The sequence below is a fragment of the Ancalomicrobiaceae bacterium S20 genome (genome assembly GCA_040269895.1).
GTDB classification, from domain to species: Bacteria; Pseudomonadota; Alphaproteobacteria; order Rhizobiales; family Ancalomicrobiaceae; genus Methyloraptor; species Methyloraptor flagellatus.
Window position 1 is genome coordinate 903,702 of the sequence record CP158568.1, and the last position, 56,167, is coordinate 959,868.

General features: G+C 66.8%; 58 protein-coding genes, 4 tRNA genes and 1 pseudogene (2 of these 63 only partly in view). 52 read left to right on the plus strand and 11 right to left on the minus strand.

All coding sequences use genetic code 11. From position 1 onward, the window contains the following. The 3 genes from ABS361_04325 to ABS361_04335 all read right to left on the minus strand — a co-directional run. Window positions 1-634: the 5' end (the start) of an MFS transporter gene (locus tag ABS361_04325; GenBank protein ID XBY45517.1), read on the minus strand. The gene continues 698 nt to the left of window position 1, outside the view; the window shows 634 of its 1,332 coding nt (coding positions 1-634); its start codon is at window positions 632-634; its stop codon lies beyond the left edge, outside the window. Between the two features lie 404 nt (window positions 635-1,038). Next, window positions 1,039-1,965, minus strand: a complete 927-nt coding sequence (locus tag ABS361_04330; GenBank protein ID XBY45518.1) for a cytochrome c — start codon at window positions 1,963-1,965, stop codon at window positions 1,039-1,041. A gap of 112 nt (window positions 1,966-2,077) precedes the next feature. Then, window positions 2,078-2,527 carry a cytochrome c gene (locus ABS361_04335; GenBank protein ID XBY45519.1) on the minus strand — a complete coding sequence of 150 codons (450 nt, stop codon included), beginning with the start codon at window positions 2,525-2,527 and terminating at the stop codon, window positions 2,078-2,080. A gap of 407 nt (window positions 2,528-2,934) precedes the next feature. Between ABS361_04335 and ABS361_04340 the strand changes: the two genes are divergently transcribed. From ABS361_04340 to ABS361_04365, 6 genes are all read left to right on the plus strand, one after another. Further along, window positions 2,935-4,185, plus strand: coding sequence for a sarcosine oxidase subunit beta family protein (locus ABS361_04340; GenBank protein XBY45520.1), 1,251 nt, complete (start codon window positions 2,935-2,937; stop codon window positions 4,183-4,185). Between the two features lie 11 nt (window positions 4,186-4,196). After that, window positions 4,197-4,505, plus strand: a complete 309-nt coding sequence (locus ABS361_04345; GenBank protein ID XBY45521.1) for a sarcosine oxidase subunit delta — start codon at window positions 4,197-4,199, stop codon at window positions 4,503-4,505. Further along, window positions 4,502-7,504 (plus strand): sarcosine oxidase subunit alpha family protein, encoded by a 3,003-nt coding sequence (locus ABS361_04350; protein ID XBY45522.1) that lies wholly within the window; start codon window positions 4,502-4,504, stop codon window positions 7,502-7,504. Before ABS361_04345 ends, ABS361_04350 begins: the two co-directional genes overlap by 4 nt. After that, window positions 7,497-8,060 (plus strand): sarcosine oxidase subunit gamma family protein, encoded by a 564-nt coding sequence (locus ABS361_04355; protein ID XBY45523.1) that lies wholly within the window; start codon window positions 7,497-7,499, stop codon window positions 8,058-8,060. Before ABS361_04350 ends, ABS361_04355 begins: the two co-directional genes overlap by 8 nt. Window positions 8,061-8,377: 317 nt before the next feature. Then, window positions 8,378-9,748: an L-serine ammonia-lyase gene (locus ABS361_04360; GenBank protein XBY45524.1), complete on the plus strand. Its 1,371-nt coding sequence runs from the start codon at window positions 8,378-8,380 to the stop codon at window positions 9,746-9,748. Window positions 9,749-9,948: 200 nt separating this feature from the next. After that, window positions 9,949-10,422 (plus strand): hypothetical protein, encoded by a 474-nt coding sequence (locus ABS361_04365; GenBank protein XBY45525.1) that lies wholly within the window; start codon window positions 9,949-9,951, stop codon window positions 10,420-10,422. Here the strand turns inward: ABS361_04365 and ABS361_04370 are convergent. Together ABS361_04370 and ABS361_04375 are read right to left on the minus strand one after the other, a co-directional pair. Next, window positions 10,404-11,654: a glycosyltransferase family 87 protein gene (locus ABS361_04370; GenBank protein XBY45526.1), complete on the minus strand. Its 1,251-nt coding sequence runs from the start codon at window positions 11,652-11,654 to the stop codon at window positions 10,404-10,406. The genes ABS361_04365 and ABS361_04370 overlap by 19 nt on opposite strands. Window positions 11,655-11,767: 113 nt before the next feature. Then, window positions 11,768-12,190, minus strand: a complete 423-nt coding sequence (locus ABS361_04375) for a helix-turn-helix domain-containing protein (protein ID XBY45527.1) — start codon at window positions 12,188-12,190, stop codon at window positions 11,768-11,770. 68 nt (window positions 12,191-12,258) lie between these two features. Here ABS361_04375 and ABS361_04380 point away from each other — a divergent pair. Beyond that, window positions 12,259-14,632 (plus strand): annotated as a pseudogene (locus ABS361_04380) (heavy metal translocating P-type ATPase). A 43-nt stretch (window positions 14,633-14,675) separates the two neighbouring features. Here the strand turns inward: ABS361_04380 and ABS361_04385 are convergent. The 3 genes from ABS361_04385 to ABS361_04395 form a co-directional block, all read right to left on the minus strand. Continuing rightward, window positions 14,676-15,563 (minus strand): cation diffusion facilitator family transporter, encoded by an 888-nt coding sequence (locus ABS361_04385; GenBank protein XBY45528.1) that lies wholly within the window; start codon window positions 15,561-15,563, stop codon window positions 14,676-14,678. Between the two features lie 265 nt (window positions 15,564-15,828). Then, window positions 15,829-15,903: transfer RNA gene (locus ABS361_04390), tRNA-Thr, on the minus strand. A 94-nt stretch (window positions 15,904-15,997) separates the two neighbouring features. Beyond that, window positions 15,998-16,876 (minus strand): RNA methyltransferase, encoded by an 879-nt coding sequence (locus tag ABS361_04395; GenBank protein XBY45529.1) that lies wholly within the window; start codon window positions 16,874-16,876, stop codon window positions 15,998-16,000. A 334-nt stretch (window positions 16,877-17,210) separates the two neighbouring features. On the opposite strand from ABS361_04395, the gene ABS361_04400 reads away from it, so the two are divergent. The 45 genes from ABS361_04400 to rplQ all read left to right on the plus strand — a co-directional run bounded on the left by ABS361_04400 (window position 17,211) and on the right by rplQ (window position 53,940). Continuing rightward, window positions 17,211-17,295: transfer RNA gene (locus tag ABS361_04400), tRNA-Tyr, on the plus strand. A gap of 163 nt (window positions 17,296-17,458) precedes the next feature. Further along, window positions 17,459-17,532 (plus strand) — tRNA-Gly (locus ABS361_04405). A 108-nt stretch (window positions 17,533-17,640) separates the two neighbouring features. Next, window positions 17,641-17,991: a RidA family protein gene (locus ABS361_04410; protein ID XBY45530.1), complete on the plus strand. Its 351-nt coding sequence runs from the start codon at window positions 17,641-17,643 to the stop codon at window positions 17,989-17,991. 243 nt (window positions 17,992-18,234) lie between these two features. Further along, on the plus strand, window positions 18,235-19,425 hold the full coding sequence (gene tuf / locus ABS361_04415) for an elongation factor Tu (protein ID XBY45531.1): 1,191 nt from the start codon (window positions 18,235-18,237) through the stop codon (window positions 19,423-19,425). 233 nt (window positions 19,426-19,658) lie between these two features. Then, window positions 19,659-20,525, plus strand: coding sequence for a pilus assembly protein TadG-related protein (locus ABS361_04420; protein XBY45532.1), 867 nt, complete (start codon window positions 19,659-19,661; stop codon window positions 20,523-20,525). A 257-nt stretch (window positions 20,526-20,782) separates the two neighbouring features. Beyond that, window positions 20,783-20,858 (plus strand) — tRNA-Trp (locus ABS361_04425). Between the two features lie 104 nt (window positions 20,859-20,962). After that, window positions 20,963-21,160, plus strand: coding sequence for a preprotein translocase subunit SecE (secE, locus tag ABS361_04430; GenBank protein XBY45533.1), 198 nt, complete (start codon window positions 20,963-20,965; stop codon window positions 21,158-21,160). Between the two features lie 20 nt (window positions 21,161-21,180). Beyond that, complete coding sequence (gene nusG, locus ABS361_04435; protein XBY45534.1) at window positions 21,181-21,711, plus strand: transcription termination/antitermination protein NusG; 531 nt, start codon at window positions 21,181-21,183, stop codon at window positions 21,709-21,711. Window positions 21,712-21,994: 283 nt separating this feature from the next. Next, on the plus strand, window positions 21,995-22,441 hold the full coding sequence (rplK, locus tag ABS361_04440) for a 50S ribosomal protein L11 (GenBank protein ID XBY45535.1): 447 nt from the start codon (window positions 21,995-21,997) through the stop codon (window positions 22,439-22,441). 4 nt (window positions 22,442-22,445) lie between these two features. Next, window positions 22,446-23,150 carry a 50S ribosomal protein L1 gene (rplA, locus tag ABS361_04445; protein XBY45536.1) on the plus strand — a complete coding sequence of 235 codons (705 nt, stop codon included), beginning with the start codon at window positions 22,446-22,448 and terminating at the stop codon, window positions 23,148-23,150. Window positions 23,151-23,582: 432 nt separating this feature from the next. Beyond that, window positions 23,583-24,101, plus strand: coding sequence for a 50S ribosomal protein L10 (rplJ, locus tag ABS361_04450; protein ID XBY45537.1), 519 nt, complete (start codon window positions 23,583-23,585; stop codon window positions 24,099-24,101). An 82-nt stretch (window positions 24,102-24,183) separates the two neighbouring features. Then, window positions 24,184-24,561 carry a 50S ribosomal protein L7/L12 gene (rplL, locus tag ABS361_04455; GenBank protein ID XBY45538.1) on the plus strand — a complete coding sequence of 126 codons (378 nt, stop codon included), beginning with the start codon at window positions 24,184-24,186 and terminating at the stop codon, window positions 24,559-24,561. Window positions 24,562-24,986: 425 nt separating this feature from the next. Next, a complete protein-coding gene (gene rpoB, locus ABS361_04460) occupies window positions 24,987-29,129 on the plus strand; it encodes a DNA-directed RNA polymerase subunit beta (GenBank protein XBY45539.1) in 4,143 nt (1,380 codons plus the stop codon). Between the two features lie 197 nt (window positions 29,130-29,326). After that, complete coding sequence (gene rpoC, locus ABS361_04465) at window positions 29,327-33,523, plus strand: DNA-directed RNA polymerase subunit beta' (GenBank protein ID XBY45540.1); 4,197 nt, start codon at window positions 29,327-29,329, stop codon at window positions 33,521-33,523. A gap of 1,043 nt (window positions 33,524-34,566) precedes the next feature. Next, a complete protein-coding gene (gene rpsL, locus ABS361_04470) occupies window positions 34,567-34,938 on the plus strand; it encodes a 30S ribosomal protein S12 (protein XBY45541.1) in 372 nt (123 codons plus the stop codon). 47 nt (window positions 34,939-34,985) lie between these two features. Next, window positions 34,986-35,456, plus strand: a complete 471-nt coding sequence (rpsG, locus tag ABS361_04475) for a 30S ribosomal protein S7 (protein XBY45542.1) — start codon at window positions 34,986-34,988, stop codon at window positions 35,454-35,456. 33 nt (window positions 35,457-35,489) lie between these two features. Continuing rightward, window positions 35,490-37,562: an elongation factor G gene (gene fusA / locus ABS361_04480; protein ID XBY45543.1), complete on the plus strand. Its 2,073-nt coding sequence runs from the start codon at window positions 35,490-35,492 to the stop codon at window positions 37,560-37,562. Between the two features lie 45 nt (window positions 37,563-37,607). After that, the gene (tuf, locus tag ABS361_04485; GenBank protein ID XBY45544.1) at window positions 37,608-38,798 is read left to right on the plus strand and encodes an elongation factor Tu; all 1,191 of its coding nucleotides are present in this window, start codon (window positions 37,608-37,610) and stop codon (window positions 38,796-38,798) included. A 76-nt stretch (window positions 38,799-38,874) separates the two neighbouring features. Then, window positions 38,875-39,183 carry a 30S ribosomal protein S10 gene (gene rpsJ, locus ABS361_04490; GenBank protein ID XBY45545.1) on the plus strand — a complete coding sequence of 103 codons (309 nt, stop codon included), beginning with the start codon at window positions 38,875-38,877 and terminating at the stop codon, window positions 39,181-39,183. A gap of 79 nt (window positions 39,184-39,262) precedes the next feature. Then, window positions 39,263-39,988 carry a 50S ribosomal protein L3 gene (rplC, locus tag ABS361_04495; GenBank protein XBY45546.1) on the plus strand — a complete coding sequence of 242 codons (726 nt, stop codon included), beginning with the start codon at window positions 39,263-39,265 and terminating at the stop codon, window positions 39,986-39,988. After that, a complete protein-coding gene (gene rplD, locus ABS361_04500) occupies window positions 39,988-40,617 on the plus strand; it encodes a 50S ribosomal protein L4 (protein XBY45547.1) in 630 nt (209 codons plus the stop codon). Before rplC ends, rplD begins: the two co-directional genes overlap by 1 nt. A 2-nt stretch (window positions 40,618-40,619) precedes the next feature. Beyond that, complete coding sequence (locus ABS361_04505) at window positions 40,620-40,916, plus strand: 50S ribosomal protein L23 (GenBank protein XBY45548.1); 297 nt, start codon at window positions 40,620-40,622, stop codon at window positions 40,914-40,916. A gap of 19 nt (window positions 40,917-40,935) precedes the next feature. Further along, on the plus strand, window positions 40,936-41,772 hold the full coding sequence (gene rplB, locus ABS361_04510) for a 50S ribosomal protein L2 (GenBank protein ID XBY45549.1): 837 nt from the start codon (window positions 40,936-40,938) through the stop codon (window positions 41,770-41,772). 9 nt (window positions 41,773-41,781) lie between these two features. Further along, a complete protein-coding gene (gene rpsS, locus ABS361_04515; GenBank protein ID XBY45550.1) occupies window positions 41,782-42,060 on the plus strand; it encodes a 30S ribosomal protein S19 in 279 nt (92 codons plus the stop codon). A 5-nt stretch (window positions 42,061-42,065) separates the two neighbouring features. Further along, on the plus strand, window positions 42,066-42,443 hold the full coding sequence (gene rplV, locus ABS361_04520; protein ID XBY45551.1) for a 50S ribosomal protein L22: 378 nt from the start codon (window positions 42,066-42,068) through the stop codon (window positions 42,441-42,443). Then, window positions 42,443-43,222 carry a 30S ribosomal protein S3 gene (rpsC, locus tag ABS361_04525; GenBank protein ID XBY45552.1) on the plus strand — a complete coding sequence of 260 codons (780 nt, stop codon included), beginning with the start codon at window positions 42,443-42,445 and terminating at the stop codon, window positions 43,220-43,222. The genes rplV and rpsC overlap by 1 nt, the downstream gene beginning before the upstream one ends. 37 nt (window positions 43,223-43,259) lie before the next feature. Next, window positions 43,260-43,673, plus strand: a complete 414-nt coding sequence (gene rplP / locus ABS361_04530; protein ID XBY45553.1) for a 50S ribosomal protein L16 — start codon at window positions 43,260-43,262, stop codon at window positions 43,671-43,673. A gap of 15 nt (window positions 43,674-43,688) precedes the next feature. Further along, window positions 43,689-43,880: a 50S ribosomal protein L29 gene (rpmC, locus tag ABS361_04535; GenBank protein ID XBY45554.1), complete on the plus strand. Its 192-nt coding sequence runs from the start codon at window positions 43,689-43,691 to the stop codon at window positions 43,878-43,880. A gap of 15 nt (window positions 43,881-43,895) precedes the next feature. Beyond that, window positions 43,896-44,138, plus strand: coding sequence for a 30S ribosomal protein S17 (gene rpsQ / locus ABS361_04540; GenBank protein ID XBY45555.1), 243 nt, complete (start codon window positions 43,896-43,898; stop codon window positions 44,136-44,138). Window positions 44,139-44,173: 35 nt separating this feature from the next. Then, complete coding sequence (gene rplN, locus ABS361_04545; protein XBY45556.1) at window positions 44,174-44,542, plus strand: 50S ribosomal protein L14; 369 nt, start codon at window positions 44,174-44,176, stop codon at window positions 44,540-44,542. Next, entirely contained in the window at window positions 44,542-44,859 is a 318-nt protein-coding gene (gene rplX / locus ABS361_04550) for a 50S ribosomal protein L24 (GenBank protein ID XBY45557.1), read from the plus strand. The genes rplN and rplX overlap by 1 nt, the downstream gene beginning before the upstream one ends. Beyond that, window positions 44,852-45,409, plus strand: coding sequence for a 50S ribosomal protein L5 (rplE, locus tag ABS361_04555; GenBank protein ID XBY45558.1), 558 nt, complete (start codon window positions 44,852-44,854; stop codon window positions 45,407-45,409). Before rplX ends, rplE begins: the two co-directional genes overlap by 8 nt. Window positions 45,410-45,436: 27 nt before the next feature. Continuing rightward, complete coding sequence (rpsN, locus tag ABS361_04560; protein ID XBY45559.1) at window positions 45,437-45,742, plus strand: 30S ribosomal protein S14; 306 nt, start codon at window positions 45,437-45,439, stop codon at window positions 45,740-45,742. Window positions 45,743-45,755: 13 nt separating this feature from the next. After that, a complete protein-coding gene (gene rpsH, locus ABS361_04565) occupies window positions 45,756-46,154 on the plus strand; it encodes a 30S ribosomal protein S8 (GenBank protein ID XBY45560.1) in 399 nt (132 codons plus the stop codon). Window positions 46,155-46,170: 16 nt separating this feature from the next. Next, a complete protein-coding gene (gene rplF / locus ABS361_04570; protein ID XBY45561.1) occupies window positions 46,171-46,713 on the plus strand; it encodes a 50S ribosomal protein L6 in 543 nt (180 codons plus the stop codon). A 12-nt stretch (window positions 46,714-46,725) separates the two neighbouring features. After that, window positions 46,726-47,085 (plus strand): 50S ribosomal protein L18, encoded by a 360-nt coding sequence (gene rplR / locus ABS361_04575; protein XBY45562.1) that lies wholly within the window; start codon window positions 46,726-46,728, stop codon window positions 47,083-47,085. A gap of 45 nt (window positions 47,086-47,130) precedes the next feature. Further along, window positions 47,131-47,685 carry a 30S ribosomal protein S5 gene (rpsE, locus tag ABS361_04580; protein XBY45563.1) on the plus strand — a complete coding sequence of 185 codons (555 nt, stop codon included), beginning with the start codon at window positions 47,131-47,133 and terminating at the stop codon, window positions 47,683-47,685. A 214-nt stretch (window positions 47,686-47,899) separates the two neighbouring features. After that, window positions 47,900-48,100 carry a 50S ribosomal protein L30 gene (gene rpmD / locus ABS361_04585; GenBank protein XBY45564.1) on the plus strand — a complete coding sequence of 67 codons (201 nt, stop codon included), beginning with the start codon at window positions 47,900-47,902 and terminating at the stop codon, window positions 48,098-48,100. Window positions 48,101-48,117: 17 nt separating this feature from the next. Further along, window positions 48,118-48,597 (plus strand): 50S ribosomal protein L15, encoded by a 480-nt coding sequence (rplO, locus tag ABS361_04590; protein XBY45565.1) that lies wholly within the window; start codon window positions 48,118-48,120, stop codon window positions 48,595-48,597. A gap of 174 nt (window positions 48,598-48,771) precedes the next feature. Further along, complete coding sequence (gene secY, locus ABS361_04595) at window positions 48,772-50,103, plus strand: preprotein translocase subunit SecY (GenBank protein XBY45566.1); 1,332 nt, start codon at window positions 48,772-48,774, stop codon at window positions 50,101-50,103. After that, window positions 50,100-50,681, plus strand: a complete 582-nt coding sequence (locus ABS361_04600; GenBank protein ID XBY45567.1) for an adenylate kinase — start codon at window positions 50,100-50,102, stop codon at window positions 50,679-50,681. Before secY ends, ABS361_04600 begins: the two co-directional genes overlap by 4 nt. A gap of 358 nt (window positions 50,682-51,039) precedes the next feature. Beyond that, on the plus strand, window positions 51,040-51,408 hold the full coding sequence (rpsM, locus tag ABS361_04605; GenBank protein ID XBY45568.1) for a 30S ribosomal protein S13: 369 nt from the start codon (window positions 51,040-51,042) through the stop codon (window positions 51,406-51,408). 87 nt (window positions 51,409-51,495) lie between these two features. After that, window positions 51,496-51,885 carry a 30S ribosomal protein S11 gene (gene rpsK, locus ABS361_04610; GenBank protein ID XBY45569.1) on the plus strand — a complete coding sequence of 130 codons (390 nt, stop codon included), beginning with the start codon at window positions 51,496-51,498 and terminating at the stop codon, window positions 51,883-51,885. Between the two features lie 238 nt (window positions 51,886-52,123). After that, window positions 52,124-53,161, plus strand: coding sequence for a DNA-directed RNA polymerase subunit alpha (locus ABS361_04615; protein XBY45570.1), 1,038 nt, complete (start codon window positions 52,124-52,126; stop codon window positions 53,159-53,161). Between the two features lie 359 nt (window positions 53,162-53,520). Continuing rightward, a complete protein-coding gene (gene rplQ / locus ABS361_04620; protein ID XBY45571.1) occupies window positions 53,521-53,940 on the plus strand; it encodes a 50S ribosomal protein L17 in 420 nt (139 codons plus the stop codon). 152 nt (window positions 53,941-54,092) lie between these two features. Here the strand turns inward: rplQ and crcB are convergent, their stop codons facing one another. The 3 genes from crcB to ABS361_04635 all read right to left on the minus strand — a co-directional run. Then, on the minus strand, window positions 54,093-54,488 hold the full coding sequence (gene crcB, locus ABS361_04625) for a fluoride efflux transporter CrcB (GenBank protein ID XBY45572.1): 396 nt from the start codon (window positions 54,486-54,488) through the stop codon (window positions 54,093-54,095). 183 nt (window positions 54,489-54,671) lie between these two features. Beyond that, entirely contained in the window at window positions 54,672-55,955 is a 1,284-nt protein-coding gene (locus ABS361_04630) for a replication-associated recombination protein A (GenBank protein XBY46805.1), read from the minus strand. Between the two features lie 52 nt (window positions 55,956-56,007). Beyond that, window positions 56,008-56,167: the final stretch of a DegQ family serine endoprotease gene (locus ABS361_04635; GenBank protein ID XBY45573.1), read on the minus strand. The gene runs 1,244 nt beyond the window's last position; the window shows 160 of its 1,404 coding nt (coding positions 1,245-1,404); its start codon lies beyond the right edge, outside the window — the gene reads right to left on this strand; its stop codon occupies window positions 56,008-56,010.

Sequence of the window (56,167 nt, forward strand, 5' to 3'; positions counted from 1 at the left end):
CAAGCCCCGCGCCGATGAAGAACGGGATGCGCCAGCCCCAGTCCTTGAGCTGTTCGGGCGTCAGAAGCGCCTTCTGAATGATGAGCAGCGTGACCAGGGCGAGCAACTGGCCGCCGAGCAGCGTCATGTACCAGACGCCGGAATAGAAGCCGCGGCGCTCGGGATGCGACATCTCGGAGAGATAGGTCGCGCTCGCGCCGTACTCGCCGCCCTGGCTGAGGCCCTGGAGCAGGCGGGCGAGCGTCAGCAGCGTCGGCGCCCACAGGCCGATCGTGTGCGCGGACGGGGTCAGCGCGATGATCAGCGAACCGAAGCACATCAGCATCACCGACATGGTCAGCGCCGAGCGGCGGCCGTACATGTCGGCGAGCGCCCCGAACAGCATCGAGCCGAACGGCCGGGCGATGAAGCCGAGCGCGAAGACGATGGAGGCGAACAGTTGCTGGCGCTCAGGGGGCACGTCGGCGAAGAACGAGCTGGCGAAATAGAGCTGGAACGCGGCGAAGACGTAGACGTCGTACCATTCGATCAGATTGCCGGTCGATCCGATCAGGATCGCCTTGACCCGGCGCGCCATGTCGGCGGGGTCGTAGCCGTGCCGCGTCGGATCGGCGTCTACCGTTTTGTCCGTCATTCCATCCCTCCTGGCCACGTGGGCGCGGCTCTGGTCTCGATCGCCTCGGCCGGCGGCCCGCGGTCTCCCGGAGCGGAAACGCGCAAGCAGGCCCGCGGGATCGCGGCGGCTTCTCGCCGCCCGGTCCTGCCGCCCTGAAGAATCCGCCCCTGCATGGAAGGTTGGATCGCGCCACGGCCCGGCCTGCCGCGGCGGCTGGACACTAGAGCCGGGCCTAGCGGAACTCCTATTGTGGAAAACCGAAATGATCGCAGCCGAATGGCGGCGACCGATCGGCGCAGGCCGGTGCTCGGACTGAGGGGGGATCGGCGCGGGCGGGGCGCCTCGCCGGGATGCCGGTCTCCCGATGCGGCTGGGGGAGGAGCGGCCGGACGAGAAAGGGGGGGACGGGGGCCGCCCAGGCCTCAGGACTTCGGCTTCTTCGGCGGCGGCTCGATCGCCGGGACCGCCTTCAGGTAGGTGGCGATCGCGGTGCGGTCGTCCTTGGTCAGCTTGGCGGTGTTTTCGACCACATGGGCCATGGCGCCGCCGACCGCGTCGCCGTCGGGCGTCAGGCCCTGTTCCAGATAGAAGGCGATGTCGGAGATCGACCATGCGCCGATCGCCTTCGGATGCGGGGTGATGTCGGGCGTGAAGCCATCGCCCTCGAGCGCCGGGGCGCCGCCGAGCCAGCGCGAGCGGTCGATGCCGCCGATCGGGTTGCGGGGGGTGTGACACTCGCCGCAATGGCCGGGGCCTTCGACCAGATAACGGCCGCGCTCCAGCACCGGATCGGGCTTCGGCAGCGCGATCACCGGGGTTGGGTCGACGAACAGGAGCTTCCACAGGCCGAGGCCGCGGCGGACGTTGAATGGGAACGGCACCTCGTGCGGCTTCGATATGGTGTCGACGGCCGGCAGCGTTTTCAGGTAAGCGGCGAGGTCGAAGCTGTCGTCGAGCGTCATGCGCCGGTAGGAGGCGTAGGGAAACGCGGGGTAATAATGCGCGCCCCCGGGCGAGGTGCCGTAGCGCATCGCGGTGACGATGTCCTCGACCGACCAGGCGCCGATGCCGGCCTTCGGGTCGGGCGAGATGTTCGGGGCGTAGAAGGTGCCGAAGGCGGTCTTGAAGGCGAGCCCGCCGCCGAGCTTCAGGCGCTCGTCGCCCTTGGCGCTCGGCGCGGCGTGACAGGAGGCGCAGCCGGCCATGGCGAAGACGTAAGAGCCCTTGGTCGCATCGGGCGCGGGGGTCGGCTTCTCGTCGGGCCCGAGCCGCGTCGGGGCGGTCAGCGCCCAGAAGGCCGCGCCGCCGGCGGCTGCGAGGACGACGGCGCCGATCAGCAGTCGTTTCATGGGCGCGTGTCCTCCGCTCGGGTGCGATCCGGCTGTTGATTCCGGTTGCGTAGGGGATCTTAAGGCGCGGGGTGCGGTGTCGGGCGCCGCACCCCGGCCGGAACGGTCGGGATCAGTTCTTCTTGATGCGATAGTCGTCGTGGCAGCCCTTGCAGGTGGCGCCGAGCGCGCCGACCGCGGCCTTCAGGCCGTCGAGGTCCTTGCCGGCATTGGCGGCCTGCACGGATGCGACCTGCTCGAGCTTGGCGGCGGCGGCCTTGAAGCCGGCCATGTCGGACCAGATCTTCGGCGCGGCCTCGGTGTCGCCGCCCTTCTCGGAACCGGCCGGGAACAGGTCGGTGAAGCCCTTGATGTTGGTGCTCATGGTCTCGACCGCGGCCTTGGCCTTGGCCGCGTCATAGGGCTCCTCGCCCTTGACCATCTTGACCAGGACCTTGCCCATGGCGCCGCCGATGGCCTTCATCTTGTCCTGGCGCTCCTTGATGACGTCACCGGCCGCAAACGCGGTGCCGGCGACGGAGAGCAGGGCCAGAACGGCGACGGCAGACTTCAATTTCGACATCGGATCTCCTCCCGGTACGATCATCGACGCTCGGTGATCGCACCTGCGTCAACGCGGAATGATGACGAAATGCTAGCGTGATCCGCCATTCAAAGCATTGTGATATCCGGAATGTCAGACGGATTGTCTCTGAATGTCGAACAGTCTGGGTCGCGCCCTCGGGTGGGCTCGCACCCCACGCCTCGTCGATCGTGCATTCGGGTATCCAAAAATTGCGGGGGCCTTGTTCCGGGTAGCGTCGAAATGCGACAAGTCATCCGTCGCATCTGCGCAAGAGATGCGAGGGCGAACATGACGATATCGGCGGGTCGTCGCGGGCATTCGGGTCGCGGCGGGCACTCACGGTTCCGCAGCGTTCCGCGCCGCTCGAACAGGTGGTCGGGCTCACGTCGAGACGGAGGCAGGCCTTGCGCTTCTCGTTCCTATCGCTTCTCCGCAACGCCTTCTCGGCCAACGAGAATTGGCCCGAGCAATGGCGGAGCCCCGAGCCGAAGCCGGCCTATGACGTCATCATCGTCGGCGCCGGCGGCCACGGTCTCGCCACCGCCTACTATCTGGCGGCGGAATGCGGCGTCACCAATGTCGCGGTGATCGAGCGCGGCTGGCTCGGCGGCGGCAACACCGGCCGCAACACGACGATCATCCGCTCGAACTATCTCTGGGAAGAGTCCGAGGCGCTTTACGATCACGCGCTGAAGCTCTGGAAGGACCTGTCCCAGCAGCTCAACTACAACGTCATGTATAGCCCGCGCGGCGTTCTCATGCTCGCGCACACGATCCATGACATCCAGACCTCGAAGCGCCACGTGCACGCCAACCGGCTCGCCGGCATCGACAACGAGTGGCTGTCGCCGGAAGAGTGCAAGGCATTCTGCCCGCCGCTGAACATCTCCGACAACATCCGCTATCCGGTGCTCGGCGGCGCGCTGCAGCGCCGCGGCGGCGTCGCCCGTCACGATGCGGTCGCCTGGGGCTATGCCCGCGCCGCCTCCGCGCTCGGCGTCGACATCATCCAGAACTGCGAGGTGACCGGCATCCGCCGCGGCGCCAATGGCGCGGTCGAGGCGGTCGAGACCTCGAAGGGCACGATCAGGGCCAAGAAGGTCGGCGTCGTCGCGGCGGGCCACACCTCGGTCGTGATGGGCATGGCCGGCGTGCGCATGCCGCTCGAGAGCTACCCGCTGCAGGCGCTGGTCTCCGAGCCGCTGAAGCCGGCGTTCCCCTGCGTGGTCATGTCGAACACGATCCACGCCTACATCTCGCAATCGGACAAGGGCGACCTCGTCATCGGCGCCGGCACCGACCAGTACGTGTCCTATTCGCAGACCGGCGGTCTGCATATCGACATGCACACGCTGGAGGCCATCTGCGAGCTGTTCCCGATGTTCCGCCGCGTGCGGATGATGCGCTCGTGGGGCGGCATCGTCGACGTGACGCCGGACCGGTCGCCGATCATCTCGAAGACGCCGGTGCCGGGCCTGTTCGTCAACTGCGGCTGGGGCACCGGCGGCTTCAAGGCGACGCCGGGCTCCGGCAACGTGTTCGCGCACACGATCGCGCGCGGCGAACCGCATCCGATCGCCGCTCCCTTCTCGCTCGACCGGTTCACCACCGGCCGCCTGATCGACGAGGCGGCCGCGGCCGCCGTCGCGCACTGAGGTCGGACCCCATGCTTCTGATCACCTGTCCCTATTGCGGGTCGCGGCCGGAGATCGAGTTCCGGAACATGGGCGAGGCGCATATCGCGCGTCCCGATCCGGCGACTGCGACCGACGCCGACATGGCGAACTTCCTCTATCTGCGCTCGAATCCGAAGGGCCTGATCGCCGAGCGCTGGCGCCATGTCCATGGCTGCGCGCGGTTCTTCAATGCGGTGCGCCACACCGTCACCGACAAGTTCGTCATGACCTACAAGGTCGGCGAGCCGAAGCCCGACCTCGAGGCGCTCGCCGCCGCCCAGACGGAGGCCGCCCGATGACCGGCTCGTTCCGCACCGCTTCAGGCGGCCGCATCGACCGTTCGAAGCCCGTGTCGTTCACCTGGGACGGCAAGCCGCTCCAGGGCGTCAAGGGCGACACGCTCGCCTCGGCGCTGCTCGCCAACGGCATCCATCTGGTCGGCCGCTCGTTCAAGTACCATCGGCCGCGCGGCATCGTCAGCGCCGGGTCCGAGGAGCCGAACGCGATGGTGACCGTGGTGCGCGACACCGCGCGCACCACGCCGAACCTGCGCGCCACCCAGGTCGAGCTCTACGAGGGCCTGAAGGCCGAGAGCCAGAACCGCTGGCCGTCGCTGGACTTCGACATCGGCGCGATCAACGGCTTCGCCTCGCCGCTGCTCGCCTCGGGCTTCTACTACAAGACCTTCATGTGGCCGCGGTCGTTCTGGAAGTCGGTCTACGAGCCGAACATCCGCGCCGCCGCCGGCTTCGGTAACCCGCCGACGCTGCCGGATCCCGACCGCTACCAGCATCGCTACGCCCATTGCGACGTGCTGGTGGTCGGCTCGGGGCCGGCCGGCCTCGCCGCCGCGCTCGCGGCCTCCGAGGCCGGGGCGAAGGTCATCATCGTCGATGAACAGGCCGAGTTCGGCGGTTCGCTGCTCGCCGAGACCGAAGCCCAGATCGAGGGCCGCCCGGCGCGGACCTGGTCGGCCGACATCTTCATGGGGCTGGCGCTCTCCGACAAGGTGACCTGCCTGCCGCGCACGACCGCGTTCGGCTACTACGCCGACAACATGATCGGGCTTGCCGAGCGCATCACCGACCATCTGGCGACGCCCGGGCGCAACAGCCCGCGCGAGCGGCTGTGGCAGGTGCGCACCAAGCAGGTCGTGCTGGCGACCGGCGCGATCGAGCGGCCGCTGGTGTTCCCGGAGAACGACCGGCCGGGCATCATGCTCGCCGATGCCGGCCGCACCTATCTGAACCGCTATGGCGTCAAGGCCGGATCGCGCGTGGTGGTGTTCACGGCCTGCGACACGGCCTATCTGGCGGCGCTCGATCTCAAGGCTGCCGGCGTCGAGATCGCCGCGATCGTCGATCTGCGCTCAGAGGGCGGGGCGCTGACGGCCAAGGCGCGCGCCGCCGGCATCCGGGTCGAGACCGGCGCGACCATCCGCTCGACCTCGGGCGGCAAGCGCGTCACCTCGGTCGAGATCGGCCGGGTCAAGCCGAATGGCGACGTCACCAGCGGCGACGTCGTCCCCTGCGACCTCGTGCTCAACTCCGCCGGCTGGACGCCCAACGTCAGCCTGTTCTCGCAGTCGCGCGGCAAGCTCGCCTTCGATGCGGCGACCTCGACCTACCTGCCGGGCAAGAGCCACGAGCACGAGCGCTCGGCCGGCGCCTGTCGCGGCCTCACCGACCTCGCGGCGGTGATCGACGACGGCTATGCGGCCGGATCGGAGGCCGCGAAGGCGGCCGGCTTCGGCTCGGGCTTCAAGAAGACCTTCGATGCGAGCGGGGCGACCGCGCCCGCCGGCAGCCATCTCGGCGTCGTGCCGCACGGCCGTAACCCGAGCAAGGTCAAGGCCTTCGTCGACTTCCAGCACGACGTCACCGCCAAGGACATCAAGCTCGCGGTGCGCGAGGGCTTCAAGTCGATCGAGCACGTCAAGCGGTTCACCACGACCGGCATGGCGACCGACCAGGGCAAGACCTCCAACATGAACGCGCTCGCGATCGCCGCGACCGCGCTCGACCGGTCGATCCCGCAGGTCGGCCTGACGACCTTCCGCATGCCCTACACGCCGACGACCTTCGGCATCCTGGCCTCGACGGCGCGCGGCGATCTGTTCGATCCGATCCGCAAGACGCCGAGCCATGAGTTCGCGGTCGGCCGCGGCGCGCCGTTCGAGAACGTCGGGCAGTGGAAGCGCACCTGGTACTATCCGAAGGCCGGGGAGGACATGCATGCCGCGGTCGCCCGCGAGTGCAAGACGGTGCGCTCGACCGTCGGTCTGTTCGACGCCTCGACGCTCGGCAAGATCGAGGTGGTCGGGCCGGACGCGGCCGAGTTCCTGAACCGGATGTACGTCAATCCGTTCCTCAAGCTCGAGCCTGGGCGGCTGCGCTACGGCATCCTGACCCGCGACGACGGCTTCGTCTACGACGACGGCGTCATCGCGCGCCTTGCGGCGGACCGCTTCCACGTCACCACCACGACCGGAGGCGCGCCGCGCGTGCTGGCGATGATGGAGGACTACCTGCAGACGGAATGGCCGGATCTCAAGGTCTGGCTGACCTCGACCACCGAACAGTGGGCGGTGTTCGCGGTGCAGGGACCAAAGGCGCGCGAGATCGTGGCCAAGTTCCTGCCCGGTGTGGACCTCTCCAACGAGGCGTTCCCGCACATGAGCGTGCGCGACGTCGAGATCCTCGGCGTCGGGGCAAAGCTCTGGCGGGTCAGCTTCACCGGCGAGCTCGGCTACGAGATCAACGTGCCGGCCGAGTTCGGCGCGGCGGTCTGGGAAAAGCTGGTCGCGGCGGTCGAGGCGGCCGGCGGCTGCCTCTACGGCACCGAGGCGATGCACGTGCTGCGCGCCGAGAAGGGCTACATCATCGTCGGCCAGGACACCGACGGCACGCTGACGCCGGACGAGGCGGGCGTGGGCTGGGCCGTCGGCAAGGCCAAGCGCGACTTCGTCGGCAAGCGCGGTCTGGAGCGCCCGGACCTCAAGGCCGCCAACCGCAAGCAGATCGTCGGCCTCGTCGCCAAGGATCCGAAGGTGGTGCTCGAAGAGGGCGCGCAGATCACCGAGATGAACGATCCGCCGGCGGGTACGCATGCGATCGGTCACGTGACCTCGGCCTACCACTCCTCGGTGCTCGGCCATGGCATCGCGCTGGCGCAGGTCGAACGCGGCCGCGCCCGCATGGGCGAGACCATCTATGTGCCGATGCCGCAGGGCTCGATCGCGGTCACGGTGGTCGATCCGATCTTCTACGACAAGGAAGGGAAGCGCCTCCATGGCTGACGCTCTCGCCCGCAAGGGGGCCCTCGACGGCCTCGCCGCATGGCCCAAGGGCACGCGGCACACGCTCGAGCCGGTCGGACCGCGCCCGGTCTTCGTGTTCCGCGGCCCGGAGACGGCCGCGGCCAATGTCGGCACCGCGCTCGGCGTCAACTTCGGCCAGCCGCTCAATCAGGCGCAGGTCGCCGGCACGCGGGCGACGCTGCGCATCGGGCCGGACGAGTGGCTGATCCTCGGCCTCGGCGACGAGGGCCCGGCGATCGCCGCGACGGTGGCGGCGGCCGCCGGCGAGGCGCATTCGCTGGTCGACGTCTCGCATCGCAATGTCGGCATGGTGTTCGCCGGCAGCCGCGTCGAGGCGGCGCTCAACACCGGTTGCCCGCTCGATCTGAGCCTCGCGGCATTCCCGGTCGGCATGGCGACGCGCACGCTCCTCGGCAAGGTCGAGATCGTGCTGTGGCGGCAGGCGGCGGACCGCTTCCACATCGAGTGCTGGCGATCGTTTGCGCCTTACGTGCACGCGTTCCTCGGCGAGGCCGTGCTCGAATACGCGGCCTGAGCGCACGGTCACTCCGACGTATCCGAACCCCGGCGTTCGCCATCGGCGACGCCGGGGTTCGCGTCTCGAGAGACTGGGGTTGCATCGTTCGCTGCCACGTGGATCGGTCCTGCGTCCATCGGGCCGACGATTTGCCTTGCGGCGAATCCCGCTGTCGTCTTCTCTCGGATGTGAGGGCGGCTGCGAAACGAATGTCGCCTGAAGAACAGTGGTTCGCCACAAGGCGATATTTGTTTGCGGGCACGGCGCGGACGGGCGCCGGCCAAGCACGCGGAACGGGTTCGGCCGTTCGCACCAGAGGGGCACGCGAAACCGGCATGATCAGCGCCTTCGACCTGTTCAAGATCGGGATCGGCCCGTCGTCGTCGCACACGGTCGGGCCCATGCGCGCGGCCCAGGCCTTCGTCACCTCGCTCGCCGGCAGCGGTCTCCTCGGCCGCACGGCGCGGATCGAGGCGCGGCTCTACGGTTCGCTCGCCTGGACCGGTCGCGGCCACGGCACCGACAAGGCGGTCGTGCTCGGGCTCGCGGGGCAATTGCCCGACACCGTCGACCCCGACGAGGCCGACGGTCTCGTCGAGCGTCTGGCGACCGACAAGCGGCTGACGCTGCCGGACGGTTCGGCGATCGATTTCGATCCGACCGTCGACGTCGTGTTCGACTACGAGGGGCAGACCCCGGTCCATCCGAACACGCTGCGCTTCGCGGCGCTCGATGTGAGCGGCGAAACGCTCCTGATGGAGATCTGGTACTCGGTCGGTGGCGGTTTCGTGCTGCGCGACGGCGATACGCAAGGCGCCGGCGCGGACGACGTGCGGCTGCCGTTCCCCTATCGCTCGGGCGCGGAACTGCTCGGCATGGGCCTGTCGTCGGGCCGCAGCATCGCCGAGATCGTCTATGCCAACGAGTGTGCGCGCCGGCCGAAGGCCGAGGTCGATCGCCATATCACGGGGGTCGCGCAATCGATGTTCGCCTGCATCGATCGCGGCATCCGCACCGGCGGCGAACTGCCGGGCGGGCTCAGGGTCAAGCGGCGAGCGAAGGCGCTCGCCGAGCGGCTCGCCGCCGATCGGGAGCGCAACATCCGGCCGCCGCACGAGGTGATGGACTGGGTCAGCCTCTATGCGATCGCGGTCAACGAGGAGAACGCGAGCGGCGGCCGCGTCGTGACCGCGCCGACCAACGGCGCGGCCGGCGTCGTGCCCTCGGTGCTGCGCTACTACCGCGACCATTGTCCGGATGCGACGGACGAGGGCGTGCGCGTCTTCCTTCTGACCGCGACCGCGATCGGCGGGCTGTTCAAGATGAATGCGTCGATCTCGGGCGCCGAGGTCGGCTGCCAGGGCGAGGTCGGCGTCGCCTGTTCGATGGCCTCGGCGGGGCTGTGCGCCGCGCTCGGCGGCAGCAACGCCCAGATCGAGAACGCGGCCGAGATCGGCATGGAGCACCATCTCGGCATGACCTGCGATCCCATCGGCGGCCTCGTGCAGATCCCCTGCATCGAGCGCAACGCCTTCGGCGCGATCAAGGCGATCAATGCCGCCTCGCTGGCGCTGCGCGGCGACGGCACGCACAAGGTCAGCCTCGATTCGGTGATCCGCACCATGCGCGAAACCGGTCGCGACATGGGCTCCAAGTACAAGGAGACCTCGCAGGGTGGTCTCGCGGTCAACGTGCCGGAGTGCTGAGTGCTGAGTGCTGAGTGCTGCGTGCTGAACGCCGAATGCCGAGGCGCCGCTTGACCGTCCTGTGGCGCTGAGCGCCGGTGGCCGACGGCCCTGCCCGCGCGAACCGGGACTATTCCCGATGGACGGCACGGCAGGTTCGGCCTACGCCTTGGGACAAGGGATCTCGCCCGCAGGGCGGCGAGGCAGGCGGCGGGGCGCGCATGAAGGTCGAGGATGACGAGGACGATGGCTGGGGACCGGTGCCGACGCCGGAGTTGCGGGTGAAGAGCCGCAATCTGGCCGCGGCCGTGCTCGGCTTCGCGGCCTTCCTGATCGCGGAAGTGTTCCTCACCACCCCTTACGCGCTGGTGGTCGGCGCCGCCTCGACGGCTGCGACCGTGCTGGTCTGGCCGCTTCTCGCCGTGACCGCGACGCGCATCTCCGTGGTCGGCGGGTTGGCTGCGGGCATCGTCGCGTTCGTCGCCGCCTATGTGCCGGGTCTGGTGATCGCTACGCTCGCGTTCCGCAGCATCACCGCCTTGACCGAAGGCGCGGGCACCGGCGTCGATGACATCGAACTGTGGCGGCTGGTCGGGCAGGGGCTCGTCTACACCGGACACCTGACGCTGCCGCTCGGTGCGGCGCTCGGCGCCGCGCTCGCCTTCGGGACGCGCGTCTACGCCCGCACGCGCTGATCCGATCCGGCGGGGGTGTCGGCTCCGGCGGCGGCATCGGACAGCGCTTCGCCGAACAGGGCCTCGACCAGCATGGCAGTCAGGATGATCGGCGTCAGTGGAATCGGCAAATGGGTTGTCACTGGTGGCAGGAGGGGGCTCAGCAGTGCGAGCACGGCCAACGTCCGCGCGCGAGAGGTCGACGCCAAGCCGAGATAGACCGCGAGAAAGGGAACGGTCAGCGCGAGATCATAGAGGAAGGCGTAGGGCGTCACCATGAAGGCGGCCAATGCGATGACCAGATCGCGCCGCACCGGCGGCAGGTCGCGCCTGACCGCCAGAACGACGGCGAGAATGCCGAGCGGCGCGGTGACGGCGAGCACCGGCCAGCCCCATTCCGGCGCGAGGTTCCAGGTGCGGATGCCGGCGAACCAGGTCGGGGACAGGTGCTCAAGACCGACCTCGGTCATGAGAATCGCGGTCTGAACCGGACCGACCTGACGCAGATAGTCCGGGAACACCGACCAGCCGAACACCGCGGAGGTGATCGCCACCAGGACCGCGGTGGACAGGCCGGCCGACACGATCACCGTCCAGCGACGCTCGGCGAGAAGCAGGATCGGCACGACCGCGCCGAGATGCGGCTTCATGGTCATCAGGCCGAACATCAGTCCGGCCAGCCACGGACGGCGATCGCGCCACGCCATGCCGGCCGCGAACAGCGCCGTGACGAACAGGCCGACATGGCCGAAGACGATGTTGGCGATCGCGCCGGGGGCCACGAACGCCAATGCGAATCGCATGGGGGAGGGACGGATCGCGCGGGCTGCGAACAGCGTCCGGAGCGCCAGCGCATAGGCGAGATACCCGAGCCCGTTCCAGAGCAGCAGCGCGGGGCCGTAGTCCAGCCGGGCGAGCGGCCAGACGAACAACAGGACATGCGGCGGATACGACCAGTTGTGCAGCGGATAGTCCGGCCCGGCGATCCCGCGCACATAGGCCATGTAGCGCGGCCAGTCGAACAAGGTCGCCAAATCACCGGCCCAAGCGAGGCGGGCGCCGAACCACATGTTGACGAAGTCCATGCCGAGCCAGTTATGGTCGGCGATCCGCAACGGCAGACCGATGGCAAGGTCGTAGGCGAGGGTCGCCATGCCCAGCGCGGCGAAGCAGGCGAGCACCGCCCCATCCGGCAGGCTTTGCCGGGCGTCGGCAGGCCGACCAGGTTTCGTGCTTTCATGAACGGTTGCCATGTCGGATCTCGTTGGCCGAACGGTGCGGCAGCATCCCCTCGGCGCGTTGATTTCCGGTGAAGCCCGCCTTCGGCAGGCCATCATGGTGCCGCGGTCGGCGGCCGGAGGCCGGTTCAGTGTGCATCATGCTCGCACTGCGCATGGTCGGTCAGCACCTCGATGACCCGGCAGTCGGAGATGGTGCCGTGGCCGCAGCCGTCGATCATGCGTGTGAGCTCGGATTTCAGCGCCAGCAGCCGCTCGATGCGGGCTTCGACGTCCTGCAGGCGCCGGCGCGCGATCGAATCGGCCGGCGAGCAGGACTGGCCCGGATTGTCCTGCAGATCGAGCAGGGTGCGGATCGCGTCGACCTCGAAGCCGAGTTCGCGCGCATGGCGGATGAAAGCAAGGCGCTTCAGGTGGGTCGCGTCGTAGAGCCGCCGGTTGCCGTCGCTGCGCGGCGGCTCGGGCAGCAGGCCGACCTGCTCGTAGTAGCGGATGGTCGGTACCTTGACGCCGCTCGCGCGCGCGGCCTCGCCGATCGGTACACCGGTCATGACAGGGCTTGCTCCTCTAGTCGCTAGAGGATGTACGGTCTCCGCCGATCAGACTCAAGGAGACCGTGATGGCGACGGAACTGACCACCCGCTTCCGGGTCGAGGGCATGGATTGTGCCTCTTGTGCCCAGAAGATCGACCGTGCGGCGCGGCGCGTCCCCGGCGTCTCGGATGTGGCTGTGTCGGTGACGGCGGGGACGCTGGCCGTCATGCACGGCCCGGAGGCCGATCTCGCGGCGCTCGCGCGCAAGATCGACGGGCTCGGCTACAAGACCGCGCCGCTCGCGGGCGGCCTGTCACCGCTTCCCGAGCGGGCGAAGCCGGATTCACATGTCCACGGGCCGGGTTGCGCGGGGCATGATCATGGCCACGACCACGCCCACGAGGACGGAGGCCATGATTGCTCCCACGCGGGGCATGATCGCCCCGCTCACGACCATCACGATCACGCTCACGGCGAGACCGGCCATCCCCGCGACCATCATGGGCACGATGATGGAGCAACCACGTCGGCGCGCGAGCCGGCCGGGCTCCATGGCCATCTGCACGACCATGGCCCGACCCATGGGCCGTGGTGGGCGACGCCGAAGGCACGGCTGACGATCGCGAGCGGGCTCGCGCTCGTCGCGGCCTACGGCATCGGCCATGTCCTGCCGCAGTCAGGGTTCGCTGCCTTCCTTGTCGCGATCGCGGTCGGCATCGTGCCGATCGCGCGCCGGGCCGTGATGGCCGCGCTCGCGGGCACGCCGTTCTCGATCGAGATGCTGATGACCATCGCCGCCGCCGGCGCCATCGTGATCGGTGCCACGGAGGAGGCGGCGACGGTCGTGTTCCTGTTCCTGGTCGGCGAACTGCTGGAGGGCGTCGCCGCTTCGCGGGCGCGGGCCTCGATCCAGGGGCTGACCAGGCTCGTGCCCGCGACCGCGCGGATCGAGCGCGGCGGGCGGATCGAGGAGATCGAGGCCGCGGCGCTCGCGATCGGCGACACGATCGTGGTCCGGCCCGGCGACCGGGTCGCGGCCGACGGCACCATCCTCGAGGGCGCAAGCGCGATCGACGAGGCCCCGGTGACGGGCGAAAGCGTGCCGAAGCGCAAGACGGCCGGCGACGGCGTCTTTGCCGGCACCGTGAATGGCGACGGGCTGCTGCGCGTCCGCGTCACGGCGACGGCAGCCGACAACACCATCGCCCGCGTCGTGAAGCTGGTCGAGGAGGCGCAGGAGAAGAAGGCGCCGACCGAGCGCTTCATCGATCGGTTCTCGACCTGGTACACGCCCGGCGTGGTCGCGGTCGCCGCGCTGGTGGCGGTCGCGCCGCCGGTCCTGGTCGATGGCGACTGGAGCGGTTGGATCTACAAGGGCCTCGCGATCCTGCTGATCGGCTGCCCCTGCGCGCTGGTGATCTCGACGCCGGCGGCGATCGCGGCCGGCCTGTCGGCGGGCGCGGCGGCGCGGGCTGCTGATGAAGGGCGGCGCGGTGCTGGAGACGGTCGGCCGCGTCACGGCGATGGCGCTCGACAAGACCGGCACGCTGACCGAAGGGCGGCCGAAGGTCACCGACGTCACCGGCTTCGACGATGCGAGTGCCGAGACGGTGCTTCGCCTCGCCGCCGCCATCGAGGCCGGATCGAGCCATCCGCTCGCGGCCGCGATCCTGGCCGAAGCCGCGAGGCGCGGCTTGGCGTTGGAGGCGGCGACGGCCGTTGCGGCGGTCGCCGGCAAGGGCGTCGCGGGCCGCATCGGCGAGCGGGTCGCCTTCCTCGGCTCGGCTGCGGCCGCATCGGAACTCGCCCCGTTGGACGCCGCGGCGCAGGCGCTGGTCGCGGCACGGGCCGACGAGGGCAAATCGGTCTCGGTGCTGGTCGCCGACGGCCGCGCGCTCGGGCTGATCGCCCTGCGCGACGAGCCGCGCACCGATGCGCGCCAGGGCATCGATGCGCTGAAGGCCGCCGGCGTCACGCCGGTCATGTTGACCGGCGACAATCGCGCGACGGCGCAGGCGATCGCGGCCCAGCTCGGCATCGAGCCGCGCGCCGAACTGCTTCCGCACGACAAGCAGGCGATCGTGCGCGAGCTGCAGGCGCGCGGCGAACGGGTGGCGAAGGTCGGGGACGGCATCAACGACGCCCCGGCGCTCGCCGCGGCCGATATCGGCATCGCCATGGGCGGCGGCACCGACGTGGCGCTGGAGACGGCCGACGCGGCGGTGCTACACGGTCGCGTGCTCGACATCGCCGACATGATCGCGCTGTCGCGTGCCGTGATGGCCAACATCCGCCAGAACATCACGATCGCGCTCGGCCTCAAGGCCGTGTTCCTGGCGACGACGGTGCTCGGCATCACCGGCCTGTGGCCGGCGATCCTGGCCGATACCGGCGCGACCGTGCTGGTGACCGCCAATGCGATGCGGCTGCTCGGCTGGACCGGCAGCCGCACGGGGTGACGCGGTCGCTCGTTCGGGATCGGGCTCCGGTCGGGTGAGGGGCTCAGAGCACCAGCACGCCGGAGTGCTTGGCCTTGTTCTCCGGCTCGACGTGGATCGTGATGATCGCTGCATCGACGTCGGCCTTCAGCGCGGTCTCGATGCGGTCGCAGATCGCGTGGGCATCGACGACCGCCATTTGGCCGGGCACGACCAGATGGAAGTCGATGAAGATCGCCTTGCCGGCATGGCGCGTGCGCAGATCGTGGGCCTCGAGCGCGCCGGTCGCCTCCGTGCCGATGATCTCGCGGATGCGGCGCAGCACATCGGCGTCGACCGCCTCGTCCATCAGGCCGCTCAGCGACTGTTTGGTCACCTTCCAGCCGGACCACAGGATGTTGAGGGCGACGATGCCGGCGAGCAGCGGGTCGAGCACGGCCCAGCCGGTGACGACCGCCAGCAGCACGCCGACGGCGACGCCGCCCGAGGAGACGACATCCGAGAGCAGGTGATGGCCGTCGGCGACCAGCGCCGGCGAGCGCAGGCGCTTGCCGCGGCTGATCAGGACCCAGCACCAGGCGCCGTTGATGCCGGTCGCGAGACCGTTGACGAGCAGGCCCTCGATCGGCGCATCGAGCGGATGCGGCGCCAGGAAGCCCTTGTAGGCCTCGTTCATGATCAGCAGCGCGGCGACGATGATCATCACGCCTTCGAGCACGGCGCTGAAGAACTCGGCCTTGTGGTGGCCGTAGGGGTGGTTGTCGTCGGCGGGCTGCTCGGCGACCTTGATCGCGATCAGGGCGGCGACCGCGGTCGCGACATTGACGGTGCTCTCGAGCGCGTCGGAGAGCAGGGCGACCGAGCCGGTCAGCCAGTAGGCGACGCCTTTGAGCGCCAGCACGATGATGCCGACGAACAGGCTGCCGACGGCGATGGTCGTGGTCTTGTTCACCCGGAGATCCCCCACGTTCATATGCGCCCGCGCGCGCTGGCGACCCGATGTTAGCCGCCGGATGTGTCGCGATGTCGTCGTCAGTATCCGGACAGGTGTCTGCGCAGATCGACCGCCGCCGTCAATGCGGACCCGACCGGATCGGCGCCCTTTGCACATCTGGTTTCGGCAGGCCGGCCATGCCCGGGGGGCTGGACGTGCGAGGCGATAGAGCGACCATGCGAGGCGACCGCGCTGCGACTCTTGCCGATGAATCGCCGCGTGATGGTGCCGGCTGAGGGGATCGAACCCCCGACCTTCGGTTTACAAAACCGCTGCACTACCGCTGTGCTAAGCCGGCGTCGACGTCCGCTTAGCACATGCGTCGGCGGCGATAAACCCGTTCGCGCCGGTCGCGCTGCGGCGCGTGGCGCGGCGTCTCCGCATCGGTTCGATTACGTCCCCGAGGCTGCCTGCTTGGCGGCGGCCTGCTTGGCACGCACGATATAGAGCGACAGCACGGCGGCGTTGGAGACGTTGAGCGACTTGATTGCGCCGGGCATGTCGATGCGCGCCAGCGCGTCGCAGGCCTCGCGCGTCACCGGGCGCAGGCCCTTGCCCTCGGCGCCGAGCACGACGACCGTGCGGGCGCCGACCTCGGTGCCTTCGAGATCGGCCGGGCCCTCGCTGTCGAGGCCGATGACCCGGAAGCCTTCCGAGCGCAGCGTGCCGAGCGCGCGGGCGAGATTGACCACCTCGATATGGGTGATCAGGTCGAGCGCGCCGGAGGCCGATTTGGCCAGCACGCCCGATTCGTCCGGCGAATGATGCGAGGGCGTGATCAGCGCGTCGGCGCCGAGCGCGACCGCCGAGCGCATGATCGCGCCGACATTGTGCGGGTCGGTGACCTGATCGAGCGCCAGCACGAGCCTGGCGCGGCCGAGATCGGTCAGCGCGACGGGCTCCAGCGGCTTCGATTCGATCAGGATGCCCTGATGCACCGCGTCCTCGCCGACGCGGGCGTCGATCCAGCGCGGTTCGACCAGTTGCGGCTCGACGGGGAAATTGACACCGCGCTCGGCGAGCCGGGCGAGGGCGTTGCGCGTCGCATAGATCGCATGCACGACGCGCTCGGGATTGGCGAGCGCGGTCTCGACCGTGTGCAGGCCATAGAGGAACACGCGACCGTCGGGCGCGCCCGATCCCGGCCGTCCCTTGCGCCTCTGATGCACAGGCGGCTTGGAGGGATGCCGGCCGGCGCGGGCGAAGCGGGCGCCATCGGCGCGCGGCGGGCGCCTGTTGCCGGAGTGGTCGTCGGAATGGTCGTCGGACAAGGGGCGGTTCCTCGAGGCTCGAAGCCGAGGTCATAGACCGGGCGCGGCAGGCGGGCAACGGCCGCGCGTCCGTTTGCGCGACGCGCCGCCCGGAACCGGTGCCGCCCATAACCGATGCGGTCCGGAACCGGTGCGGCCTTGCTCGATCCTGTCGAGGACGGGCAACCTGCCGTCCCCGTGGTGCGCGAACGCGGCCGGGCGCACTTCATCCACAGGGCAGGGCGGATGCTCCACGCCTTTCACGGATCGATGCATTTGGGCTGTTGACACGGGGAACCCCGGTCGCCATAACACGCGCCACATCGGGACCGGCCCCAAACGGCCGCACTCGAATGGGGGAATGTCCCGAGCGGCAAAGGGGGCGGACTGTAAATCCGCTGGCTAAGCCTTCGTAGGTTCGAGTCCTACTTCCCCCACCATTCTCTTCCGATCAGATCAGGCAAGGCTCCCGATGCGGTTCGTCGCGTCGCGTACTGCCTCGGGCGCGGTTCGCGAGGGCATTGGCGGGCATGCCGCTTGTGCATCGCTGCTCGTGCAGGTCTTGCAATGACGGCCGCGCTGTCGCACATAGGGGCGGCCTATGCGGGTATAGCTCAATGGTAGAGCAGCAGCCTTCCAAGCTGAATACGCGGGTTCGATTCCCGCTACCCGCTCCAACCCTCCGAGACGCTCTTTTCCGAGACGCTCACTTTCCGAGACACCTCGGGCGCCGGCGCTCCCTGAACGATCGCCGCCTGCCTCAGGGCTCCCAAGGACGAGACATCATGACCATCAAGCGAATCGGCGCCGGTCCGCGCATGAGCCACGCCGTGATCCACGGCGACAAGGTCTATCTCGCCGGTTACGTCGCCGAGGCGGCCAAGGGCCAGTCGGTCAAGGAACAGACCGCCGACATCCTCGCCCAGATCGACGAGACGCTCGCCGAGGCCGGGACCGACAAGACCAAGATCCTGAAGGCCAACATCTGGCTGACCAACATCGACACCTGGGCCGAGATGAACGAGGCCTGGGACGCGTGGGTCGTGCCCGGCCAGACGCCGGCGCGCGCCACCGTCGAGGCGCGGCTCGCCTCGCCGGGGCTCGATGTCGAGATCATGGTCGAAGCCGCGATCTGAACCGGGCGGCGCGAGCGCCGATCTCGAGGTTCGGCGCGGGCGCCGATCTCGGGGTTCGACGTTGCCGCCGACCCTGCCGATCAGCGGCGCGATGCCTCGATTATCCTTCATTTCCGATCCGTGACAGGCGCACGGATCGGCCCTTGCTCTGTCGCGGGAAATCCCATAAAGAGCCGCACGCATTAACGGCGGCGCGGCTCGGCTCGCGCGAGTTCAACCGACTATCCCACCGGGGACCAGGCAATGGCCAAAGAGAAATTCAACCGCGACAAGCCGCACTGCAACATCGGCACGATCGGTCACGTCGACCACGGCAAGACGTCGCTGACGGCTGCGATCACGAAGGTGCTCGCGGAGTCGGGTGGCGCGACGTTCAAGGCGTATGACCAGATCGACGCTGCGCCTGAAGAGAAGGCGCGCGGCATCACGATCAACACGGCGCACGTCGAGTATCAGACGACGAACCGCCACTATGCGCACGTCGACTGCCCCGGCCACGCCGACTACGTGAAGAACATGATCACGGGCGCGGCGCAGATGGACGGCGCGATCCTGGTCGTTTCGGCCGCCGACGGCCCGATGCCGCAGACCCGCGAGCACATCCTGCTCGCCCGTCAGGTCGGCGTCCCGGCGCTGGTGGTGTTCCTGAACAAGTGCGACATGGTCGACGATCCGGAGCTGCTCGAGCTCGTCGAGCTCGAGGTCCGTGAGCTGCTGTCGTCGTACCAGTTCCCGGGCGACGACATCCCGATCATCCGCGGCTCGGCCACGGAAGCGCTCAACAACGGCAACCCCGAGCTCGGCCGCGATGCGGTTCTGAAGCTGATGGCGGCCGTCGACGAGTACATCCCGCAGCCGGAGCGTCCGGTCGACCAGCCGTTCCTGATGCCGGTCGAAGACGTGTTCACGATCTCGGGTCGCGGCACGGTCGTGACGGGTCGCGTCGAGCGCGGCATCGTCAAGGTCGGCGAGGAAATCGAGATCGTCGGCATCCGTCCGACCCGCAAGACGACCTGCACGGGCGTCGAGATGTTCCGCAAGCTGCTCGACCAGGGCCAGGCGGGCGACAACATCGGCGCGCTGCTGCGTGGCATCGAGCGCAAGGACGTGGAGCGCGGCCAGGTGCTGTGCAAGCCGGGTTCGGTGACGCCGCACACGAAGTTCGAGGCCGAGGCCTACATCCTGACGAAGGAAGAGGGCGGCCGTCATACGCCGTTCTTCGGCAACTACCGTCCGCAGTTCTACTTCCGCACGACGGACGTGACGGGTGTGGTGCAGCTGCCGGAAGGCACCGAGATGGTGATGCCGGGCGACAACGTGAAGCTCGTGGTCGAGCTGATCGTGCCGATCGCGATGGAAGAGAAGCTCCGCTTCGCCATCCGCGAAGGCGGCCGCACCGTCGGTGCCGGCGTCGTCGCCAAGATCATCGCTTGACGATCTCGGCGGGCGTTTCGTCCGCATGGTAATCGACATGGAAAGCCCGCCGGCGCTCGCCGGCGGGCTTTTCGTTCTGCGGGATCCGCGTGGAGCGCAAAGAGTGTCGTTGCACCTTTGATATCGGCGAGGCGCTGCAATTTAGATATTGCGTATAATTTTAAGCATTGTTCCGCAGAAACTTTAAATGACGCTGACGTAGGGTTGATGCCGAAATTACAGGATTTCGGACCATGCTCGGCTTCGATACGTTCAAGAAGTTATGGGGTAACCGCCGCGGCAACGTGGTGGTCGTGTTCGCGCTGACCGTTCCCATCGTCGCCTCCGCGACGGGCGGCTTCGTCGACTTCAATCGGATGGGCTCGCTGCGCCGGCAGGTGCAGGACGCGATGGATCTGTCCGTCCTGTCGGCTTTCAAGACCACGACCGTGCCGAACAATGCCGTCGCCCTGCAGGTGTTCTCCAGCCGGACCTTCGATCCGGCGCTGAAGGTCGATATTCCGACCTTCACCAATCCCAACGCGAGCTCGATCAAGGGAAGCGTGACGGCCAAGTACAAGCCGGCGTTCCTGTCGATGGCGGGCATCACCTCGCTCGACATCGCGGTCTCGTCGACCGCGCTGGCGGAACAGAGCCAGGGCATAGCCACGCTCACCGCATCGACGGTCAGTGCCAAAGGCGCATTCGACAAGCAGATCTATTTCTTCACCAAGGATGCCGATGGCAAGGTGATCAGTCAGTCTCTGCTGCTCGACTACGACTATACGCTGAATGGATATAATTACACGTCGACCAAGGTCTACACGCCGCCGATCGGAAACAGCAAGACGATTACGATCCAGCCGTACCAGACCTACGGCTACTACATGATCGCCTATCAGGACACGACCTATTACGGCAAGCGGATCAATCCGGTGACGTCGTGGAGCGACGATCCGAACGCGGCGAAGTTCCGCAAGAGCACCGGCGACTGCTCGACCTCGTCGGGGCAGACCGACAATTGGGAGGACGGCGGCGACAACGACTTTGCCGACTTCTCCCTGACGCTCAAGTGTACCAAGGGGCCGACCGGTCCGCTGGTGGTGCGGCTGTCGCGCTGAGGGCCCGTGAATTCAGGTGCGCCGCTCGCGCGGACCGAAGAGAACCGACCGCGGGGAGGGCGCGCGCCCGCGACCCTCGTCCGCCGGGGCCCCTGGCGTCCGCCGTGGTCTCTGGTTTCGGCGCGGGTATCGATAGTTATCCCCATCTCGGCCGATCGTTCGCTTGCAAAATGCGCGGCCACGGTCTATGTCCGCGTCCGAACCCCGCGCGCCGGGGCCGAGGGTCGCGCTGCCGCGAGGCGGCGCGGTTCGACTGAAGGGGTATAGCTCAGTTGGTAGAGCATCGGTCTCCAAAACCGAGGGTCGTAGGTTCGAGTCCTACTGCCCCTGCCAGTCGATTTGCTCTTGTGTACGGCGCGTGAAAGCATTAAGTGACACATTCCTAGCCGGCGCGTGGGACGTTCCGATCCCGCGCGCCTGCCTGTCGTGAGCGGCGGATGGCCAAGACCAATCCCTTCACCTTCCTTCAAGAGGTTCGTACCGAGGTCGCCAAGGTTTCCTGGCCGACCCGGAACGAGACGCTGATCACGACCGCCATGGTGTTCGTGATGGCTTTCGTCGCGAGCCTCTTCTTTCTCCTTGCGGACCAGTTGATGGGCTGGGGCGTCAGCCTCGTCCTCGGTCTCGGCAGCTGACGACGGACGGACTGACATCCATGGCCATGCGCTGGTACATCGTCCACGCGTACTCGAATTTCGAGAACAAGGTCGCCGAATCGATCCGCGATCGCGCCTCCCAGCAGGGGCTCTCGCATCTGTTCGAGCAGATCCTGGTTCCGACCGAGAAGGTCGTGGAAGTCCGGCGCGGCCGCAAGGTCGACGCCGAGCGCAAGTTCTTCCCCGGCTACGTCCTGGTGAAGATGGACCTGACCGATCAGGCGTTCCATCTGATCAAGAACACGCCGAAGGTCACCGGGTTCCTCGGCGCCGACAACAAGCCGATGCCGATCTCGGAGAACGAGGCGATGCGCATCCTGCAGCAGGTGCAGGAAGGCGTGGAACGCCCGAAGCCGTCGGTCTCGTTCGAGGTCGGCGAGAACGTCCGGGTGTCGGACGGCCCGTTCGCGTCGTTCAACGGCGTGGTGGAGGAGGTCGACGAGGAGCGGTCGCGTCTCAAGGTCGCGGTGTCGATCTTCGGGCGCGCGACGCCGGTCGACCTGGAGTACGGACAGGTCGAGAAGATCTGACGAGTGAAGAGTTTCGTGCGGATGCGTCGTGAGGCGACGTCCGCGCGGGAAGGCGGCGCGACCGTCGCTCATCCCCGGCCGATCCGACGAGGACGGTGGGGAGGGGTGGTGGATGCGCCGAATCGAGTCGTCCGGAGGCTCGTTTCGGCTTTGGCCGGAGCGGGAGACGGACGGGCGGGAGATCGACCGGTCGGCCATTCGCCGGCTCCGGGAGATCCGACCGCCAACTCCCGAACCGCCGGTCAAGGGCCTCGCCCGGCCGGCATGACACGAGGAGCCAGGAATGGCGAAGAAGATCCAGGGCTATATCAAGCTCACGGTGCCGGCGGGTGCAGCGAACCCGTCGCCGCCGATCGGACCGGCGCTCGGCCAGCGCGGTCTCAACATCATGGCGTTCTGCAAAGACTTCAACGCCAAGACCCAGGAGATGGTGAAGGGCACGCCGTGCCCGACCGTCATCACCTACTTCACGGACAAGAGCTTCTCCTTCGAGATCAAGACTCCTCCGACCTCGTTCTTCCTGAAGCAGGCGGCCAAGCTGCCGACGCCGAAGAAGCCGGGTTCGGGCTCGAAGACTCCGGGCCGCACCTTCGTCGCCTCCGTGACCAAGAGCCAGGTCAAGGAGATCGCCGAGAAGAAGATGCGCGACATGAACGCGAACGACGTCGAGGCGGCCATGCGCATGGTCGAAGGCTCGGCGCGCTCGATGGGCATCCGGGTCACGGAGTAAGATCATGCCGAAGATCGCCAAGCGTATTGCAAAGACCCGTGAGGGCATCGACCGCGTCAAGCTCTATGGCCTCGAGGAGGCCGTGAAGCTGGTGCAGGATCGCGCGACCGCCAAGTTCGACGAGACCATCGAGGTCGCGTTCAACCTCGGCGTCGATCCGCGTCACGCCGACCAGATGGTCCGTGGCGTCTGCAACCTGCCGAACGGCACCGGCAAGGTGCTGCGCGTCGCCGTGTTCGCCAAGGGCGCCAAGGCCGACGAGGCCAAGGCCGCCGGCGCGGACATCGTCGGCGCCGAAGAGCTCGTGCAGGAGATCCAGGGCGGCAAGATCGACTTCGATCGCTGCATCGCGACCCCGGACCTGATGCCGCTGGTCGGCCGTCTCGGCAAGGTACTCGGCCCGCGCGGCCTGATGCCGAACCCGAAGGTCGGCACGGTGACCATGGACGTCGCCAAGGCCGTCAAGGACGCCAAGGGTGGCGCGGTCGAATTCCGTGCCGAGAAGGCGGGCATCGTGCATGCCGGCGTGGGCAAGAAGTCGTTCACGACCGAAGCCCTGATCGAGAACATCCGCGCCTTCGCGGACTCGGTCATCAAGGCCAAGCCGACCGGCGCCAAGGGCACCTACGTCCAGCGCGTGTCGGTGTCCTCGACCATGGGGCCGGGCGTCAAGATCGACCCGTCGTCGGTCACCGCGCCGCAGGCGTGATTTTTCTCCCTCCGCGCCGACAAGGCGGGGAGGGACTTCAGTTTCCGCCCGGGTTCGCCCGGGCGGGGAAGCGGAGCGATCCGGTCTCACGGCCGGCCGTTCCGTTCCTGTCCGAGACTGCAGGTGCCGGGAGACCGGCTTAAGTCCGGGCGAGCGTGTCGCGAAGACGTCTCGCCAAGGGAGCCTGCACTAGACGGGTGAGAAAGTTTTCCGAAGGGACGCGCATGCGTTCCGGACGATGCGTTCGAACCGTGACGCCTTTGCCGTCGACCGGGCGACCGGACCCGCGGCCGGAGGGGACAGGAAGACCAGCGCCGATCCGATCCGATCCGGCCGAGGGGGTATCCCCGAGGCGGGCGAGGGGCGGGGCGGCACCCCCGAAACCGGTCGATGGGGTTCGCGCCCAACGGCCAAAGGCAAATGAGGCAGTCCGTGGATAGAGCGGAAAAGCGCGAGTTGGTCTCGACCCTCAATGTCCAGTTCAAGACGACTGGCGTTGTGGTCGTGGCCGGCTACGCGGGCCTGACGGTCGCCGACATGACCAACCTGCGCGGCAAGGCGCGGGCGGCTGGCGGCTCGGTCAAAGTGGCCAAGAACCGTCTCGCCAAACTGGCTCTTCAAGGCACCGATCTCGAACCGATCGCGCATCTCTTCAAGGGTCCGACCGTCATCGTCTCGTCGAGCGATCCGGTCGCGGCCACGAAGGTCTGTGCGGAGTTCGCCAAGGCGAACGAGAAGTTCGTGATCCTCGGTGGCGGCATGGGCACGCAGGCGCTGAGCCCCGATGGGGTCAAGGCGCTCGCGACCCTGCCGTCGCTGGACGAACTGCGCGCCAAGATCGCCGGCATGATCAATCAGCCGGCGGCCAAGCTCGCGTCCGTCATCGCGGCCCCGGGTGGCGCGCTCGCGCGCGTCATCCAGGCCAATGCCGACAAGGACCAGGCGGCGTAATCCGTCTTCGACATTCCCGCACGGCGGTATCGCCGTGTGGATCCCCATCATTCTGGTTCGAACACATCAAAGGTGAATGACAATGGCTGATCTCGCCAAGATCGTCGACGATCTCTCGTCGCTGACCATCCTCGAGGCCGCTGAGCTCGTGAAGATCCTCGAGGAGAAGTGGGGCGTCTCCGCCGCCGCTCCGGTCGCCGTCGCTGCCGCGGGCGGTGCCCCGGCCGCTGCCGCCCCGGTCGAGGAGAAGACCGAGTTCACCGTCGTCCTCACGGACGCCGGCGCGAACAAGATCAACGTCATCAAGGAAGTGCGCGCCATCACCGCGCTCGGCCTGAAGGAAGCCAAGGACCTCGTCGAGGGCGCGCCGAAGCCGGTCAAGGAAGGCGTGTCGAAGGACGAAGCCGAGAAGATCAAGAAGCAGCTCGAAGGCGCTGGCGCCAAGGTCGAGCTCAAGTGATTTTCTCCCGCCCGGGAAACCGGGCGGCCTGAGTTCAGCGTATCCCCGGACGTTCGTGGTTCACCCACGCGCGGCCGGGGATACCGTCGTCGGGAGGGTCTCCCGGCGAGAAGAGGGAATGATCCGAAGGACTTCGGGGCATTTCTTCGTGCGTCACGCAAAGTGTCCGCCACGTTCGGCGGGATCCGAGGCGAGGCGCGAGAGGGGAAGCGGGAGAGCGGGGTGGAAGCCGAAAGGCGACCGGACGGTGATCCCGGCAAGTGGTGCCGAAGCGGGGGCGTCCCCGGCCGAGGCGAGGCGCAGGTAGCGGCCTGGATCCAGGGCATGGATCCGGGGACGGCGATCCCGAGAGCCGCATCGCTCCCCATGGAGAGGGGCGAGGCGGACCTCCGGACAGCCGTCCGGTACGCTGACGAGGAACGACAATGGCTCAGACGTTCAACGGTCGTAGACGTGTCCGCAAGTTCTTCGGTTCGATCCGCGATGTGGCGGAGATGCCGAACCTCATCGAGGTGCAGAAGGCGTCCTACGACCAGTTCCTGCTGGTCGACGAGCCGAAGGGCGGCCGGCCCGAGGAGGGTCTGCAGGCCGTGTTCAAGTCGGTGTTCCCGATCTCCGACTTCCAGAACCGCGCCCTGCTCGAGTTCGTCCGCTACGAGTTCGAGCCGCCGAAGTACGACGTCGACGAGTGCCGGCAGCGCGACATGACCTTTGCCGCGCCGCTGAAGGTCACGCTGCGCCTGATCGTGTTCGATGTCGACGAGGACACCGGCGCGAAGTCGGTCAAGGACATCAAGGAGCAGGATGTCTACATGGGCGACATGCCGCTCATGACCGACAACGGCACCTTCATCGTCAACGGCACCGAGCGCGTCATCGTCTCGCAGATGCACCGGTCGCCGGGCGTGTTCTTCGACCACGACAAGGGCAAGACCCATTCGTCGGGCAAGCTCCTGTTCGCCGCGCGCATCATCCCGTATCGCGGGTCCTGGCTCGACATCGAGTTCGACGCCAAGGACATCGTCTACGCGCGTATCGATCGCCGGCGTAAGATCCCGGTCACGTCGCTCATGTTCGCGCTCGGCATGGACGGCGAGGACATCCTGTCGACCTTCTACAACAAGCTGTCGTACATCCGCGACGGCAATGCATGGCGCGTGGCCTACGACGCCAATCGCATGCGCGGCTACAAGGCGACCGTCGATCTGGTCGACGCCGATACCGGCGAGGTGGTGATCGAGGCCGGCAAGAAGCTGACCGCGCGGCAGGCGCGCATCCTGGCGGAGAAGGGCCTCAAGGCGCTCAAGGTCAACGACGAGGACGTCGTCGGCCAGTATCTCGCCGAGGACATGGTCGATCCGAAGACCGGCCTCATCTATGCCGAAGCCGGCCAGGAGATCACCGAGAAGCTGCTCAAGCAGCTGCTCGACAACGGCTATCTCGAGATCGAAGTCCTCGACATCGATCACGTGAACACCGGCGCCTACATCCGCAACACGCTGGCGATCGACAAGAACGAGTCCCGCGAGGACGCGCTGTTCGACATCTATCGCGTGATGCGCCCGGGCGAGCCGCCGACGGTCGACACCGCGGAGGCGATGTTCCAGTCGCTGTTCTTCGACGCCGAGCGCTACGACCTGTCCGCGGTCGGCCGCGTGAAGATGAACATGCGTCTCGACCTCGACGCCGAGGACACCGTGCGCATCCTGCGCAAGGACGACATCCTTGCGGTCATCCGCACGCTCGTCGAGCTGCGCGACGGCAAGGGCGAGATCGACGACATCGACAACCTCGGCAACCGTCGCGTTCGCGCCGTCGGCGAGCTGATGGAGAACCAGTACCGCGTCGGCCTGCTCCGCATGGAGCGCGCGATCAAGGAGCGCATGTCCTCGGTCGAGATCGACACGGTCATGCCGCAGGATCTGATCAACGCCAAGCCGGCCGCCGCCGCCGTGCGCGAGTTCTTCGGTTCCTCGCAGCTGTCGCAGTTCATGGACCAGACCAACCCGCTCTCCGAGATCACGCACAAGCGGCGTCTCTCGGCGCTCGGCCCGGGCGGTCTGACCCGCGAGCGCGCCGGCTTCGAGGTGCGCGACGTGCACCCGACGCACTACGGCCGCATCTGCCCGATCGAGACGCCGGAAGGCCCGAACATCGGCCTGATCAACTCGCTCGCCACCTTCGCGCGCGTCAACAAGTACGGCTTCATCGAGGCCCCGTATCGTCGCGTCCGCGACGGCCGGGTCACCGAGGACGTCGTCTACATGTCGGCGATGGAGGAATCGAAGCACTACGTCGCGCAGTCGAACGCCGTGCTCGATCCGACCGGGAAGCTGGTCGAGGACCTGATCGTCTGCCGTCACGCCGGCGAGAACGAAATGGTGCCGGTCGACAAGGTCGACTACATGGACGTGTCGCCGAAGCAGCTCGTCTCGGTCGCCGCGGCGCTGATCCCGTTCCTCGAGAACGACGACGCCAACCGCGCGCTCATGGGCTCGAACATGCAGCGTCAGGCCGTGCCGCTGATCCGCGCCGAGGCGCCGTTCGTCGGCACCGGCATGGAAGCGGTCGTGGCCCGTGACTCGGGCGCGGCCATCGCGGCCAAGCGGACCGGCGTCGTCGACCAGGTCGACGCGACCCGTATCGTCGTGCGTGCCACGCAGGACCTCGATCCGTCGAAGTCGGGCGTCGACATCTACCGGCTGATGAAGTTCCAGCGCTCGAACCAGTCGACCTGCATCAACCAGCGTCCGCTGGTGCGTGTCGGCGACTTCATCGAGAAGGGCGACATCATCGCCGACGGTCCGTCGACCGACATCGGCGATCTGGCGCTCGGCCGGAACGTGCTCGTCGCGTTCATGCCGTGGAACGGTTACAACTTCGAGGACTCGATCCTGCTCTCCGAGAAGATCGTCTCGGAGGACGTGTTCACCTCGATCCACATCGACGAGTTCGAAGTGGCGGCCCGCGACACCAAGCTCGGGCCGGAGGAGATCACGCGCGACATTCCGAACGTCTCGGAAGAAGCGCTGAAGAACCTCGACGAGGCCGGCATCGTCTACATCGGCGCCGAGATCCGCCCGGGCGACATCCTGGTCGGCAAGATCACGCCGAAGGGCGAGAGCCCGATGACGCCGGAGGAGAAGCTGCTCCGCGCCATCTTCGGCGAGAAGGCCTCGGACGTCCGCGACACGTCGCTGCGCGTGCCGCCGGGCGTGACCGGCACGGTCGTCGAGGTGCGCGTGTTCAATCGCCACGGCGTCGAGAAGGACGAACGTGCTATGGCGATCGAGCGCGAGGAGATCGAGCGTCTCGCCAAGGACCGTGACGACGAGCAGGCGATCCTGGACCGCAACGTCTACGGCCGTCTCGCCGACCAGCTCCTGGGCAAGGTCGCCATCTCGGGCCCGAAGGGGTTCAAGAAGGACCAGACCCTGACGCAGGAGCTGATCGAGGAGTATCCGCGCTCGCAGTGGTGGCAGTTCGCCGTCGCCGACGAGAAGATGATGGGCGAGATCGAAGCCCTGCGCGGTCAGTACGACGAGAGCCGCAAGCGCCTCGAGCAGCGCTTCATCGACAAGGTGGAGAAGCTGCAGCGCGGTGACGAGCTGCCCCCGGGCGTCATGAAGATGGTCAAGGTCTTCGTCGCTGTGAAGCGCAAGATCCAGCCGGGCGACAAGATGGCCGGCCGTCACGGCAACAAGGGTGTCGTGTCGCGCATCGTGCCGGTCGAGGACATGCCGTATCTCGAAGACGGCACCAACGTCGACATCGTGCTGAACCCGCTCGGCGTGCCGAGCCGCATGAACGTCGGCCAGATCCTCGAGACGCATCTGGGCTGGGCCTGCCGTGGTCTCGGCAAGAAGATCGACAAGATGCTCGAGGCCTACCGCAAGTCGGGCGACCTCGCGCCTCTGAAGACCGAGATCGTCGAAGTGTTCGGACCGAACATCAAGGGCGAGAATCCGGCGCAGTTCGACGACGACTCCATCGTTCGGCTGGCGGATCAGCTCAAGAAGGGCGTTCCGATCGCGACCCCGGTCTTCGACGGTGCCAAGGAGCACGACATCGAAGCGCTGCTGACCCGCGCCGGCCTCGCCGGTTCGGGCCAGGTCACGCTGTTCGACGGGCGTACCGGCGAGCCGTTCGACCGTAAGGTCACCGTCGGCTACATCTACATGCTGAAGCTCGACCACTTGGTGGACAACAAGATCCACGCCCGGTCGATCGGCCCGTACTCGCTCGTCACCCAGCAGCCGCTGGGCGGCAAGGCGCAGTTCGGCGGCCAGCGCTTCGGCGAAATGGAGGTGTGGGCGCTCGAAGCCTACGGCGCGGCCTACACGCTGCAGGAGATGCTCACGGTCAAGTCGGACGACGTGGCCGGCCGTACCAAGGTCTACGAGTCGATCGTTCGCGGCGACGACACCTTCGAGGCGGGCATCCCGGAGAGCTTCAACGTGCTCGTCAAGGAAATGCGCTCGCTCGGCCTCAACGTCGAACTGGTCAACCAGGACAACCAGGCGGGCGTGCCGCAAGAAGGCACGCTCGGCATCGACGCCGCGGAGTGATCCGCTGCGTCGCGACCCCGGTCGGCGGCCTCGCGCCCTGACCGGGGCGACCCGGGAAGCGGCGGATCGCCGCCGTCTCGGGGACTTAATTGTCGTGTAGGATGTTTCGAAACGAGACATCCACTGGGAATTCTTGGGCGGGCCGGGCGCATGCGGCACTTTTGCGACCGGACCCCGCTTCCGCCAGGAGACGGCCGATGAACCAAGAAGTGATGAACATCTTCACCCCGCAGGCTCAGGTGGCGCCGAGCTTCGACGCCATCCGGATCTCGATCTCGAGCCCGGAGAAGATCCTGTCGTGGTCCTACGGCGAGATCAAGAAGCCGGAGACCATCAACTACCGCACGTTCAAGCCCGAGCGTGACGGTCTGTTCTGCGCGCGTATCTTCGGACCGATCAAGGACTACGAGTGCTTGTGCGGCAAGTACAAGCGCATGAAGTACAAGGGCGTCATCTGCGAGAAGTGCGGCGTCGAGGTCACTCTGAGCCGCGTGCGCCGCGAGCGCATGGGCCACATCGAGCTCGCCGCCCCGGTCGCGCACATCTGGTTCCTGAAGTCGCTGCCGAGCCGCATCGGCATGCTCATGGACATGACGCTCAAGGATCTCGAGCGCATCCTGTACTTCGAGCACTACGTCGTCATCGAGCCGGGCCTGACGCCGCTGAAGCTGCATCAGCTGCTGACGGAGGAGGAGTACCTCAAGGCTCAGGACGAGTACGGCGAGGACAGCTTCACCGCCATGATCGGCGCGGAGGCGATCCGCGACATGCTCGCGGCGATGGACCTGCCGAAGATCGCCGACCAGCTGCGTATCGACATTCAGGAAGCCACCGGCGACCTGAAGCCGAAGAAGCTCGCCAAGCGGCTGAAGCTCGTCGAGAGCTTCATCGAGTCCGGCAACCGTCCGGAGTGGATGATCCTGACCGTGGTTCCGGTGATCCCGCCGGACCTGCGTCCGCTCGTGCCTCTCGACGGCGGCCGCTTCGCGACCTCGGACCTGAACGACCTCTATCGCCGCGTCATCAACCGTAACAACCGCCTCAAGCGGCTGATCGAGCTGCGCGCGCCGGACATCATCATCCGCAACGAGAAGCGCATGCTTCAGGAAGCGGTCGATGCGCTGTTCGACAACGGCCGTCGCGGCCGCGTGATCACGGGCGCCAACAAGCGCCCGCTGAAGTCGCTCGCCGACATGCTGAAGGGCAAGCAGGGTCGGTTCCGTCAGAACCTGCTCGGCAAGCGCGTCGACTATTCGGGCCGTTCGGTCATCGTCGTCGGTCCGGAGCTCAAGCTGCACCAGTGCGGCCTGCCGAAGAAGATGGCGCTCGAGCTGTTCAAGCCGTTCATCTACTCGCGCCTCGACGCCAAGGGCCTCTCTTCGACGGTCAAGCAGGCGAAGAAGCTGGTCGAGAAGGAGCGGCCGGAGGTCTGGGACATCCTCGACGAGGTGATCCGCGAACATCCGGTCATGCTGAACCGCGCCCCGACGCTGCACCGCCTCGGCATCCAGGCCTTCGAGCCGGTGCTGATCGAGGGCAAGGCGATCCAGCTGCATCCGCTGGTCTGTACCGCGTTCAACGCCGACTTCGACGGCGACCAGATGGCCGTGCACGTTCCGCTGAGCCTCGAGGCGCAGCTGGAAGCGCGCGTCCTGATGATGTCGACCAACAACATCCTGCACCCGGCCAACGGTCAGCCGATCATCGTGCCGTCGCAGGATATCGTCCTCGGCCTCTACTATCTGTCGATCATGGCGGAGAACGAGCCGGGCGAGGGCATGGCCTTCGGCAATCTCGGCGAGCTCAACCACGCGCTCGCCGCCAAGGCGATCACGCTGCACACCAAGATCCGCGGCCGCTGGTCGGGCGTGGACAAGGAAGGCAAGTCGTTCACCAAGATCTACGAGACGACCCCGGGTCGTCTCCTGATCGGTGACCTGTTGCCGCGGCACCCGGGCATCACCTTCGACGTCTGCAACCAGCTGATGACGAAGAAGAACATCTCGGGAATGATCGACGCGGTCTACCGCACCTGCGGCCAGAAGGAGACCGTGATCTTCTGCGACAAGATCATGTCGCTCGGCTTCCACAATGCGTTCAAGGCCGGCATCTCGTTCGGCAAGGACGACATGGTGATCCCGGACACCAAGCCGCGGATGGTCGCCGAGACCCAGGCTGCGGCCAAGGAGTTCGAGCAGCAGTACCAGGACGGCCTGATCACGCAGGGCGAGAAGTACAACAAGGTCGTCGACGCCTGGGCGAAGTGCACGGACCGCATCGCCGAGGAGATGATGAAGCGCATCTCCACGGTGCAGATCGACCAGGAGACCAAGCGGCAGAAGCCGATCAACTCGATCTACATGATGTCGCACTCCGGTGCCCGTGGTTCGCCGACCCAGATGCGCCAGCTCGCCGCCATGCGCGGCCTGATGGCCAAGCCGTCGGGCGAGATCATCGAGACGCCGATCATCTCGAACTTCAAGGAAGGCCTGACCGTTCTCGAGTACTTCAACTCGACGCACGGTGCCCGTAAGGGCCTCGCCGACACGGCGCTGAAGACCGCGAACTCGGGCTACCTGACCCGTCGTCTCGTCGACGTGGCGCAGGACAGCATCATCACGGAGCAGGACTGCGGCACCGATCAGGGCATCCGCGTCCAGGCGATCGTCGATGCGGGTCAGGTCGTGGCGTCGCTGGCGATGCGCATCCTCGGCCGCGTCACCGCCGAGGATCTGGTCGACCCGAATGCTGGCACGGTCGTGGTTCCGAAGGGCACGCTGCTCGAGGAGGCGCATGTCAAGCGGGTCGAGGCGGCCGGCATCCAGTCGGTGCGCATCCGCTCGGTGCTGACCTGCGAGACCAAGATCGGCGTCTGCGTGCAGTGCTACGGTCGCGACCTGGCGCGTGGCACGCCCGTCAACATGGGCGAGGCGGTCGGCGTCATCGCGGCGCAGTCGATCGGCGAGCCGGGCACGCAGCTCACGATGCGTACCTTCCACGTCGGCGGCACGGCGCAGGTGGTCGACTCCTCGTTCGTGGAGTCGAACTTCGAAGGCACCGTGAAGATGCGCAACCGCAACGTGGTGCGCGACTCGGAAGGCCGTCTGGTCGTCATGGGCCGCAACACCTCGGTCGTCGTCGTCGACGCGGACGGGTCGGAGCGGGCGGTGCACCGCCTGATCTACGGCTCGCGCCTGTTCGTCGACGAGGGCGACAAGGTCAAGCGCGGCCAGCGTATCGCGGAGTGGGATCCCTACACCCGTCCGATCATGACCGAAGTCGATGGCATCATCGGCTACGAGGACCTGATCGACGGTCAGACGATCCAGGAGACGGCCGACGAGGCGACGGGCATCACCAAGCGCGTCGTCATCGACTGGCGCACCTCGGCGCGCACCGGCGATCTGAAGCCGGCGCTCGTCATCAAGGGCGCCGACGGCAAGATCCTGCGCCTGTCGCGCGGCGGCGAGGCTCGCTATACCCTGCCGGTGGATGCGATCCTCTCGGTCGAGCCGGGCGGTTCGATCCGGGCGGGCGATGTCATCGCCCGTATCCCGCTCGAGAGCGCCAAGACCCGCGACATCACCGGCGGTCTGCCGCGCGTCGCGGAGCTGTTCGAGGCCCGGCGTCCGAAGGATCACGCGATCATCGCGGAGATCGACGGCACGATCCGCTTCGGCCGCGACTACAAGAACAAGCGTCGGATCCTGATCGAACCGGCGGATGCGAGCCTGGAGCCGGTCGAGTACCTGATTCCGAAGGGCAAGCACGTCTATCTGCAGGACGGCGACATCGTCGAGAAGGGCGACTTCATTCTCGACGGCAACCCGGCCCCGCACGACATCCTGGCGATCAAGGGCGTGGAGGCTCTCGCGGCCTACCTCGTCAACGAGATCCAGGAGGTCTACCGATTGCAGGGCGTCGTGATCAACGACAAGCACATCGAGGTCATCGTCCGTCAGATGCTGCAGAAGGTCGAAGTGACCGATGCCGGCGACACGGACCTGATCGTCGGCGAGCAGGTCGACAAGATCGACTTCGACGCCGTCAACGAGGCGCTGGTCGCGGAAGGCAAGAAGCCGGCTTCGGCGAGCCCGGTGCTGCTCGGCATCACCAAGGCGTCGCTGCAGACCCGGTCGTTCATCTCGGCCGCGTCGTTCCAGGAGACCACCCGCGTCCTCACCGAGGCGGCGGTCGCCGGCAAGATCGACTCGCTCGAGGGCCTGAAGGAGAACGTGATCGTCGGCCGTCTGATCCCGGCCGGCACGGGCTCGGTGATGAACCGCGTCCGCCAGATCGCCACCCGGCGCGACGAGCTCATCCTCGAGGAGCGCAAGGGCCAGCAGGTCGAGCCGGTTCCGGCCGAGGCGCCGGCGCTGCCGGCGGCCGAGTGATTGAACAACGATCGACACAGTTGGAAAGGCCGCGGAGCGATCCGCGGCCTTTCGCGTTCACGGGGGGCGCGTTCACGGGGAGCAGATGGCGTTCGGGGCGACGGTTCCGGCCGAAGAGGCGGGGTGGGGGCTGATGCCGGCGACCACGCGGGAAGCCCGCCGGTAGCGCTGGCATGCTGCACTGCAGCGGGTGTCATTTCGCTGCAATGTCGCCGTGTCAGAACCGCCGCGTTCGGGCGACCTGCGGGTTTCTTGTCGGTCGCCACTGACCCTTTCGATCCTCAAGATCAGTTGCCTTCGTCTGATCCGCCGGCTGACAAGGCCGGCGGGTCCTTTTCCCATCCCGAGGGACCGGCGACTCGGGCTGCCGAGGTCGAGAATCGCGTGTGGACCGACTCGCCTGGCGAGCACCCGTCGCGAAGGCCGCCTCAGCGATAGAATCGGCGGCCCCTTACACCCGCCAGCGTCCGATCGGCCAGCGGCATGGTCCGGCGGTGGCGGATTCGATGGCGTCGGTGCGCATGAAATGCAAAGCGCGTTGCCGCGGCCCATGGTGAATCTTGCGCCGTTCGGCACCTGTGCCGTGGCGCCGCGCGCCTGTCCCGAAACCGGACGCTTTCCTGCCGATTTCGCTTGACGGCCGGGACGGGGCAACCTATAAGCGGCGCACTTTCGCGGCAGGCCCGTCGGCCGCCGATGCTTCGCCAGCGCCCTCTAAGGGGCACCTTCGCAAGAAGGGATGGCGGAACAGGGCGCCGAGACGCTGCCGGGACGCGACCTGGAAAAGCCGAGGAATCATGACCTGGGTGGATGAACCCATCCCGGTCCTCTGACTTTTCGCGCCGACCGTGGGATCTTCGGATCCGCGGTCCGGTGCTTTCGCTCGTTCCTATCGGGGGGGCGGTGGACATGTCGATCCCGTGCGGCGCACAAGGCGCGCGCCGGGGCAGGGGAGGGTGTGGCGCCTGCTGAGGTGTGCTGCATCGGCCCGAGCGAGAGACGAGAACGGCCGAATGGCCCGGATACGAGAAGGCTGAAGACGAATGCCGACGATCAACCAGCTCATCCGCAGCCCGCGGGTTGCGCCGACCAAGCGGAACAAGGTTCCCGCCATGGAGGCCTGCCCGCAGAAGCGTGGGGTGTGCACGCGCGTCTACACGACGACGCCGAAGAAGCCGAACTCGGCGCTCCGCAAGGTGGCCAAGGTTCGTCTCACCAACGGCTACGAGGTGATCGGTTACATCCCGGGCGAGGGCCATAACCTGCAGGAGCACTCGGTCGTCATGATCCGTGGCGGCCGCGTCAAGGACTTGCCGGGCGTGCGCTATCACATCCTGCGCGGTGTGCTCGATACCCAGGGCGTCAAGGACCGCAAGCAGCGCCGTTCGAAGTACGGCGCCAAGCGTCCGAAGTGATCCGGCTTTTCGAAGCCGCAACCCGTTTCACGACCGAGGAATAGTCCATGTCCCGTCGTCACAGTGCCGAAAAGCGCGAGATCAATCCGGATCCGAAGTTCGGCGACGTCGTCGTTTCGAAGTTCATGAACAACGTCATGCGCGACGGCAAGAAGTCGGCCGCCGAGACGATCGTCTATGGCGCCTTCGACATCATCGAGAAGAAGACCCGCCAGGATCCCCTCGGCGTCTTCCATCAGGCGCTCGAGAACGTGATGCCTCAGATCGAGGTCCGTTCGCGGCGCGTCGGCGGCGCGACCTATCAGGTCCCGGTCGAGGTCCGCTCGGAGCGTCGTCAGGCGCTGGCGATCCGCTGGCTGCTGACCGCGACCCGTGCGCGCAACGAAAAGACGATGACCGAGCGCCTCTCCGGTGAGCTGCTCGATGCGTCGAACAACCGTGGCAACGCGGTGAAGAAGCGGGAGGATACTCACCGCATGGCGGAGGCGAACCGCGCCTTCTCCCATTATCGCTGGTGATCCTTCTCTTCGACGCTTCCGACGAGGTTCGACATGCCCCGCACTCACGCCATCGAAGACTACCGCAACTTCGGCATCATGGCGCACATCGATGCCGGCAAGACGACGACGACCGAGCGTGTGCTCTATTACTCCGGTAAGAGCCACAAGATCGGCGAAGTCCACGACGGCGCCGCGACCATGGACTTCATGGAGCAGGAGCAGGAGCGTGGCATCACGATCACCTCGGCTGCCACCACGACGTTCTGGAACGGCAAGCGCCTGAACATCATCGACACCCCCGGCCACGTCGACTTCACCATCGAAGTCGAGCGTTCGCTGCGCGTGCTCGACGGCGCCGTGTGCGTGCTCGACTCGAACCAGGGCGTCGAGCCGCAGACCGAGACCGTTTGGCGTCAGGGCGACAAGTACAAGGTCCCACGGATCGTCTTCTGCAACAAGATGGACAAGATCGGCGCCGATTTCGATCGCTGCATCTCGGACATCAAGACCCGCCTGGGCGCGAAGCCGATCCCGATCCAGCTGCCGATCGGCTCGGAGAGCAATTTCAAGGGCCTCATCGACCTCGTTCGCATGGTCGCGGTCGTGTGGGAAGACGAGGCGCTCGGCGCCAAGTACCACGACGAGGAAATCCCGGCCGATCTCAAGGATCGTGCCGAGGCCGCGCGCATGGAGATGATCGAGGCCTGCGTCGAGCTCGACGAGACCGCGATGGAGCAGTATCTCGAGGGCAACGAGCCCGACGAGGCGACCATCAAGCGCCTACTGCGCAAGGCCGTGCTCACCAGCGCCTTCTATCCGGTGCTGTGCGGCTCGGCGTTCAAGAACAAGGGCGTCCAGCCCCTGCTCGACGCCGTCGTCGACTACCTGCCGTCGCCGATCGATCGCCCGGCGATCAAGGGCATCGACGTCAAGACCGGCGAAGAGGTCGAGCGCAAGTCGTCCGACGACGAGCCGCTGTCGCTGCTCGGCTTCAAGCTCATGGATGACCAGTACGGCATCCTGACCTTCTGCCGCATCTACTCGGGCAAGCTCGAGAAGGGCGTCACGCTGCTGAACTCGGTGCGCGAGAAGAACGAGCGCGTCGGCCGCATGGTTCTCATGCACGCCAACAGCCGCGAGGAAATCTCGGAGGCCTATGCCGGCGACATCGTCGCTCTGGTCGGCCTCAAGGACACCCGCACCGGCGACACGCTCTGCGACCCGAACAAGCCGGTCATCCTCGAGAAGATGGAGTTCCCGGAACCCGTCATCGAGATGGCGGTCGAGCCGAAGGCGAAGGGCGACCAGGAAAAGATGGGCATCGCGCTGGCGAAGCTCGCCGCGGAGGATCCGTCTTTCCGCGTCAACACCGATCCGGAGTCCGGCCAGACCATCATCAAGGGCATGGGCGAGCTCCATCTCGACATCAAGGTCGACATCCTGAAGCGGACCCACAAGGTCGAAGTCAACGTCGGCGCCCCGCAGGTCGCCTACCGCGAGACCATCCGCAAGTCGACGGAGATCGACTACACCCACAAGAAGCAGACCGGTGGCACCGGCCAGTTCGCGCGGGTGAAGTTCACGATCGAGCCGAACGAGACCGGCAAGGGCTTCGAGTTCGAGTCGAAGATCATCGGTGGTTCGGTGCCGAAGGAGTACTTCCCCGGCGTCGAGAAGGGCCTGAACTCGGTCCTCACCTCGGGTCCGGTGGCCGGCTTCCCGGTCGTCGACGTCAAGGTGGCACTGATCGACGGCGCGTATCACGAGGTCGACTCCTCGGCGATCGCGTTCGAAATCGCCTCGCGTGCGGCGTTCCGTGAAGGCCTGCAGAAGGCCAACCCGGTGCTGCTCGAGCCGGTCATGAAGGTCGAGGTCGTGACCCCCGAGGAGTACCTCGGTTCGGTCATCGGCGACCTCAACTCCCGCCGCGGCCAGATCGCCGGCACCGATACGCGCGGCAACGCGCAGATCGTCAATGCCATGGTCCCGCTGGCGAACATGTTCGGCTACGTCAACACCCTGCGTTCGTTCTCGCAGGGCCGCGCGAGCTACACCATGCTGTTCGACCACTACGAAGAAGTGCCGTCGAACGTCGCCCAGGAAGTCCAGAAGAAGTTCGCCTGATCCTTCGATAGCGATCGGCAATAGAGAGATCACGGAGTTCATCCGATGGCCAAAGAGAAATTCAACCGCGACAAGCCGCACTGCAACATCGGCACGATCGGTCACGTCGACCACGGCAAGACGTCGCTGACGGCTGCGATCACGAAGGTGCTCGCGGAGTCGGGTGGCGCGACGTTCAAGGCGTATGACCAGATCGACGCTGCGCCTGAAGAGAAGGCGCGCGGCATCACGATCAACACGGCGCACGTCGAGTATCAGACGACGAACCGCCACTATGCGCACGTCGACTGCCCCGGTCACGCCGACTACGTGAAGAACATGATCACGGGTGCCGCCCAGATGGACGGCGCGATCCTGGTCGTTTCGGCCGCCGACGGCCCGATGCCGCAGACCCGCGAGCACATCCTGCTCGCCCGTCAGGTCGGCGTCCCGGCGCTGGTGGTGTTCCTGAACAAGTGCGACATGGTCGACGATCCGGAGCTGCTCGAGCTCGTCGAGCTCGAGGTCCGTGAGCTTCTGTCGTCGTACCAGTTCCCGGGCGACGACATCCCGATCATCCGCGGCTCGGCCACGGAAGCGCTCAACAACGGCAACCCCGAGCTCGGCCGCGATGCGGTTCTGAAGCTGATGGCGGCCGTCGACGAGTACATCCCGCAGCCTGAGCGTCCGGTCGACCAGCCGTTCCTGATGCCGGTCGAAGACGTGTTCACGATCTCGGGTCGCGGCACGGTCGTGACGGGTCGCGTCGAGCGCGGCATCGTCAAGGTCGGCGAGGAAATCGAGATCGTCGGCATCCGTCCGACCCGCAAGACGACCTGCACGGGCGTCGAGATGTTCCGCAAGCTGCTCGACCAGGGCCAGGCCGGCGACAACATCGGCGCGCTGCTGCGCGGCATCGAGCGCAAGGACGTGGAGCGCGGCCAGGTGCTGTGCAAGCCGGGTTCGGTGACGCCGCACACGAAGTTCGAGGCCGAGGCCTACATCCTGACGAAGGAAGAGGGCGGCCGTCATACGCCGTTCTTCGGCAACTACCGTCCGCAGTTCTACTTCCGCACGACGGACGTGACGGGTGTGGTGCAGCTGCCGGAAGGCACCGAGATGGTGATGCCGGGCGACAACGTGAAGCTCGTGGTCGAGCTGATCGTGCCGATCGCGATGGAAGAGAAGCTCCGCTTCGCCATCCGCGAAGGCGGCCGCACGGTTGGTGCCGGCGTCGTCGCCAAGATCATCGCTTGATTATCGACAACCGGAGCGGGGCGCGCGCCTCAGTCGCGCGCCCTTCTCGTTCCCAGGAAGCTCCGAGGGTTCGGAAATGAACGGTCAGAACATCCGCATCCGCCTCAAGGCGTTCGACCATCGGGTCCTCGACGCCTCGACGCGCGAGATCGTCAACACGGCCAAGCGCACCGGCGCCAATGTCCGTGGTCCGGTTCCGCTGCCGACGCGGATCGAGAAGTTCACGGTGAACCGCTCGCCGCACATCGACAAGAAGAGCCGCGAGCAGTTCGAGATCCGCACCCACAAGCGGCTTCTCGACATCATCGATCCGACGCCGCAGACCGTGGACGCGCTCATGAAGCTCGACCTCGCCGCTGGCGTCGACGTAGAGATCAAGCTCTGATTCTTCATCAGAGCCGAGGCTGACGTACTCCCGGACCATCACCGTTCCGTGACGGTCCGACAACGATAGAGAGAACGCCATGCGTTCAGGTGTGATCGCACAGAAGCTGGGGATGACCCGGATCTTTACGGAGGCCGGCGAGCAGGTGCCCGTGACGGTGCTCAAGCTCGACAGCTGCCAGGTCGTCGCTCAGCGGACCGAAGAGAAGAACGGCTACACCGCGCTGCAGCTCGGTGCCGGTCTCGCCAAGGTGAAGAACACCACGCAGCCGATGCGTGGCCACTTCGCCAAGGCCGAGGTCGAGCCCAAGCGGAAGCTGGTGGAGTTCCGGGTCGACCCGGCGAACCTGATCGACGTGGGCGCGGAGATCACCGCCGACCACTTCGTCGTCGGTCAGTACGTCGACGTCACCGGGCAGTCGATCGGCAAGGGGTACCAGGGCGCCATGAAGCGCTGGAACTTCGGCGGTCTGCGTGCCACGCACGGCGTCTCGGTCTCGCATCGCTCGGCCGGTTCGACCGGTCAGCGCCAGGATCCGGGCAAGACGTTCGCGGGCAAGAAGATGGCTGGCCATCTCGGTGCCGAGCGCGTCACGACCCAGAACCTCAAGGTCGTCCGCACGGACGTCGACCGCGGCCTGATCATGGTCGAGGGCGCCGTTCCGGGCTCGAAGGGCGGCTGGATCATCGTCCGCGACGCCGTCAAGCGCGCCGCCCCCAAGGAGCTGCCGCTCCCGGGTGCGTTCCGCGCGCCGACCAAGGCCGCCGCGGCTCAGACCGCTACGGAAGAGAAGGGGGCCGAGTGATGAAGCTCGACGTCAAGACGCTCGACGGCGCCGCGGCCGGCTCGATCGAGCTTTCCGACGAGATCTTCGGCCTCGAGCCGCGCACTGATCTCATTCAGCGCGTGATCCGTTGGCAGCTCGCCAAGCGCCGGGCCGGCACCCACAAGGTGAAGGGCCGCGCCGAGATCGCGCGCACCGGCAAGAAGATGTTCAAGCAGAAGGGCACCGGCAGTGCCCGTCACGGCTCGGCGCGCGCGCCGCAGTTCCGCGGCGGTGGCCGCGCCCACGGCCCGGTCGTGCGCAGCCATGCGCACGAGCTGCCGAAGAAGGTGCGTATCCTCGGCCTCAAGCACGCGCTGTCGGCCAAGGCCGCGGCTTCGTCGCTGGTGGTCCTTGATGCGGCCGCGCTGGACGCGCCGAAGACCAAGGTGGCGGCCGAGAAGCTCGCCAAGCTCGGTCTCTCGAACGTCCTGTTCGTGGCCGGCAACGAGGTCGACGCCAATTTCGGTCTGGCGACCCGCAACCTGCCGAACGTCGATGTCCTGCCGGCGCAGGGCCTCAACGTCTACGACATCCTGCGTCGCGAGACCCTGGTCCTGACCAAGGACGCCGTGGACGCGATCGAAGCCCGGTTCCGGGTGGAGGCCTGATCATGGCGACGAACCTCGCGCACTACGACATCATCCGCTCGCCGGTCATCACCGAGAAGGCGACGATCGCGGCGGAGCAGAACAAGGTGGTCTTCAACGTCGCGAAGACCGCCACGAAGCCCGAGATCAAGGCCGCCGTCGAGGCGCTGTTCAAGGTCGAGGTCGAGAAGGTCAACACGCTCGTCCGCAAGGGCAAGGTGAAGCGCTTCCGCGGCTTCGTCGGCAAGCAGGACGACTTCAAGCGCGCGATCGTGACCCTCAAAGAGGGCCACAAGATCGACATCACGACCGGCCTCTGAGGATCGGGAGAAGGATAAAATGGCGCTCAAGACCTTCAAGCCGGTCACGCCCTCGATCCGCCAGCTGGTCATCGTCGACCGCTCGGAGCTGCACAAGGGCAAGCCGGTCAAGAGCCTGACCGAGGGTCTGAACAAGACCGGCGGCCGCAACAACCTCGGCCGCGTCACCGCCCGCTTCAAGGGCGGCGGTCACAAGCGGACCTATCGCATCGTCGACTTCAAGCGTCGCAAGTTCGGCGTTCCGGCGACGGTGGAGCGGCTCGAGTACGATCCGAACCGTTCGGCGTTCATCGCGCTGATCCGGTATCAGGACGACGAGCTGAGCTACATCCTGGCGCCGCAGCGCCTCGCTGTCGGCGACACGGTCATCGCCTCGGCCGACGTCGTCGACGTCAAGCCGGGCAACGCGATGCCGGTGGGCAACATGCCGGTCGGCACCATCATCCACAATGTGGAGATGAAGCCGGGCAAGGGCGGGCAGATCGCCCGTTCGGCGGGCACGTTCGCGCAGATCGTCGGCCGCGACCAGGGCTACGTGATCGTTCGCCTGAACTCGGGCGAGCAGCGTCTGATCCTCGGCACCTGCCTGGCTTCGGTCGGCGCGGTGTCGAACCCGGATCACATGAACACCTCGATCGGCAAGGCCGGTCGCTCGCGTTGGCTGGGTCGCCGTCCGCATAACCGCGGTGTCGCGATGAACCCGGTCGACCATCCGCACGGCGGCGGCGAAGGCCGCACCTCGGGCGGCCGTCATCCGGTCACCCCGTGGGGCAAGCCGACCAAGGGCAAGAAGACGCGGTCCAACAAGCAGACGAACAAGTTCATCGTCCGCTCGCGTCACGCCAAGAAGGGTTGAGGTTAAGTTATGGCTCGTTCTGTCTGGAAAGGCCCGTTCGTCGACGGTTACCTCCTGAAGAAGGCCGAGAAGGCGCGCGCTGCGACGCGCGCCGAAGTGATCAAGATCTGGAGCCGTCGCTCCACGATCCTGCCGCACTTCGTCGGGCTCACCTTCGGCGTCTACAACGGTCAGAAGCACATCCCGGTTCTCGTCTCCGAGGACATGGTCGGTCACAAGTTCGGTGAGTTCTCGCCGACCCGGACCTACTATGGTCATGCGGCCGACAAGAAGGCGAAGAGGAAGTAAGCCCCATGTCGAAGCCGAAGACCGAGCGGGCGCTCAAGGACATCGAAGCTCAGGCGGTCGCCCGCATGCTGCGCGTGTCGCCCCAGAAGCTGAACCTCGTCGCGGGCCTGATCCGTGGCAAGAAGGTCGCCACCGCGCTCGCGGAGCTGACCTTCTCGCGCAAGCGTATCGCCGGCGACGTCAAGAAGACGCTCGAGAGCGCGATCGCGAACGCCGAGAACAACCATGAGCTCGACGTCGACAGCCTCGTCGTCGCCGAGGCCTACGTTGGCAAGGCCCTCGTCATGAAGCGGTTCCATGCGCGTGCCCGTGGCCGCGCCGGCCGTGTCGAGAAGCCGTTCTCGAACCTGACGATCGTCGTCCGTGAAGTGGAGTCCGCCTGATGGGACAGAAGGTCAATCCGATCGGGCTTCGGCTCGGCATCAACCGGACGTGGGATTCCCGCTGGTTCGCCGGTAAGCACGAGTACGGCAAGCTGCTCCACGAGGACATTGCGATCCGCAAGTACCTCATGGAAGAGCTGAAGCAGGCGGCGGTCTCGAAGATCGTGATCGAGCGCCCGCATCGCAAGGCCCGCGTGACGATCCACACCGCCCGTCCGGGCGTGGTGATCGGCAAGAAGGGCACCGACATCGACAAGCTGCGCAAGGGCGTGGCGAAGATCACGGACTCGGAAGTCCACATCAACATCGTGGAAGTCCGCAAGCCCGAGACCGACGCCAACCTGGTCGCCGCCTCGATCGCCCAGCAGCTGGAGCGCCGCGTGGCGTTCCGCCGCGCCATGAAGCGCGCCGTCCAGTCGGCGATGCGTCTCGGCGCCGAGGGCATCCGCATCAACTGCTCCGGTCGTCTCGGCGGTGCCGAGATCGCGCGCCTGGAGTGGTATCGCGAGGGTCGGGTTCCGCTGCACACGCTGCGTGCGGACATCGATTTCGGGATCGCCACCGCGATCACGGCCTACGGCACCTGCGGTGTGAAGGTCTGGATCTTCAAGGGCGAGATCCTGGAGCACGATCCGATGGCGTCCGAACGCCGCGCTCTGGAGGCCGAACCGGGCCGCCGTGAGTCGCGTGACGGTCGTGACCGCGATCGGGATCGGGATGGTGACCGCCGCGGCCGCGGCCGGCGTGATCGCGACCGCGATCGCGACGGCGAGCGCTGATCGGCTGAGCGACAGAGAAAAGTGAAAGAGAACGACGATGCTGCAGCCTAAGCGCACGAAGTTCCGCAAGCAGTTCAAGGGTCGGATCCACGGCGCGTCGAAGGGCGCGACCTCGCTGGACTTCGGTGCCTTCGGACTGAAGGCGCTCGAGCCCGAGCGGGTCACCGCCCGGCAGATCGAGGCCGCCCGTCGCGCGATCACCCGCCAGATGAAGCGTCAGGGACGCGTCTGGATCCGGGTGTTCCCCGACGTGCCGGTTTCGCAGAAGCCGACCGAAGTGCGCATGGGTAAGGGCAAGGGCGCTCCCGAATTCTGGGCAGCGCGTGTCCACCCGGGCCGCATCCTGTTCGAGATCGACGGCGTGTCGCTCGAGACGGCCGAGGAGGCTCTGCGGCTCGGCGCCGCCAAGCTTCCGATCAAGACGCGCTTCATCCAGCGCATCGCCGACTGATCGAGGATACGACCGATGAAGGCCGCCGAAATCGTCAACAAGACCGCCGACGAGCTGAACGATCAGCTCGCGACGCTCAAGAAAGAGCAGTTCAACCTTCGCTTCCAGAAGGCCACCGGACAGCTCGAGAACACGGCGCGTGTGCGCCAAGTCCGTCGCGACATCGCCCGGATCCAGACCATCCTGCGCTCCAAGAGCGCTAGCTAAGAGGGGCGGGGTGCCATGCCGAAGCGTGTGCTGCAGGGCGTCGTCGTCAGCGACAAGAACGACAAGACCGTGGTGGTCATGGTGGAGCGCCGCTTCACCCATCCGCTGCTGAAGAAGACCGTGCGCCGGTCCAAGAAGTACCATGCGCATGACGAGGAGAACCGGTGCAAGACCGGTGACATCGTCTCGATCGAGGAGGGGCGTCCCCTCTCCAAGAACAAGCGCTGGGTGGTCCTCGGACCGGTCGGCGAAGCGTGATTTTGGCGACGTAAGAGAAGGAAAGGCGGTCGGTCATGATCCAGATGCAGACCAACCTCGACGTCGCCGACAACTCCGGCGCCAAGCGCGTCATGTGCATCAAGGTCCTCGGTGGATCGATGCGCAAGTATGCGAGCGTCGGCGACATCATTGTCGTCTCCGTCAAGGAGGCGATCCCGCGCGGCCGCGTGAAGAAGGGCGACGTCATGAAGGCGGTCGTCGTTCGCGTGTCGAAGGACATCCGCCGTCCCGACGGTTCGGTGATCCGCTTCGATCGCAACGCTGCGGTGCTCATCAACAACCAGAAAGAGCCGATCGGCACCCGTATCTTCGGACCGGTTCCGCGCGAGCTGCGCGCCAAGAACCACACGAAGATCCTGTCGCTCGCGCCGGAGGTGCTGTGATGGCGGCGAAGATCAAGAAGGGCGACAAGGTCGTCGTCCTCGCTGGCCGTGACAAGGGCAAGACCGGTGAGGTCCTGCGCGTCATTCCGGCGGAAGAGCGCGCTGTCGTGCGCGGCGTCAACGTCGTCCAGCGGCACACCAAGCCGCAGGGCGTCAATGAGGGTGGCATCGTGCCGAAGGAGGCTCCGATCCACCTGTCCAACCTGGCGATCGCGGACCCGAAGTCCGGCGAGGCGACCCGGGTCGGTTTCAAGGTTCTGGACGACGGCCGCAAGGTCCGGTTCGCCAAGCGTTCTGGAGATCTGATCGATGGCTGAGGCGGCTTACGAGGCCCGGCTCAAGAAGCACTACCAGGACGTGGTGCGGCCGGCGATGATCGAGAAGTTCGGCTACAAGAACCCCATGGAAGTGCCGACCCTCGACAAGGTCGTGCTCAACATGGGCGTGGGCGAAGCCACGGCTGACTCCAAGAAGCCGACCGTCGCGGCGGCCGACCTCGCGCAGATCGCCGGCCAGAAGCCGGTGATCACCCGCGCCCGGAACGCGATCGCGACCTTCAAGATCCGCGAGAACATGCCGATCGGCGCGAAGGTCACCCTTCGCAAGACGCGCATGTACGAGTTCCTGGACCGCCTGGTCACGATCGCGCTGCCGCGCGTCCGCGACTTCCGCGGCCTGAACCCCAAGAGCTTCGACGGCCGTGGCAACTTCGCCATGGGCGTCAAGGAACACATCGTTTTCCCGGAGATCAACTACGACAAGGTCGATCAGATCTGGGGAATGGACATCATCGTCTGTACGACGGCGAAGACGGACGAGGAAGCGCGGGAACTCCTGCGTCTCTTCAACTTCCCCTTCCGCCAGTAAGCCGTTACGGCAGAGGATAGGAAAGACATGGCCAAGAAGAGCTCGATCGAGAAGAACAATCGCCGCCGCGCGATGACCGCTCGCGACCTGAAGAAGCGCGCGGATCTCAAGGCTGCGATCATGAACCGCGAGACCTCCCCGGAGGAGCGCATCCAGGCGGTGATGAAGCTCGCTGAGCTTCCGCGCAACGGTGCCAAGGTTCGCATCCGCAATCGTTGCGAGGTGACGGGCCGTCCGCGTGCGTACTACCGGAAGCTGAAGATGTCTCGTGTCGCTCTGCGCGAGCTCGGGAACCTCGGGATGATCCCGGGCCTGGTCAAGTCGAGCTGGTGAGGGAAACGGTCCAATGACGATGACCGATCCGCTGGGTGATATGCTCACCCGCATCCGCAACGCGCAGATGCGTCGCAAGTCGAAGGTCAACACCCCGGCTTCGAAGCTCCGCGCGAACGTCCTCGACGTGCTCAAGTCCGAAGGCTACATCCGTGGCTATGCGGCGGTCGAGTTCGACGCGGGCAAGTCCGAGTTCGAGATCGAGCTCAAGTATTACGACGGCGAGCCGGTGATCAAGGAGATCCATCGCGTCTCCAAGCCGGGCCGCCGCGTCTATACCTCGGTCGGCAACATTCCGCGCGTGGCGAACGGCCTCGGCGTGACCATCCTGTCGACGCCGAAGGGCGTCATGGCCGATCACACGGCCCGGGATGAGAACGTCGGTGGCGAAGTTCTCTGCCGCGTGTTCTGACGGAGAGGGCGAACCCATGTCGCGCATCGGAAAGAAGGCCGTTCCGGTTCCGGCCGGCGTCACCGCCGAGGTGGCCGGCCAGACCGTCAAGGTCAAGGGTCCGAAGGGGGCTCTCTCCTTCGACGTCCACGAGCTCATCGCGGTCGAGAAGACCGCGGAGGGCGGCATCTCCGTCACGCCGCGTGACGAGTCCAAGCAGGCTCGTTCGCTGTGGGGCATGTCGCGTACGATGATCTCCAACCTTGTGACCGGCGTGTCGAAGGGCTTCGAAAAGAAGCTCGAGATCAACGGCGTCGGCTACAAGGCGGCGCTCAACGGCAAGACGCTCACGCTGTCGCTCGGCTACAGCCACGACGTGCTGTTCCCGGTTCCGGAAGGCATCACCATCCAGGTGGCCGGCCAGAAGCAGGACCAGATCATCGTGTCCGGCATCGAGAAGCAGCGCGTCGGCCAGGTGGCGGCGGAGATCCGCGAATGGCGCGGGCCCGAGCCGTACAAGGGCAAGGGCGTGAAGTACGCCGATGAGAAGATCTTCCGCAAGGAAGGCAAGAAGAAGTAAGGAGCAGCTCCAATGGCTCATTTGACCACTACGGAGCGCCGGCGCGCCAAGGTTCGCCGGGCCGTGAAGGCGGCGGCCAACGGCCGCCTGCGCCTCTCGGTGCACCGCTCTTCGAAGAACATCTACGCGCAGGTGATCGACGACGTCGCCGGCCACACCGTGGCTGCGGCGTCCACCCTCGAGGAAGCCCTCAAGGGATCGCTCAAGACCGGCGCGGACGTCGAGGCTGCGAAGGCCGTCGGCAAGCTCGTCGCCGAGCGTGCCAAGGCGGCTGGCGTGACCCAGGTCGTGTTCGACCGTGGCCAGTACATCTACCACGGCCGGGTCAAGGCGCTGGCTGACGCCGCTCGCGAAGGCGGCCTCGAATTCTGATGATCGGTTTTGGTCACGCTCCGGCGTGCGAGGGAAAGAACGACTATGGCAACGCGTGAGCGCGAGCGCGAAGAGCGCGATAGCGAATTCGTCGATCGGCTGGTGCACATCAACCGCGTCGCGAAGGTGGTGAAGGGTGGCCGTCGCTTCGGCTTCGCGGCGCTCGTCGTCGTCGGCGACCAGAAGGGCCGCGTCGGCTTCGGCCACGGCAAGGCCCGTGAGGTGCCGGAGGCGATCCGCAAGGCGACCGATGCGGCGAAGCGGAACCTGATCCGCGTCCCGCTGCGCGAGGGCCGCACGCTTCATCACGACGCCACGGGCCATCACGGCGCCGGCCGCGTGCTGATCCGTGCCGCTCCGGCCGGTACCGGCATCATCGCCGGTGGCCCGATGCGCGCCGTGTTCGAGACGCTCGGCGTCCAGGACGTGGTCGCCAAGTCGCTCGGCTCGTCGAACAAGTACAACATGGTGCGCGCCACCTTCGATGCCCTGAAGCACGAGGACAGCCCGCGCACGGTCGCCGCGCGTCGTGGCCTCAAGGTCTCGACGCTGCAGGGCCGCCGCCGCGAAGAGGGCGTCGACGCCAACGCCGACGCCTGATCGCAGCGATCAGCGGAAGACGAGATGCGGCGGGGCCGAGATGATCGGCTCCGCCTCACCATTGCCGGGGACACGGTTTGGGCTTAAAAGGCCCGCTTCGGATTCTCGGGAGAGAAGCCGGCGGTGGGGCAGGGGCTCCGTGACGCCGGATCAGACGATTTCGGTCGAGGCCTCGGGCCGTGCGACCGGTATGAACGAGTGAAGGGCAGGACCCATGTCCACGAACGCCGGGGCGAAGACGATCACGATCGAACAGATCGGCAGCCCGATCCGCAAGCCGGACCATCAGCACCGCACGCTGATCGGTCTCGGCCTCAACAAGCGTCATCGCACGTCGACCCTCGTGGACACCCCCGAGGTTCGCGGCATGATCGCCAAGGTCGCGCATCTCGTCCGCGTGGTGGACGGGAACTGAAGGGCCGGAGTCTCAAAATGAAGCTCAACGAAATCAGCGATAACGTCGGCGCGACGCATTCCAAGAAGCGTCTCGGCCGCGGCATCGGCTCCGGCCTCGGCAAGACGTCGGGCAAGGGCGTGAAGGGCCAGAAGGCGCGCTCCGGCGTGGCCATCAAGGGCTTCGAAGGTGGTCAGATGCCGCTGCATCGCCGCCTGCCGAAGCGTGGCTTCAACAACATCTTCCGTCTCGACTACAACGAGATCAGCCTGGCCAAGATTCAGGCGGCGGTCGATGCCGGCAAGCTCGACGCCAAGGCCGCGATCACGGCCGAGGCGCTCAAGGCGGCCGGGCTCATCCGTCGTGTCAAGGACGGCGTGCGCCTCCTCGGCCCGGGCGAGCTCAAGTCGGCGCTGACCTTCGAGGTCGCCGGTGCGTCGAAGCCGGCGCTCGAGGCGGTCGAGAAGGCCGGCGGCAAGGTCGTCGTTCCGGAGAAGAAGGCGGCCGAGGCCGCCTGATCACGGACACGGGTCACGGGTCGGGGCGGGCGACGAGATCGCCTGCCTCGGCCTTTCGCTCGTTCCGGGGCCGGTTGTTCGATGTCGAGCGCTCGGGGGCTCAAGCCTCGAGGGTTCCATTTCGACCAAAGGGTCCTTATCTCCAGGGGCGGTCGGACCGGAGACGCGTAAGAGATGGCATCTGCAGCCGAACAACTCGCGGCGAACCTGAACTGGGGCGCCTTCGCCAAGGCCGACGAACTCAAGAAGCGTATCTGGTTCACGCTGGGCGCGCTGCTCGTCTATCGGCTCGGCACCTACGTGCCGCTTCCGGGCATCAACGCCGCCGCGCTTGCGCAGGCGTTCCACAACGCCCAGACCGGCATCATCGGCCTCTTCAACATGTTCTCGGGCGGCGCCGTCGGCCGCATGGCGATCTTCGCGCTCGGGATCATGCCCTACATCTCGGCCTCGATCATCGTGCAGCTCATGACGACCGTGGTGCCGTCGTGGGAGAACCTCAAGAAAGAGGGCGAGTCGGGCCGCAAGCAGCTCAACCAGTACACCCGCTACCTGACGGTGATCCTGGCGGTGTTCCAGGCTTACGGCATCGCCGTCGGCCTCGAGGGCTCGACCAACGTCGTCACCAATCCGGGCGTGTTCTTCCGCATCTCGGCGGTGCTGACGCTGACCGGCGGCACGATGTTCCTGATGTGGCTCGGCGAGCAGATCACCTCGCGCGGCATCGGCAACGGCACCTCGCTGATCATCTTCGCGGGCATCGTGGCCGGTCTGCCGCATGCGATCGCCGGCACGCTAGAGCTCGGCCGCACCGGCGCGATCTCGACCGGCGTGATCCTGCTGATCATCATCGTCGCGGTCGCCGTGATCGCCTTCGTGGTGTTCATGGAGCGCGCGCAGCGTCGACTGCTGATCCAGTATCCGAAGCGCCAGGTCGGCAATCAGGTGATGCAGGGGCAGTCGTCGCATCTGCCGCTGAAGCTGAACACGGCCGGCGTGATTCCGCCGATCTTCGCCTCGTCGCTGCTGCTCGTGCCGGCGACGATCGCGAACTTCCAGTCGGGGCAGGGGCCGCAGTGGCTCAACACGGTCACGGCGCTGCTCGGCCACGGCCAGCCGCTCTACATCGCGCTCTACGCGGGCCTGATCGTGTTCTTCTGCTTCTTCTATACGGCGATCGTGTTCAATCCGACCGACACGGCCGACAATCTGAAGAAGCACGGCGGCTTCATTCCGGGCATCCGTCCGGGTGAGCGCACGGCCGAGTACATCGACTACGTACTGACCCGCATCACCGTCGTCGGGGCGATCTACATCGTCCTCGTGTGTCTCTTACCCGAACTGCTCATTTCCTGGACCGGCGTGCCGTTCTATTTCGGTGGCACATCGCTGTTGATCGTGGTCTCCGTGACCATGGACACGGTGTCGCAGATCCAGGGACATCTGCTCGCACATCAATACGAAGGACTGATCAAGCGAGCGAAGCTTCGGGGGGGACGTCGATGAAGTTGATTCTGCTCGGGCCGCCGGGTGCCGGCAAGGGAACCCAGGCCCAGCGGCTGGTCGAAAAGTTCGGGATCGTCCAGCTTTCGACCGGTGACATGTTGCGTGCCGCCGTCAAGGCCGGCACCGAGATCGGCCTCAAGGCCAAGGCCGTGATGGATGCCGGCCAGCTCGTGTCGGACGAGATCGTCGTCGGCATCGTGGCGGACCGCATCGAGGCGCCGGACTGCGCCAAGGGCTTCATCCTGGACGGTTTCCCGCGCACCGTGCCGCAGGCCGAGGCACTGACCCGGATGCTGGCGGAGAAGGGCCTGAAGCTCGATGCCGTCATCGAGCTCAAGGTCGACGAGGATGCGCTGGTGTCGCGCATGGAGAATCGCGTTCGCGAAACGATCGCCGCTGGCGGTCAGGCGCGCGCCGACGACAATCCGGAGGCGTTCCGCAAGCGTCTCGTCGAATATCGCGAGAAGACCGCGCCGCTGTCGGGCTACTACGCTTCGACCGGCGAGCTCAAGGTGCTCGACGGCATGCAGCCGATCGACACCGTGACGGCCGAGATCGAGAAGATCCTCGGCGCGTGAGCGCCGGGCGACGCGGGATCCGATCGCGATAGGGTCGTGGCGGGCGCTGTCAAGCGACCGCCTTGGAAAATTCACGGTCGGGTGTTGACGCCCGGCTCGGGAATCCGTATCTACCGGCACTCAATCGCGAGACATCAGCGATCGGTGCCGGAACCGGAAGGGGCCGGGCGCCGACGTTTTCGTCTGTGATCGGCCCTTCGTCGCCCGCGTGGGAACGCGGGCTGGAAGGATGAGCCCCGAGACGTCCGCCGGCGTGAGCCGAGGGACGGGGAGGGGTGGCGTGACCGAGCCGGGGATCCGGAGCGGGCGCCACAGACAAACGTCCGGGACCGCCGGACGGAGCGACTGGAGAAGAGCCGTGGCCCGCATTGCAGGCGTGAACATTCCGACGAACAAGCGCGTGATCATCGCGCTTCAGTACATTCACGGGATCGGCGCGAAGAACGCCAAGGACATCACCGAGAAGGTCAACATCGCGCCCGAGCGTCGCGTGCAGGACCTGACGGATGCCGAGGTGCTGCAGATCCGTGAAGTGATCGACCGCGACTACATGGTCGAGGGCGACCTCCGCCGTGAAGTGGCGATGAACATCAAGCGGCTGATGGATCTCGGCTGCTATCGTGGCCTGCGCCACCGTCGCGGCCTGCCGGTCCGCGGTCAGCGCACCCACACCAACGCCCGCACCCGCAAGGGTCCGGCGAAGCCGATTGCCGGCAAGAAGAAGTGATCATGAGGGCGCCGCGCTGTTGAGCGCGGTCACCCGGTGGAGCCGCTGGCAGTACGGCGGCGTCGAGATCGAAGACAAGGAACTGATATGGCCAAGGAAGCCCAGCGCGTTCGCCGCCGCGAGCGCAAGAATATTTCGTCGGGCGTCGCGCACGTCAACGCGACCTTCAACAACACCATGGTGACCATCACCGACGCGCAGGGCAACACGATTGCCTGGTCGTCGGCCGGCGCGCTCGGCTTCAAGGGCTCCCGCAAGTCGACCCCCTACGCCGCGCAGATCGCGGCCGAGGACGCGGCGCGCAAGGCCCAGGAGCATGGCATGCGCACCGTCGAGGTCGAGATCCGCGGTCCGGGTCTCGGTCGTGAGTCGGCGCTGCGCGCCCTCCAGGCGTCGGGCTTCATGGTCACCTCGATCCGCGACGTGACCCCGATCCCGCACAACGGCTGCCGTCCGCGCAAGCGTCGTCGCGTCTGATCGTTCGATCTGTCCCGCATGGCCGTCCGGCCGTGCGGGACCGCAATTCCCGCGCGGTCCTCGTCGACCGCACGGGCGTTCCGGATCCCGAGCGCCGTGTGGGCGCGGGGATCCGCGAGATGGAAGAGCAGAAAGAGGAAGGTCTTTGGCGCGGCGTCACGCCTCGGCTGCCGATCTTCCCCTCGATAGGGTAGGGCGGTCTCTGGTCCGATCGTGGTCCGGAGAGCCGCCCGAAACCGTGAAGGGTGCGACCGTGACCATCCATAAGAATTGGCAAGAGCTGATCCGCCCGAACAGGCTCGACGTCAAGGCCGGCGATGACGCCAAGCGGGTCGCGACCGTCGTCGCCGAGCCGCTCGAGCGCGGCTTCGGCCAGACCCTCGGCAACGCGCTGCGGCGCATCCTGCTGTCGTCGCTGCAGGGCGCGGCCGTGACCGCCGTGCAGATCGACGGCGTGCTGCACGAGTTCTCGTCGATCCCGGGGGTGCGCGAGGATGTCACCGACATCGTCCTCAACATCAAGGAAATCGCCGTCAAGATGCAGGGCGAGGGTCCGAAGCGCATGGTCGTGCGCAAGCAGGGCCCGGGCGTCGTGACCGCCGGCGACATCCAGACCGTCGGCGACGTCGAGATCCTGAACCCCGAGCTCGTGATCTGCACCCTCGACGAGGGCGCCGAGATCCGCATGGAGTTCACGGTCAACACCGGCAAGGGCTATGTCCCGGCCGACCGCAACCGTCCCGAGGACGCGCCGATCGGCCTCATCCCGGTCGACAGCCTCTATTCGCCGTGCAAGAAGGTCTCGTATCGCGTCGAGAACACCCGTGAGGGCCAGGTTCTCGACTACGACAAGCTGACGCTGTCGGTCGAGACGGACGGTTCGGTGAAGCCGGAAGACGCGGTCGCCTATGCGGCGCGCATCCTCCAGGACCAGCTCGCGATCTTCGTGAACTTCGAAGAGCCGCGCAAGGAATCGGTCGAGGAGAAGGTTCCGGAGCTCGCCTTCAACCCGGCGCTGCTCAAGAAGGTCGACGAGCTCGAGCTGTCGGTGCGTTCGGCGAACTGCCTGAAGAACGACAACATCGTCTACATCGGCGACCTGATCCAGAAGACCGAAGCCGAGATGCTCCGCACCCCGAACTTCGGTCGCAAGTCGCTCAACGAGATCAAGGAAGTTCTCGCCCAGATGGGTCTCCATCTCGGCATGGAGGTCACCAACTGGCCGCCGGAGAACATCGAAGAGCTCGCCAAGCGCTACGAGGATCACCAGCTCTGATCCTCGTCCGTTTCGGACGGGGGCAGGGACCGACACGCTTTTCCAAAGCCGCGGTTGCGGCATTGGAGCGAGTTTCCGGAGCCGCGGTTGCGGCGATGGATTGAGGTTTCCGGAGCCGCGGTTGCGGCTCCGGTGTGGATCGGGTAGGAACCCGGTCGACAGGACTGAGGCGGCTCGTCTTTCGGGAGGAGCGCCGACAAAGACTTCGACACCCGGATGTGACATGCCCGGGGGAACTTCGGTTCGACGGCTTCGCGCCGGCGACTGGGGTCCCGGCCATGTCGCCGGGACTGGCCAGACGAGCGGCATTGCCGCCCGGGCCCGCGCGAGGCGGCCCCGGAGAAGACCGGAGAGATACCATGCGTCACGGCAACGCCGGCCGTAAGCTGAACCGCACCTGGGAACATCGCAAGGCGATGTTCGCCAACATGGCGGCTTCGCTGATCACCCACGAGCAGATCGTCACCACCCTGCCGAAGGCGAAGGACCTGCGTCCGATCGTCGAGAAGCTGGTGACGCTCGCCAAGCGTGGCGACCTGAACTCGCGCCGTAACGCCGTCGCGCAGATCCGCGACGAGGCGGCCGTCAAGAAGCTCTTCGACGTGCTCGGCCCGCGCTACAAGGAGCGCAACGGCGGCTACACCCGCGTGCTCAAGGCCGGCTTCCGTCATGGCGACAACGCCGCCGTCGGCGTGATCGAGTTCGTCGATCGCGACGTCTCGGCCAAGGGCGCCGCCGATCGCGCCCGCGCCGAAGCGGCCGAAGCCGCCGAGGCGTGAGCCGCCGGACATGAAGGGGAGGGCGGCCTCGGCCGCTCGTCCACTTTCCCTCGAACCCCGCCTTTCGGCGGGGGTTTTGTTTGCTCGGGGGGGCGGCCCGCGGCGAAGCGATGTAGGCGGGTTTCGGTGGGGCGAACAGAGCGCCGCGGCGCTCAGCCGACCAGCAGCATGCGGGTGCCGGCCATGGTCGCGGCGATGACGGCGAGCGATACGCCGACCGAGATCAGGACGTAAGCACCGGCAAGCACGACATCGCCGCGCTCCCAGAGCACCATCGTGTCGAGGGCGAAGGCCGAGAAGGTGGTGAAGCCGCCGAGAATGCCGGTCATGAAGAAGATGCGGATCGTCTCGCTCGTGCCGCCCGGCCCGCGCCAGATCGCAAAGGCCGCGATCGCGCCCATGGTGGCGCAGCCGATCACGTTGACCGCGAGCGTGCCCAGCGGGAAATGCGGACCATAGAGCCGGAGCGCGGTGATGCTGACCAGATAGCGCAGCACCGAACCGATGCCGCCGCCGACGAAGACCAGGAGAAAGTTCAACGGAGTCATGGGGCCCTTCGGGTCAAAGCGCAGCCGTGGGAGCGCCGAAACGCGGCGGGAGCATAGCGGCAAGGCTCCGCTTCCCGCAAAGGCGGAAGGGCTCGAAAATGGCCCCGTCGCGGGCTCGTGATTGAAATGTCGGCAGCACGGCTGACGGCCTGCGGGTTGGCCCAGCGTCGACTGCGGCGCCGATCACGGCTCGCCGCGCTCGCGCCGGAGCCGGGACCAGTAGTCGAGCCGCTTGCGGATCTCGCGTTCGAAGCCGCGCTCGACCGGCTCGTAGAAGGTCTTTCGGCCGAGGGCGGTCGGGAAATAGTTCTGGCCGGAGAAGGCGTCGGGCTGGTCGTGGTCGTAGCGATAGCCGTCGCTGTAGCCCTCGGCCTTCATGAGCTTGGTCGGCGCGTTCAGGATGTGCTTGGGCGGCAGCAGCGACCCGGCCTCCTTGGCGACGCGCTGCGCGGCCTTCCAGGCGGTGTAGACCGCGTTCGATTTCGGCGCGGTCGCGACATAGACGACGGCGTTGGCGATCGCCAGTTCGCCCTCCGGGCTGCCGAGGAAATCGTAGGCGTCCTTGGCGGCATTGGCGACCACCAGCGCCTGCGGATCGGCGAGGCCGATGTCCTCGACGGCCATGCGCACGATGCGGCGGGCGAGGAACAGCGGGTCCTCGCCGGCGTCGAGCATGCGGGCGAGATAGTAGAGCGCGGCATCCGGATCGGAGCCGCGCACCGACTTGTGCAGCGCCGAGATCAGATTGTAGTGACCGTCCTGACCCTTGTCGTAGATCGGCGCGCGGCGCTGGACGATCTCGCCGAGTTTTGCGGCGTCGAAGATCTCGCCGGCGCGGGCGGCTCGGAACACGTCCTCGGCGAGCGTGATCGAGGCGCGGCCGTCGCCGTCCGCCATGCGGCGGAGGCTCGCGCGCGCATCCTCGTCGAGCGGTAGCGGCCGGCCGATCTCGGCCTCGGCGCGCTGCAAGAGCTTCTCGATGCCGTCCTCGTCGAGCGCCTTGAACACCAGCACATGGGCGCGCGACAGGAGCGCGGCGTTGAGCTCGAACGACGGGTTCTCGGTCGTGGCGCCGACCAGCACGATGGTGCCGTCCTCGACCACGGGCAGGAAGCTGTCGAGCTGGGCGCGGTTGAAGCGATGGATCTCGTCGACGAACAGGAGCGTGCCCTTGCCCATCTGGCGGCGGGCACGGGCGGTCTCGAACACCTTCTTCAGATCCGCGACGCCGGTGAAGATCGCCGAGACCTGCTCGAAGGCGAGATCGGTCTCGTGGGCGAGCAGGCGCGCGACGGTGGTCTTGCCGGTGCCGGGCGGGCCCCAGAAGATAAGGCTGCCGAGCGTGCCGGTCTCGAGCATGCGTGTGATGGTGCCGTCCGGGCCGACCAGATGGTCCTGGCCGACCACCTCGGCGAGCGTCTTCGGGCGCGCGCGGTCGGCGAGCGGGCGGGGGGCCTGCTTCTCCATGCCTGCGGCCGCGAAGAGATCGCTCACCGGTTCGTCTCCTGCTTGTTCGGCGTCACCGGAACGCCATGCGGATCACCTGGCCGTCGCGCTGGACGGCCAGCCGCCAGATGCCCGGATCGGACTGCGCGATGCGCGCCAGCGTCCGGGTCGTGTCGACCTTCTGGCCGTTCACCTCCAGCACCACGTCGCCCTTCTGGAAGCCGACGCGGTTC

Bases quoted from the DNA above. Each gene is read 5' to 3' on its own strand.
- ABS361_04350 (XBY45522.1), top strand. From the start codon at position 4,502: ATGACCGGCTCGTTCCGCACCGCTTCAGGCGGCCGCATCGACCGTTCG.
- rpmC (XBY45554.1), top strand. From the start codon at position 43,689: ATGAAGGCCGCCGAAATCGTCAACAAGACCGCCGACGAGCTGAACGAT.
- ABS361_04410 (XBY45530.1), top strand. From the start codon at position 17,641: ATGACCATCAAGCGAATCGGCGCCGGTCCGCGCATGAGCCACGCCGTG.
- ABS361_04335 (XBY45519.1), bottom strand. From the start codon at position 2,527: ATGTCGAAATTGAAGTCTGCCGTCGCCGTTCTGGCCCTGCTCTCCGTC.
- rplO (XBY45565.1), top strand. From the start codon at position 48,118: ATGAAGCTCAACGAAATCAGCGATAACGTCGGCGCGACGCATTCCAAG.
- nusG (XBY45534.1), top strand. From the start codon at position 21,181: ATGGCCATGCGCTGGTACATCGTCCACGCGTACTCGAATTTCGAGAAC.
- ABS361_04600 (XBY45567.1), top strand. From the start codon at position 50,100: ATGAAGTTGATTCTGCTCGGGCCGCCGGGTGCCGGCAAGGGAACCCAG.
- rplQ (XBY45571.1), top strand. From the start codon at position 53,521: ATGCGTCACGGCAACGCCGGCCGTAAGCTGAACCGCACCTGGGAACAT.
- ABS361_04365 (XBY45525.1), top strand. From the start codon at position 9,949: ATGAAGGTCGAGGATGACGAGGACGATGGCTGGGGACCGGTGCCGACG.
- rpsS (XBY45550.1), top strand. From the start codon at position 41,782: ATGGCTCGTTCTGTCTGGAAAGGCCCGTTCGTCGACGGTTACCTCCTG.
- rplX (XBY45557.1), top strand. From the start codon at position 44,542: ATGGCGGCGAAGATCAAGAAGGGCGACAAGGTCGTCGTCCTCGCTGGC.
- ABS361_04420 (XBY45532.1), top strand. From the start codon at position 19,659: ATGCTCGGCTTCGATACGTTCAAGAAGTTATGGGGTAACCGCCGCGGC.
- rplF (XBY45561.1), top strand. From the start codon at position 46,171: ATGTCGCGCATCGGAAAGAAGGCCGTTCCGGTTCCGGCCGGCGTCACC.
- rpsQ (XBY45555.1), top strand. From the start codon at position 43,896: ATGCCGAAGCGTGTGCTGCAGGGCGTCGTCGTCAGCGACAAGAACGAC.
- rpsJ (XBY45545.1), top strand. From the start codon at position 38,875: ATGAACGGTCAGAACATCCGCATCCGCCTCAAGGCGTTCGACCATCGG.
- rplN (XBY45556.1), top strand. From the start codon at position 44,174: ATGATCCAGATGCAGACCAACCTCGACGTCGCCGACAACTCCGGCGCC.
- rplL (XBY45538.1), top strand. From the start codon at position 24,184: ATGGCTGATCTCGCCAAGATCGTCGACGATCTCTCGTCGCTGACCATC.
- ABS361_04330 (XBY45518.1), bottom strand. From the start codon at position 1,965: ATGAAACGACTGCTGATCGGCGCCGTCGTCCTCGCAGCCGCCGGCGGC.
- rpsN (XBY45559.1), top strand. From the start codon at position 45,437: ATGGCCAAGAAGAGCTCGATCGAGAAGAACAATCGCCGCCGCGCGATG.
- rplR (XBY45562.1), top strand. From the start codon at position 46,726: ATGGCTCATTTGACCACTACGGAGCGCCGGCGCGCCAAGGTTCGCCGG.
- rpsE (XBY45563.1), top strand. From the start codon at position 47,131: ATGGCAACGCGTGAGCGCGAGCGCGAAGAGCGCGATAGCGAATTCGTC.
- tuf (XBY45531.1), top strand. From the start codon at position 18,235: ATGGCCAAAGAGAAATTCAACCGCGACAAGCCGCACTGCAACATCGGC.
- rplV (XBY45551.1), top strand. From the start codon at position 42,066: ATGTCGAAGCCGAAGACCGAGCGGGCGCTCAAGGACATCGAAGCTCAG.
- ABS361_04345 (XBY45521.1), top strand. From the start codon at position 4,197: ATGCTTCTGATCACCTGTCCCTATTGCGGGTCGCGGCCGGAGATCGAG.
- tuf (XBY45544.1), top strand. From the start codon at position 37,608: ATGGCCAAAGAGAAATTCAACCGCGACAAGCCGCACTGCAACATCGGC.
- crcB (XBY45572.1), bottom strand. From the start codon at position 54,488: ATGACTCCGTTGAACTTTCTCCTGGTCTTCGTCGGCGGCGGCATCGGT.
- rplE (XBY45558.1), top strand. From the start codon at position 44,852: ATGGCTGAGGCGGCTTACGAGGCCCGGCTCAAGAAGCACTACCAGGAC.
- fusA (XBY45543.1), top strand. From the start codon at position 35,490: ATGCCCCGCACTCACGCCATCGAAGACTACCGCAACTTCGGCATCATG.
- ABS361_04370 (XBY45526.1), bottom strand. From the start codon at position 11,654: ATGGCAACCGTTCATGAAAGCACGAAACCTGGTCGGCCTGCCGACGCC.
- rplP (XBY45553.1), top strand. From the start codon at position 43,260: ATGCTGCAGCCTAAGCGCACGAAGTTCCGCAAGCAGTTCAAGGGTCGG.
- secY (XBY45566.1), top strand. From the start codon at position 48,772: ATGGCATCTGCAGCCGAACAACTCGCGGCGAACCTGAACTGGGGCGCC.
- rpsL (XBY45541.1), top strand. From the start codon at position 34,567: ATGCCGACGATCAACCAGCTCATCCGCAGCCCGCGGGTTGCGCCGACC.
- secE (XBY45533.1), top strand. From the start codon at position 20,963: ATGGCCAAGACCAATCCCTTCACCTTCCTTCAAGAGGTTCGTACCGAG.
- ABS361_04505 (XBY45548.1), top strand. From the start codon at position 40,620: ATGGCGACGAACCTCGCGCACTACGACATCATCCGCTCGCCGGTCATC.
- rpoB (XBY45539.1), top strand. From the start codon at position 24,987: ATGGCTCAGACGTTCAACGGTCGTAGACGTGTCCGCAAGTTCTTCGGT.
- rpmD (XBY45564.1), top strand. From the start codon at position 47,900: ATGTCCACGAACGCCGGGGCGAAGACGATCACGATCGAACAGATCGGC.
- rpoC (XBY45540.1), top strand. From the start codon at position 29,327: ATGAACCAAGAAGTGATGAACATCTTCACCCCGCAGGCTCAGGTGGCG.
- ABS361_04355 (XBY45523.1), top strand. From the start codon at position 7,497: ATGGCTGACGCTCTCGCCCGCAAGGGGGCCCTCGACGGCCTCGCCGCA.
- ABS361_04630 (XBY46805.1), bottom strand. From the start codon at position 55,955: ATGGAGAAGCAGGCCCCCCGCCCGCTCGCCGACCGCGCGCGCCCGAAG.
- rplB (XBY45549.1), top strand. From the start codon at position 40,936: ATGGCGCTCAAGACCTTCAAGCCGGTCACGCCCTCGATCCGCCAGCTG.
- rpsC (XBY45552.1), top strand. From the start codon at position 42,443: ATGGGACAGAAGGTCAATCCGATCGGGCTTCGGCTCGGCATCAACCGG.
- rpsH (XBY45560.1), top strand. From the start codon at position 45,756: ATGACGATGACCGATCCGCTGGGTGATATGCTCACCCGCATCCGCAAC.
- ABS361_04375 (XBY45527.1), bottom strand. From the start codon at position 12,190: ATGACCGGTGTACCGATCGGCGAGGCCGCGCGCGCGAGCGGCGTCAAG.
- rplD (XBY45547.1), top strand. From the start codon at position 39,988: ATGAAGCTCGACGTCAAGACGCTCGACGGCGCCGCGGCCGGCTCGATC.
- rplA (XBY45536.1), top strand. From the start codon at position 22,446: ATGCCGAAGATCGCCAAGCGTATTGCAAAGACCCGTGAGGGCATCGAC.
- ABS361_04360 (XBY45524.1), top strand. From the start codon at position 8,378: ATGATCAGCGCCTTCGACCTGTTCAAGATCGGGATCGGCCCGTCGTCG.
- rplC (XBY45546.1), top strand. From the start codon at position 39,263: ATGCGTTCAGGTGTGATCGCACAGAAGCTGGGGATGACCCGGATCTTT.
- rpsK (XBY45569.1), top strand. From the start codon at position 51,496: ATGGCCAAGGAAGCCCAGCGCGTTCGCCGCCGCGAGCGCAAGAATATT.
- rpsG (XBY45542.1), top strand. From the start codon at position 34,986: ATGTCCCGTCGTCACAGTGCCGAAAAGCGCGAGATCAATCCGGATCCG.
- rplK (XBY45535.1), top strand. From the start codon at position 21,995: ATGGCGAAGAAGATCCAGGGCTATATCAAGCTCACGGTGCCGGCGGGT.